Genomic DNA, 57,671 nt, shown 5'->3' with positions numbered 1-57,671 from the left:
GCCGAAGCCGGTCTGCCTATCGACGCCATCACCTGTGCGCTCGACCGCGCCGATTCAGTTCTGATGCTGCTGGAAGATCATTTAGACGGCGACAAACCCGTACTCTCCAACCGCGTGCTGTCATCCGTTATTTGGGACGTGCGCGGCACCTTGGGTCTGATCAAAACACTCGCCTTGTACGGTGACGCCTCCTCTGTGCCAATGGGCCAGAAAGGCGGTGCATTGTGAACACTGCCACTACTCTTGGGCGTGCCGAGTTCTCGTGTGCCAACGACACCCACCAGAAATTATTTCGGGTGAATCCAGGCGTGCCTCTTGAGGATGCGCTTGAAGCAATTTCACTGTTTCAGCACTACGCCAATCAACTGACCCTCGATGCCGCCATGAGTGACAAAGGCGAGCGGTTTAGTTGGCCGGCGTTCTACCTGGGCGAGATGGCTAAAGCGCTGATTGATGACGTGAACGATGCGCTGTGTGCAGCGAGTACCACGCCATGACCCAGCGTACCGGCAACACCTCAAAACGTCCCAGCTTTGCCGACGTAAAAAGCGCCGCTTTGAAGAACATCGACCGCGTCCTTACTCACTGGCTGCCGAACGGCAAACGCGTCGACGGCGGCAAGGAATACACCGCACCCAATCCGACGCGCACGGACAAACGTGCGGGCTCACTCAAGGTCAATTTGAGCAAAGGCACCTGGGCAGATTTTGCCACTGGCGATAAGGGCGGCGACCTGATCGATCTGGTGTGCTACATCGACGGCGGCACGGACGTTGAGGCCTGCAAAAGGCTGGCGGATCTGCTCAGTGTTTCCGCTGGATCCGCGAACGCCAAAAGCGCACCGACCAAGCCCGCAGCGCCGGATTGGATTGCGATTCAACCGATCCCGGCCGAGGCCATGAACAAGTGCCCTGCCAAACACCGGCAACACGGTGTTCCGTCCAAGGTGTGGATCTATCGTGATGCCCAGGGCCAGCCGGTCATGGCGCTGTATCGCTTCGACCTGGCCCCGGATGAAGACGGCAAACCGAAGAAGGTCTTTGCACCGCTGACCTGGTGCAAGCGCTCCGATGGGCAAACCACACAATGGCGCTGGCAGGGGTTGCCCGAGCCTCGGCCACTGCTGCGCCTGGATGAGCTGGCACAGCGCACCAATGCGCCTGTGGTGTTGTGTGAAGGCGAGAAGGCTGCTGATTCCGCCGCCGAACTGATGCCCGACCACGTAGCCACCTGCTGGCCGAACGGATCCAACTCCTGGCACAAGGCCGACCTGACGCACCTCAAAGGGCGCTCTGTGGTGCTGTGGCCGGATAACGACGCCAGCGGCAAGACCTGCATGGAAGCCATCGAGCTTAAGCTGATTGAGCTGGGCGCCGCTTCAGTGCAACGAATCTCGCTCGACGTGTTCAAGCTCAAGCCCAGCAGCAAAGGTGGCAAGCCTACATTGACCAAGGGTGGCAAATGGGAGGATGGCGATGATGCAGCGGACGCGATAGCCAAAGGTTGGACCGCTGACCACGTGACCGAGCTGGTGCGTAACGGCGTATTTTTCGGCACTCTCGCTGAGCCCACTGAGCCCCAAGAACCGAAGGCTAAGGCACCTGCAAAACGCCCCTCGAAATCGAAAAATGACCTGTTGCCGGGCGGCTTTCGCTTGACGCCTGAAGGGGTGTTTTATTCCGGCGATGATGGTGAGGCGCGTCCCGTGTGTTCGCCTCTCGAAATCATCGCTCGCACTCGCGACGACAAGGGCCACAACTGGGGTTTATTGGTCGAGTTCAACGACCCGGACGGCGCCAAAAAGCGCTGGAATATCCCGGCCAGGACCATGACCGGCGACTTCGGCAAGGACGTCCTCGGACCGCTGGTAGACATGGGCCTACGCCTTGCCGGAAGCCGCTCGGGACGTAACGCACGTAATGACTTGCAGAGCTACCTCGGCGGCTTCGACAGCGCCCAGCGTGCCCGCTTGGTGACGCGTCTCGGCTGGCACGGCAACGCCTTCCTTCTGCCCGAACAGCAGATCGGCTCCCACGCCGAACACCTGCATTTTTATGAAGCTGGGGCGCAGTTACCACCGATCAACGAAGCGGGCTCCCTGGAGCAATGGCAGCAACAAATCGGCGCGCTGTGTGTTGGCAACCACCGCCTAGCGTTTGTCGTCTCTGTGGCCTTTGCAGGCCCGCTGTTGAACCTGCTAGGGCATGAGTCGGGCGGCTTCCACCTGTATGGCGACAGTTCCGGAGGCAAGACCACTCACTTGCAAGTTGCTGCCTCGGTTTATGGCGGGCCGCGTGTGGTGCGCTCATGGCGATCAACAGACAACGCTCTGGAGTCCATCGCCGCCGCACATTCAGACGGCCTCCTGGTGCTGGATGAAATCGGCATGTGTGACCCACGCATTATCGGCGAGACGGTCTACATGCTCGGCAATGGCACCGGCAAGGCCCGAGCAAATGATCGAGGACAAGCGGGCCGACAGGTGCAGGAATGGCGCTTGCTGTTTCTCTCGACCGGGGAGAAGACGTTGGCGCAGCACATGGCGGATGCCAACAAGGAGCTGAAAGCCGGTATGGAAGTGCGCATGCTCGCCGTGCCTGCGGATGCGAGCAAAGGGCTAGGTATGTTCGACGTACTGAACGGCTTTGAGGACGCTGCCGCCCTCTCCGATGCGCTCAAGGCCCGCGTAGCTAAGTACTACGGCACACCTATCACCTCCTTCCTGCACGCACTGTGCGCGCCTGGAGAAATGCTCAGGTGGTCCGTGATCGTTCGCCGCACGGTAGAACAGTTCATCACCCAAAACCTGCCTGCCTCCGCCAGTGGTCAGGCCCAGCGTGCTGCCCTTCGCTTCGGCCTCGCGGCAGCGGCCGGAGAGTTGGCCACCGCCTTCGGCGTCACTGGCTGGCCCGATGGCACAGCTACAACCGCTGCACGCGTGTGCCTGCATGCGTGGCTGGCCGAACGTGGCGGCGCCGGAAACTTCGAGGGCGATGCGATTTTGGCGCGGCTGAGACAGGTCATCGAGCGGTTTGGAGAAAGCCGCTTTACCCGCTGGGAATCTGCCGCCGCCAAGATCGATGAACACGGCCCACGCACGATTGATCGGTTGGGTTTTCGCAAAACGCTAGAACACGGCATGGGTGATGCGCTGCACACCACCAACACCTACTACGTGCTGCCTGAAGCCTGGAGGGCCGAAATCTTCAGGGGCATGAATATTAGCGCGGTGAACAAGGAGTTGCTGCAACGGGGCGTGCTCGAGCCGGGAAGCGACGGAAAGGCTTACAGCTTGATTCGCCTGCCAGGGTTAGGACCTCAACGCTGCTACGTGGTGAAGACGGTTCCAGGAACGGATGAAAGCGAGGCCAAGGCCGCCTGATGGCATGCCTGCTGATCGAGGTAGCGCCGGCTTATTCCCGGCCTCGCCAGCCGTTCAACCATCCTTATCAATCGTAATGCACAGAGACAATACAGATGAACACTATCCAAGAACTGAAAGACCGCCGCGACGAACTGACCCTAGAAATGGAGAGCATTCGGCTCGACCTGGCGCCGTTCGAAGAAGCGCTGGAAAACCCGGAGGTTATCCAGCAGGGCCGTCAACGGGCAGTGCAAGATGAAATCAACGATCACAAAAGACGCATCGACTCACGAGATCATGAGATCTATCGCCTGAATCAAAAAATCAATCGCCTCGAGGCTCTGGCGAACCGTGAGAGCTTGGCTGCGGGTTACCTGAGCGGCATTGCGAACTGGAAAGCCGACGAGATGGAGCTTAACGAAAAGCGAAGCAGCATCGAGACCAGGTTGCAGCAAGTCCGCCAGAGCGATCAGGAAGACATGGCAAAGGCTCGACAAGCTGAAACGGACGCAGCCACCGCTTATGCGCAGGCTGTCGCCTGGGGCGATGTGGAAGGCGAGAAAGCCGCTAACGCCGAAGCTCAAAAGGCAGCAAAAAACCTTACGGTGGCGGTTGAGCATCACCGCCGCCAACAGTTGCTCATCACGGCGCTGGAGCAGGAGCTCGTGACGATTGATCAGCACATCACAGAGGCACAAAAAGAACGCGCCAAGATCGAAAACCAAGCGGCTCATCTGGCAAACACTGTGCTGGAAGAGCAATGGAACGAGGCCGCAAAAGCACTACTGGAGACCGGTGGCAAGTTGTGGGCTGCCCGCAAACTGATTAATCGTGATCCGGTTGCGCTGCTGAATCTGGACATCCCTGAGCAAGGTGAAAGCTTCGGAAGCTGGACCTTCCGAGAACTTGCAGAGCGATCACACCAACACAGCCTACTTGACCTGTTGGCCGCCTAACCCACACCTTCCCCGAAACAGCCTGCGAAATACAGGTTGTTTCGGGCATACCAAGGGTGACCCCCATGAAAAAACCACCACAGAACAGCGCACAGATGCCTGATTACCTAAAGGCCCGAAAGCTCCATTTGAACGGGATAATTGTCGTCCTGGCCGGTATGAAAAAGCTGAATGCAAGAGCAAAAAAAGACACTAAAGTCGAGACGCTCACGATTGACGCCATCAAGGCGGAGCCTGATTTCATTGACCTCCAGCTCAAAAGAAAGACCGGTTGATAAAGAAGCGGAAGCTTAAGCAGCTTCCGCTTCGCTAGAACTCTCCATTACAAACAAGGCTTTAGATTTTTCGGTTTCTGATCTGTGGCGGCTGTGGGCTTATGACCGCTTTCGGCCAAGAGCGGACGCTTGACCTCAGATAGCTTTCGATCAGAACAGGCCAGTAAACCCCTGTCGCTGTTAGCGGAAAACGGGCGGTCGGGCGCGTCTAGAAAATGAGGCGTGATTCATCTTTAGAAAATGATCTAAAATTCATGCTGGTGGGTTATAAAATTTTCCCGTTGAAAAAAAGCAAAAAAGCTAGTCTGATTGCGACTGGTTTAATTTTGTCAGGGACGAATGCATGTCAGAAGCTGACCAAGCAAATGATTTTATAGATAAGCCGTCTAGAGAAATATTCTCAAAGACTTTCGAAAGCATAGATAATATGCAGTTTGATAACGACCATATAGAGTTACTTGGCAGGAAGCGCAAAGGCGCTCAAGTGAGTACCTGCACTTTTAGGTCGACTGTTTTTGTAGGGTGTTACTTTAATGGTGTAACTTTCACAAGTTGCGACTTTACCAGCGCTAAATTTATTGATTGCAACTTAAAAGATGCCAAATTTGTACACTGCAAATTTAACTACGTATCTTTTCGCAGAACAATAGTTGATTCCGCTGAAATACTCGCCAATCTCCCTCGCGAACCAAATGTCCGTAGGGATTTGTTGCGTAACTTACGTGTTGATGCCCGAGAACTGGGCAATGTTGAGGATGAGAGTCTCTATATCAGAAAGGAAATCGAAGCTAGCGATGATTTCTATATATCAGCCTTTAAGGGTCGTGAAAACTGGTATAGAAATAAGTATAGTGGCATTGATCGGATTTCGTTTCTTTTTAGTTGGATTAGGTCAAGATTCTCAGGCCTTATTTGGGGGAATGGTGAAAAGCCGATTAGGGTTTTGTATGCTTGCCTGTTCACCATTTTTATAATGTCAGCCGTACTTTCTGCATATGGTTATAGTAAGGGTCAATTTCTCGAAGGCGAAGGATTTTACGAAAACTTTGCTATGGCTATAAAGCTTTCTGTAAGTGAGTTTTTAGGGCTCCTATATGCGACAGACTCTTTTAGTCTAAAAGTACCTTTTTTAATTTCAGCCTTTGCTGCTTTTGCCAGATATATTTTCATAGGCTTGCTTGTATCGGTAATGTTTCGCAGTTTTTCAAGGCGTTAATTTATGGTGAATATTTTATATTTAGGCTATTTTGGTTCAATTGTAAGAGCGGATGCTGATGCTAGCAGTGATGCGGATGTATTGTGCGTATTAAACTCGAATGCAAAGGTTACCGACGTAGAGGTACGGCAACTCGCGGACCCGAAAATAATAGGCCGCAGGCATGTTGACTTGTCTATTTATGGTTATCAGCGCTTTAAAGATATGTGGGCTGAAGGCCATTTGTTTGCTTGGCATATTTTCCTAGAATCCAGGCCCTTCAGCGGGTACGATGAGTTTAGATGCAGGATGGGTACCCCAGGAGAGTATGTCAATGCGGTTGTTGATATAACTAGACTGAGAGAGCTGTTGATTGATGTAAAGTCTTCCCTTGGTAAAAATATTGTTTCCAAGGTGTATGAGGCCGGATTGATCTATGTTGCAGCACGAAACATAGGTATAAGTGCATCATGGTATTCCGACTCAGGTTTGAATTTTTCTAGACTATCCCCTTATTCAGTAACATTGTGCGAGAGGCCCATTCCCTTTCCTGTACACGCTGAAGCGTATGCTAAGCTCTGTGCGGCAAGACACGCCGCAATGAGAGGTGAGAAATCACCTGATCTTGATATATTGGAATTAAGAGCTATCTGTGATAATGTTTTGAGCTGGTCTGATCGAGTTTTGAGCGGAATAAAGGTCTTATCATGAGTACTAGTTTTCTAGAACGTAGTAGGCTTGAGAGAAAAATCATTGATGTTGTCAATGAAAAATTTCAGAGCATTGCTGAGCTGGATGGTTTGTCGGTTCCTACTCTGGATAAATGGGTCAAGAAAGTCTCTTGCTCTGCAGAACACTTAGAAAAGGCTTCATTTGCGAAAATAGCACTCTTGCTACGTGAGATTTCGCAGCGTATAAGTTCAGACTCAGACTCAAGTAAGCACATATTTTCAGACGGCTACTTTAGTAAAAATAGTACAGTGGATGTATGTCTTATAGAGCTCAGAAAAAGCTTAAATCTAATTTAAGCTTATCATTCCAATGCATCCAAAACGCCAACAGCATTTTTTAAGATTTAAGTTCATCCTCAGGCTGATAAGAGCCCAGCAAAACTAGTCGATATCATTCCGCAAGCGGCCTCTACTTCGGGTCATAAAAATAGGGGGATTACCAATCGCCCCCACTTCCGTGGGCACTCAATGACCGCTTCGATTGCAGCACTTCATGAGAGGCGGTAATCGGCCACTAATCGCCACTCGGCATCACGTCGAAAGCCAGATAGATTTCAAGTGCAACGGGAATAACAAGGACCGAAGCAATGGATTACCTCAATATCGATACGCTCGTTAATTTGACTGTAGGACTTATCGGCGCAGGCATTGGCGGATTTTGTACACTCAAGGGAACCAATCATGCGCATCGGTTGGCGCTACAGAAGGAAGCGGCAGCCGACCATGAAAAAATGGTCACTACATTGATGCTGTTACGCACTGAGATAGAGACGGCGTGGCAGATCTTTGAGGGGGAGATCGGAAGTGAGATGCTCGCTCAGGCCGCAGATGAACCCTACCTAGCGATATTCCCTATTGGGGACTCACCGTTTCCCCTTTTCAACTCTGCCCCACAAGCGCTCAATCTACTGCCGTACGACCAGGCCAAAGACGTTGTTCGCTTTTACATGCGCGCCAAAGGCATGATAGCGATGATTGAGATGAACAACCGTGACTACGAACAGGCACTTCAACATGCTCGTCATCTGCTAGATTCACATCTAGCGCAAGACCGAGATATGCCTCAGAAGTTGCAGCAGGAACTCTTCCAAGGCGGCGTCGAGTACATGGCTGCCATGCTGGGAATGGGTGATAACGCGGAAGGAATCCGCGCGCTTGCCCGTGAGTTAGCTCCAGTGGTTAAACGCATAACGACTTCCGTCGACGAGCTACTGGTTCCGCACACCAATCGTATGGGCTAAGTGCCGTACCCGCTCCTTTAGCTCCGTAAAGGCGATAACGTAGGCCTTGGCATATGCCTTCGACCAGGAAGTCGACGCAAAGGGGAAAGTGAATAGCACCTGCTTTTGTAGATACTCGACGTCCGCTTTTGGCCGGTAGCGGTCACTTGCCAACGCCCGCTTCTGGTCGATAAACACTGCTCACGAACGACCACTCTCGGCCAGAAGCCGCCGTTCAAGGATGGGCCCATCCGACTCTATGTCTCTCAATAAATCGTCCAGTTTTGAACGCTCGACACGAACGAGCCCATCGCAGATCACCAAACGGCCCTACTAGGATGCCGAGGAACGTATGCCACGGATCGCCTACTGACGACGCATCACATGCGTCGCGCCAATTTTGTATCAGCAGCTATCATCTATTGCTGGGATTTTCCAGAATGTCACCTTGACACCAGCATTGCCAAACGATGAAAGTACCCAGCACGCGCGTGCGCTATCTCTGAATTGTCGCAGAAAGCAGACCATTCCTACGTAGTCCCCAGGTAATAACATGACCGACCATCTAGAGCAGCTCGAGAAAGAAAGGCGAAAAGTTGACTTTGATACGTTTGATATCTCTGTAAAAGAGCTCGCCTCAATGGCTGAGCAAGACATTATAAACATTGCTCCGGCCTATCAGCGCCAATTTCGTTGGCCTGCAGCGAATCAATCTAAACTGATTGAGTCTGTATTTCTCGGAATTCCAGTCCCAAGTCTATTCATGGCAGCCAACAAAGATGGTACTTGGGAGCTAATTGATGGTGTGCAACGACTTAGCACCCTTATACATTTCTCAGGCACCGACGAACAACTTGAAAAGTTTGGATTCCCCAGCGGCCTGCGCTTACAGGGACTCGAAGTGCTCTCAAAGTTCAATGGCCTTCGATTCAACGACCTCCCTCAAACTCTGCGATTAAAGTTTTCGCTTCGCCCTCTAAAAGTTACCACGCTCAGTGATAAAAGCGACCTAAAAGTAAGATTTGATCTTTTTGAACGCCTGAATACAGGAGGAATAAAATTAACTGATCAAGAGATCAGAACATGCGTCTTCAGAGGCCAGTTTAATGACTTTCTTAGCGAGCTTTCCGAAAACGAAGATTTCCGAACCGTTGTCAACGTTCCTACCTCAAAAGAAAATGACGGAACTTATGGAGAGCTGGCACTGCGATTCTTTGCATATTTTCATAATAAGGAAAATTTTGACCATAGCGTGGTCGGCTTCCTAAATGACTACATGTCAGAATCATCAAAAAACTTTAATTACAAAAAGAATCGCAAGCTGTTCGAGAAGACCTTCAGTGAGCTTTCAAAGCTTTTACCCGAAGGCATTAGGCGCGGAAACAGAAAGCTCACCCCTGTGAATCTTTACGAAGCTGTGGCAGTCGGAGCAGCGCAGGCAATCGACGAAGGCAAGGACATCTCACAAAGCGACCCAAGCACCTTCATGAATGATGATGAACTTACAGCTTTAACTTCCGAGGCCAGCAACTCTAGAGTTAGGGTACTTAAACGAGTTCAATACTGCTACGAGAGATTCAGCGACGATGTTTGAGGCTACGCGCAATGGTGCGACGGACCGACTTAGCCAAGCCTTTGCGCTAATCAATACTATCAAAATGATCGAAGACAAGAGCGAAGTGGCGGAAGCGGTAAAAACGCAAAAAGGATTAGTCTTCATATTGCTATATGCTGCATTAGAATATACCGCAACCTCAATTGTTTCTGAATTTCTTACTCACCTCAAAACAGAAGTCGTTAAAAACCATGAACTAAAGATATTTTATTTAGCAGTAACATTGGACGCAAATTTTAAATCTTTAATTGCATGTAGCGACAAAACCTTTTGGAGCAAAAAAACGTCCATCATTGAAGCCTTTCATTCACAAGATGCTGCCAAAATTGATGATTCGATTTTTCCTGCCACAGGAACCAATATAGCTTTCGATCAATTAGAGCATATTTGGAAAATTTTCCACCTAGCCGGTTCCCCGCTCCCTGCCGGAGTAGCAGTTTTTCACCTCAGCGAGTTACGAGAACATCGCAACGCCATAGCTCATGGGCGGGAAACCGCTGCAAGTGTTGGAAGGCGATTTTCCTCCGAGACTCTTACGGCGCGCTACAACTTAATAGCACTACTTTGCGAGCACATAATCTCAACATTTGAAGATATCACACACACGAAAGCATATTTAAAATAGTGCAACATACCTTGCAGCCCTCAAAACGTCCCAGTCACGCTTGCTGCGTTCTATGAGGGCCAGTTATGGGGACAAAGCGAACCAGGAGGGATGTCCGCTTTTGGCCGGTTGTTGCCTGTTGCTACGGGCTGCAACCGACCCGAAGCTGACAGCAGGTGATGGGATGTTCGGGGATTTCAAATCCACCTATGCCGGTTCGATTCCAACGTCGGCTTCCACTCTTAAAACCCCGTAGTTCAATGATCTAAGGGATTTTTATGTCCGCAAAAAAGTAAAGTGTCCCGCATCTTTTTGGATGTGTTCCGCAATTGGGTTGTAAATTGGTGCTGACTACGACTATCTCCATTGCCGTGGCTGGCGGCTCAATCTCCTTTTTTACTCGACCTCATCTCTTCGTACATCTTTGTAAGATTAATCGCATCAGTAACTATTTCATCATCGGGTGTGCCAATCTTGCCATCACTTCCAGGAAACGTTATGCGATATTTTTCTACAGCGTCAGTAGAACTTTCGATTAGAATTTCTGATCGGCCTATCAGATCAAAATATTTCGTTATGTATGGGGACTTGCTCTCAAGTTCTTCAATGCTCTTCGGTAGGTGCTTTTCTTTTATAAGGAAATGTTCGACGGCGACTTGAATAGCGGCTTCACCTTTGTAGATTTGCATCCTGCTGTTGGAACCTAGAGCGTAGCCTAAGCCACCAGCTACTAAGATAGAGATAAACACTAAATGAATTACTGGCTGTACCGAGATGGCTCCTATAATTGTTTTGCTTGAAAGTCTTTTACCGCTTTGTTGTTGGGAGGCGATCCAGTCCAAGAATATGACTTTCTCTAAGATGGTGTCATATGCAAGTAAGACAAGGACAGCTAGAACCGCGATCCAAAGTTGTGCTGTCATTTCGATGATGTCGCTGCTGCTGAGCTTGAAAGCAGTAACTATTGCTCCAACGGCCGCGATATATGTCAAGTCGAGTTTTTGAAAGGCTCTCACGCTTTCTCTTATGGTAAGCAAAGCGTCGCTGTCGAAATGATCTTGTTGGGGTGCCACCTGTTTAGTCATGATAAATCGCTGTGTTTGGCTGATTTTGTTATTTCATTATCTCTACCATTCATAGGTTATTGAAATCATTTTTTTGGCTTTACGATCTCGGAGACTGAAGCGCCCCTGATTTTGTAGAGCATTGAATGACTGCTTCTGGCCGGTAGCGGCCCTTCTAAGCGAAAGCCCCTAGCTTAACAACACCCGCCTTAATCATCACAAACCGCTCCTCCCAGAGCATTCATTGATGTAACACCTATTTGCCATGTAACACGGATATCGGCAAACCAGTCACAGCTGTGTAACGCCAATAAAATCATTTAAAATCATATACTTATCTACTTATGTAACACGCGTAACACCCGTAACACGGTTTTATTAGGGTATCCCCTAGCCCCATTAGTATTGCTCCTTCAGCGAAGCGAAGTGAGTGATGCTCTTGGCTTTGATTCGATAGTGGGGACCCTGAAGCATTCTTGAGGGTACGGGGTAGGAAACCCGCGGGATCGTATTAGCGGAAAGGCACCCAGCTTAGTGAACAGGTGAACCTGGTGAACTCCTGTTCACTTGTGCATATGCCCTACCCTTTCGGCCATCTGCGAGCACCGTTACCAATACGGTAACGATGCCCTTTTTTCTTCAAGAACCTTTCAATTTCAACATTGAAATTTCAGTAAGCTGGTGTGGTTGCCGCTACCACGATCCTGCGGGTTTCTGACCCCGTATCATCTTCAAAGCCACAGGGTCCCCGGCGATGTTCCCAAGGCCAGAGGCTCATTTTCTTCCTCTTTCATTCGAATCAAGTACCAAAACGATCGGCCGATACGCTCCTGCTAATCATGCTTTACAGGTATCAGGTGGATAAGCATTAGCTACCATCCAAAAAGGGAGAGATCGATGGGCAGCATCAAAGAAATGACTGAAACCCTAACCGAAGGTGTCAGCCTTGCAAGATCAATTGCCCAAAAAGCGGCTACTCGCGCTTGGACCAGGGTTCTGCTGATGGCACTGGTTGGATCGCTTCTTATGGGGTCTTACTGTGCCTACCTCACCTTTTCAGTAGTTGACTACAGGAAAAAAGCAGACGATTTCTTTAGTGAATACCAACTGCTACATAAGGAAAACCTCGACAAGCGTGTCCTGGACTACATCGAGATATGCATTGATGCTCAAAAAAGCGGTGACCCCAACAGGGATTACTACTGCAATGATGCAGTCACTTTCTATAAGGACGCTTTGCAGGACGCTCCCTTCGGCAGAGTTGAAGAGAACATTAGACGTTCTGCCTACGGAGCAATGAAGGTCGAAATGGCAGAGAGGCTTCGTATGACCGCCATAGAACGAACGAAAAGGAACACGCCAAAATTGGAAGGCACGTCTGAATTCTTATTGAGTATCAAGGGTGTTTTTCTTGCTTGCTCACTGATTTCTATCGCCATGTTTAGTACCGCTTTCGTCACGTATAAGCTTGCGCGCTCAAAGCAGTAGGGTATCTTGATGGCAAGGGCAGGACGCATCAGCCTGTATCCCTCCTTGTATCCCTGAATGTATAATCACCCCACAAGCCTTGATTTATATGGATCCCTACAGTCTCCCTCGGGCACCATCTTAAAAAAAGACCTTGAAATTCAAGGTCTTTTTTTTCGCCTGTAGAAAAGTGATCATCTCCCCCCGCACCAGACAGTAGAGGCCCCAGGACCATGGAATTGACACTCGAAGCCGTTGCTCTGTTCGCCCTCAAGCTGGTGCATGAGACGGAAGATGGCAGCCCGATCCTGCGCGACGATCTGGTGATGGATGGGTATGAGCGGGAGGTGTTTGGGTTGTTGGTGCGCAGTGGCGACCTGGCAACTATCCAACGCAAGTTGGATGAATGCATGAAGTTGGCCCTGGAGACGTTGGGGGGTGCCAACACGGTAATGGGCCGTGAGCTGCAAAAGCTGGCGGCCCAAGTCCGGCAAGCCTCGACGCTGGAGGAACTAAAGCCCCCACTCGCCGCACTTAAGGACTACCTCAAGGCCATCTTGTAACGCACCCTCCCTGCCCCACCACAAGGACCGCCCAATGATCGACTTCAACAACAAAGGCTTCTTCAAGCTCAAGCAAAACAATGAATACGCCGAACGCGTTGCATCCCTGCTGCTCGATGACGAACACGTGGTCGATGCCTACAAAGCCATGCGCGACGGTGTGGTGTTTACCACCAAGCGCATCATCGCTGTGAACGTGCAAGGCATCACCGGCAGCAAGAAGGACTTCACTTCCCTGCCGTACAAAAACATTGTCGCGTACTCGGTAGAAACCTCCGGCACGTTCGACCTGGATTCGGAGTTGGAGATCTACTTCTCGTCATTGGGCAAAGTGAAGTTCGAGTTCACGGGCAAGACCTCGATGGTGGAAATCTCCAGGCTGATTTCCAAGCACCTACTGGGTTGATCGGCCGGTAAAACCAAGGTCTTTTTACCGCAAGCCGTGTGATTCAGCGGCTGTACGCCATCAAATGTGGGAGCTGGCTTGCCGGCACCCTAGAACTACCCGCCTACACCAACTCTCTCACCCAGCGCTCAAGTCCTTCCTCCGTCAACCCTACCGGACACTTGCCCTTGACCGCCAACACCTCGTTCCGTTGCTTCATTCAGGACGGTAAACAGTGCGTGCATGAGGCGTTCTATCACATCAATCCTGATGGCACGCCTTGTTATCCGGATGCAGCACTGCAGAACCCGCCGGCCGCGCAGTCACACAAATATCATCCCCCAACGGTCTTACACTCGTGAATTCAAGCCTCACAGCTTCACCCAGTTTGTCGATCGGCCACTCCAACGCAGGCTTGGCAGTTGAACCCAGGAACTTGGCAGCAATATGGAATATGTACTCATCCACCAGGTTCAAACGCGCGAACGCCGCCACCAGCCGCGAGCCGGCCTCGATCAGTACCTCGTTGGCTCCACGGTTTGCCAAGGTCTTGAGCAATGCTTCAAGCGGCACCTGCCCGTCGACCGCGTCAAACATCAGTAACTCCTGGCCCTCGCCCGGATCGGTCAGCGAGGTCGAAGTGGTCGCCACCAACGTCGGGCCGGCGGTGAAAAAGGCAGCGTTCGGGGGCACTCGTCTTTGGCTGTCAATCAGCACACGCAGGGGCGGTCGCTCCATGGCCAGGCAGGCCTGGGACTCCTCCAACTGCAACTCGGCCTTACGTATCGTCAACCGCGCCTGATCCCGCAGCACCGTGTCCGCACCGGTGATGACGGCACTCGACTGCGCCCGCAGGCGCTGGGTTTCTGCCCGCGCCAGCGGCCCGGTAATCCATTGGCTTTCACCGCTGTGCATGGCGGTTCGGCCATCCAGGCTGATGCCCATTTTCACCCGCACCAGTGGCAGGCCAGTGACCATTCGTTTGATAAACCCTCGATTGAGCTGCCGTGCCTGTTGCTCCAGCAGGCCAAACGCGACACTGATACCCGCAGCACGCAGGCGCCTGACGCCCTGGCCGGCAACCTGCGGATTGGGATCGACCATGGCGATAACCACCTGTTTCACCCCGGCGCTGATCAGTGCATCGGCGCAAGGCGCAGTGGCGCCAAAATGACAACAGGGCTCCAGCGTCACATAAGCCGTTGCGCCGGCAGCGGCGGCGCCTGCCTGGCGCAGGGCGTGCACTTCAGCATGGGCGTGCCCTGCCCGGACATGCCAGCCCTCGCCGACAATGCGCCCGTAATTGACGATGACGCACCCGACGCGTGGGTTGGGGCTGGTGGAATACAGTCCCAACTGCGCCAGCTCGATTGCCCTTTGCATGCACTCAATCGGGTTCATAGGGTCATCACTCGCTGAGCGCTGCATCTTGACTGAGGGCTGGGCGGGTCAGTTTGACGCCAGTTCGAACGCACAGTGTGTAGTCGTCCAGAAGCAATACGTGTTTTAACGCGTCAATAAGCCTGTCGTTCTGCTCACGATTCCTGGAGGAAATGCGCAAGTATCGATCGGCGTCATCCATGACTTTTCCGCTGCATTCCTTAATGAAGATGCTGAAGTCATCAACCAGCAACGCAGCCAGTTCCGGGGCCGACGGGTAGCCGGGTTTCAAGCGGCACAACACAAAGTTGCTGGCCGTAGCGAATACCTCAAGGGCCTCGATTTCACGTAGCTGCGCAACCAGATCATCCGTCTCGCTGCGCACCTGGGCGCAACTGGCCGCATATTCTTTACGGTATTGCGGAAGGTTGAGCATGAACTCCTCGGCAAATCCGTTGATGTTCCAGATCGGCAGTTCCTTACGCAAAGCGTCCAACCAGTCCTGGTCCGCACTGGCCGCGTACCCCAGCCTCAGGCCGCCAATACCGAAGGTTTTGCTCATGCTTCTTAGTACGATGATTCTTGGCAAAACCAAGAGGTCGTGGAGCAACGATTGATCCCGTGCATCGCCGGAAAAATCAAGAAATGACTCGTCCACTATCAGATAGGGCGCCTGATCCCGGGTACGCCTGTAGAGTTCCAGGATCGTATCCTTGGGAATAAGCCCGCCCGTGGGATTGTTCGGCGTCACCAACACAATCGCACTCGGCTTTTGTTGCTCAATGACGCGCAGCGTGTGCTCGATATCCAGCGCAAACTGATTTTGCGCAGTCAACCTGATCGTCGTAACACGCTCCACGGGGAAGGCATTGGCAAATTCATTGAACGAAGGTTCGAACACCAGCAAATTGCCGGCAAAGAGCCTGGGCATCAGACGAATGATTTCCGAGACACCGTTGGCAATCACCAGGTTTTCGGTAGGCACCCCCAGGAAGTCCGACAATAGCGGCAGGCTCGCACCCGCCGAGGCAGGATAGTTGAGGGCGATGTCAGCGAAGCGGTCAACCATCAGCTTCTTCAGCCCCGCAGGCGGGAAGTGCAGGTTGTAGATGAGGGCGTGGTCGGTCACAGGGAAGCGCCAATACCCCCCATGCTGGCTGGAAAGCAACGCATGCTTATGCTCGGAAAACTGATAAGACGCGATACGCAGGTCATATAAGTTATCTATTTCAATCCAGGTGCCCGGATCGACTTCAATTGCCTTGAACCCCATACCTTGCGTACACGCAGTTTTGAAAGTCACTTCGTAATAGTCATTCAACCGGTTGTTCCTGACGTTCCGTTCAAGTTCTCCGATCAAATAATTTTTGCAGAATTGGGCGGACAAGTAATAGATATTGGCCGTTTTGAGTGGCCTATCGGCGGTCAGATGATCATCAGCTTTGCTGCTACCAAACTGTCGGATAAGTCCATGGGCATCCACCTCGGCAAAGGTGCCTTCCATCAGTGGGGTAAGTGGTGAGACAACTGCCAGGCATTCGCGACCGCTTTGTGCGTCCAAAGCCGTAATTACCGAGGCGCGAAAGAAAATATCGCCCTCCAGCAACGTGACCCCCTCCTCGCCTTCCAGTTCATGGGAGGCCAGATACAACGAATACAAATTATTGGTAGTGGCCCACTCTGCGTTTTCGATAAATCGCACGGTCACCGGCAACTCCAGCGCCGCGACAAAGGCCCGTATCTTCAGCCCCTTGTAGCCGATCACCACTACAACCTCCTGGTAACCCGCCTCGACGAGAATATTCAGTGCATTAGCCAGGATACTAAGGCCATTGACCTCAGTCAGTGGCTTGGGAGTAGAGTCAGAGGCTCGTCCAAGACGAGACCCCATGCCTGCGGCAAGGACAATAGCTTTTTTCATCACAGTTCACCTGTTGCAGAGCAAAAGCGAAGTAGCGAAACCTGTTGATTACCTAAAGGCGCCTTGTAACGCTGGACTATCAACAGGGACGGCCTGGGTTCAGGCTCGGGTTTTTACCGCACACCGAAAGTCACTCAGGGTCACTTTCTCGGTATCCAGATCAACTTCATACCGATGGTCAAACCCCTTGGCTGCATGGCTACTCCATTCGTTACCGTACGCACGCTCCAGATAGCGCCTGGAGGCCAATGCGTCAGGAGCCGGTAAATCGAGATGCCCAAAACGCATAGCGCCTCGGGAATGCCAATCCTCCACTGTCAGATACTCGCGGGGCCAATTAGCCAATGCCAGGTGACTGGTATAGCGAAGATACCCGTCCTGTTCGGACAACGGAAAGATGTCCACAGAGGGATATAAGTAATCGCGATTGTTCTCTTCCGGCATGGAAATGCCCGCTGTCGAGAACACCTTATAACCGCCCCATAGTTCCCAAGGCTGTTGACTGAGGCGATAACCCCGTTCGGCAAATTGCTGTTCCAAAGAAAAAAACTTTTCGATATCGGCCTCGAGAATATAGAGATCAGCATCGTCGTCCCAAGGAATCAAACCGGTATGACGTACGCCCCCCAGCAAAGTACCCGCTGCCAGGCAATACTCGAGCCCATTGGCGGCAAAAATGTCATTAATCACTTCAAGTCCATCGTAGAGCTGATCGACAAACACCTGGGGGGTCTTTCCAAGTTTTTCTTGACTCATATCCCTTTCCTTTTGGCAGACAACGCGCGAGTGAAGACCGTAGTGGCTTGCTCTGAAACTATCTCGAAGCCCAACTCATCCAGAAGTTTCGCAAGTTGATCCCGGCCATAGACTCTCGCCCCACAATTAACCAGCATATCCAACGACATCAATGCGCCTACTTTCGTATCGGTATCGAACTCATTGATTACCAGCACACCGTTGTGTACCAGGCCATGACAGATATTCGCCAGAATCTGCTTCGCCTCGGTTTCGTCAAAGCCCATCAACAGTCGCGAAATAACAATACAATCGGCCTCTATCGGCAACTTCCCGAGCACGATGTCATGGGGTAGGAAGTTCACATCAAACTGTTTATAAGCACTCAGGTTCCCCTTGGCTATGTCCAGGGTTCTCGCAAAATCCACCAGCGTGTACTTAAGATCAGTCGCCGTTCCCAACACCTGTTCAATCAACAATCCCGGTCCGCTCCCCACATCCACGATATGCCGAGGGGCATGGGCTAGCAGCACTTGGGCCAAACGCACATTCATCTCGCCGACGCCCTGTTGCATGGCCACCGCAAAATTGCTCTGCCGGTCATAGGCAAACGACGTGGCCTGCCCCGGACGGAAGAAGTCCTCCGCCACCGACCAGTTCGACCAATGGTTGGCGTCCAGCAATAGCAAGTTGGCGATCGACCCCGCGGTATCCCGGCGCAACGTGGCCCGAAGATCCTGCGCAACGCGGTAGTGCATGCCTTGTTTGTTCAGGATGTTGAGTTGCACAAGGGTTTCCAGGAGGATCGTTGTAGACACACGATGCAATTCAAGCCGGGCAACGAGTTCATCAATCGTCAGGTCTTCCTGGCAAAGCTCTTCAAAAAGGCCTGCCTGTACCGCGAACATGACAGCACGAGCCGCCCTGAAGTTGAACACCAACTGGTGAAGTTCTTGTGGTTTCATAGTCGATCCAGCCCATAAGGATTACATGCCGTAGCTGATCGCCGCACCAACCCCCAACAGGGCAGCACGAACAACCGAAAGTTGGCGCGCGTACAACTCCAGCATTTGCACGCAGGCGCTGATACGCCGCCCCAGACCAGGATGAAGACTGCTGCTCATATCCGCCCCAAAGTTATGCACTTCACGAATAATCAGGTGATCCGGCATGTAGCAGATTTTTGTATTTTTATAAGTAGTGGCACGTAGATCCAGGACGGGGTAACTCCCCCCCATGCCGCTGGAAATCGAAACAATCAATGCCGGTTTGTGCGCCAGCACCGGGTACTCGCTGGAAACAAAAAACTCCTTGAGTACCGGCGGAGCCATGCCTGAGTGCTCCGGCGCGATAACAATGAAGGCCTCGGCCCTGCTTGCAAGTTCATCACTCTCAGGGCCGATGGGCTGTGTTGCCAAATTCAGGACTGTCGGTGTAAATACTGAATAGTCACGTAAATAATCTTCCAGGATTCTACTAACCCTCGAACTTTGCGAATCCATTCTTGGGCTACCAGCGATAATCAGCACTTCCATAGTCGCTCCCGTCGGTAAATATCAAATAGTTTCCATCGGCCGGTGCTGCGTTTTCGGCATGGGCAGGGAGCGCCGGGCGCCTCTAGCCACCCAGACAGCCAGCACGCCTCCCAGCAGATTCAACGCCAACAACATCAGCAGGGCCAGATTGAAATCGTTAAACAGATAACCCACCCAATAACAGCCTGTGTGAAGCAACAGGACATACACCGCATCAATCGCCATGGCGGTCCTGGCTCTTTCAATCGCTGGCAACCCATGAACGGCCAGGTACAGCATGCCTCTGCCGAATACCGTGATCGGGATGATCATCAAGTACGTCACTACAAAGGGCAGTGCATCTTCATATCCACCCAACATGAAACGCGCCACCGGCAGGGCAAATACAATGAACGGCAATGCCACGACGGTTTGCCACACCAGGACCAGTCCATAGCCGGACTTGAAAATCATCCCTACCTGGCCCTGCTGCTGTTGAACGAATGCCTTGCTCAGCAGCACGGTGGTGACCGCTGACAGACCCCACACGGGAATCATGATCAAGGGTTGCAGTTTTGAAATAACCCCCATGGTTGCAACTTCCGCGTCTCCCAGTTTAGAGATCAGATAAGTGGCCACGATTCCAGAAATGGGCCAGAAGGTTGCGGTGGAACTGGTCACCCAGGCCAATCGGGAGATGTTCGCGGCGGCCTTGATTATCTTGCCCACCCCCAGATTGCGGGGACCGGTGGCACGGGTTTTCCTGACGCCAAAGTAAATGCATACAAGTGCCCCGAAGGCCTGTGCCAGCCAGGCGGCATACACCGAACCGACCAGGCCAAATCCGTCGAAACCACCCACGCCAAACATCAGCAGTGGATCGAGCACAATGTTCATCAGGCAAACCACCGCAACCACGATGGCCTGGGTTTTGAACAATGACAGACCACGCAGGTATGCCGTGGAAATGGCAAACGTGAGGGTAATAATGAAGCCGTACAGCCAAGTCTTTAAATAGCCTTCGCTTTGCTCATAAATGGATTGCGCTGCCCCCATCGCTCCAAGCACTGCCTCAAGGTTCAGGCCTGCGCCCAATAGCACGACCCCATAGACCACGGCACCCATCAGCAGGCCAGGCAGCAACACATCGATAACGGTATTGCCCTCGGCCCTTTCCTGCCCTTTGGACACATGGACACTGATCGCCAGGGCAATGCCCATGGCAATCGTGTTCATCAACCACATGAAAGGGCTGGCCAGGCTTGCTGCCGTCAGAGACTCATGACCAAGGTGAGCGATGAACACCATGTCGATGGCATTCGCGATCATCAGGGCGCTGAACGACAACATGGTGTGCATGGCCTGGCTGTTGATATCTTTGCTCAACCGCCACAAGTCCTGGGCTCCGAACGCGCGCAGTCTCACTCGGCAACCACTCGAAAACCCACGGCATACAACGAGGCATAGGGGGTAATGCTCAACCCGTGCCGCCGGGAAACCCGGCATAGATCGGCAAAACGGCCAAAACAACCGCCCCGGGTGATTCGATAGGTCGGCCGGCTCTCGGAAATCAAGTCGTCCATGACAAAAGGACCATTGGGATACGCGTCGTAATCATTCGATGTGTATTCCTCGACGTTCCCGCCCATGTCCATTAGGCCGAACGGCGATGCGCCCTGTGGGAAAACACCGACCGGCGTCGTGGATAACAGACCAAGCTCGGCGGTATTGGCGTTTTCGGTCCTGGCCTCGTTGCCCCATGGGTACTCAAACCTGCCGGCACCGGCGGCGTATTCCCATTGCGCCTCGTCAGGCAAGCGCACGGTCCTGCCGGTCCTGGCCGAAAGCCAGGCGCAGAACGCATCCGCCGCGCCCGCACTCACCGAGTACACCGGATGGTTGGCGTAGTGCAGAGGAAACGCCCGCAAAGGCCAGGACGTCGGCACCTCAGCGTTGGGGCAATCCCGTAAAAACGCCAGGTACTCCAGGTTGGTCACCGGATACTTCGAAATATTGAAGCCTGCCAGGGACACCGTATGCCGAGGTACTTCCTTGAGAATCCAGTCGCGAATAACCCCCACATCGGCATATTCACGCACGACTGCATCGATTTTCGACTCATCGATACCAATATGTGCCTCGCCCGCAGGAATGGACACCAGATTATTCAGCGCGCCCGCGATGATCCGGGGATCGCCCTTGATCGCCAACTCCGTGCCCAATTGCAAACGCCGGGACAAGTCGGTCGACTCCTCGAAACTGCGCAGTAATGCTGCGGCTTCTGGCGTTTCCCGGAAACGGTTCATCCGCTCCAACGTTTCAAGCAACCCGGTTTGAGGTTGATAGACAACAGGTTGTTCACAGGGATCGAGCGGTGATGTGACCGTACATTTCTCTGCCACAACTACTTTTTCTCGTGCATTCATTGTTATAAGTCCACGCTGAAAATTAAAGGTCAGCCAAGCTCGACGGCGTAAATACGCCCGTCATAGGACGACGCCAGGAAACGCTGTTTTTCGTCGTCCCAGGTGAGAGAGGAAATACCTGCCGCACTGACTTTTCGCACATTGCCCAACCACTCCCGGGCCGTGCAGTCGTAAACATCGACGGTGCCTCCATAACTGCCAGTGGCGATAAAGTTGCCGTCGTCGTTCGACGCGATGCACTTGATGGAGTGAGTGTGACGGCTGGGAATCGCCGCCCTCGGCTCACCCCATAACTTCAGGGTCAGATCCCGGGACACCGTGGCAACACCGCTTGCATAGGAACAGAGGTCATTCAATATGCCCTCATGGGCATGCGTGATCTTGTTGATCACTTCATAAGAGCGGATATCGGTTACGCCGATTTCACCATCGGCGCACCCGGTATAAAGGCAGTTGCCATGCAACGAGATGCCCTTGATCGCGTTTTCATGAATCTTGTGGCAGGACACAAACTCCAAGTGCCGATCGTTAACCTTGAAGATGATGATATCGCCGGAATAACTCCCCACCGCCAGGCGCTGCTCGCCATCCAACTCAAAGTTCACCCCGCAGTTGAGAGGGGCGTGATGGGCATAAACCATACGGTTTTTCAGGACATCAAACACTTGTCCGGTCTGTCCGCCACATACCAGGACCGGTCCGGTCTTCACCACAAAATTGCACAGCGATTGTGGCCCGCCCATATCTTTGCCGTCGGCCTTCAACAGACCCGCATCGCCAATACTGTAGATAACGCCTTCTGCCGCATGCACCGAGTTCAAGCTGGCCGAAGGGACAAAACCCTCAAGGTCCCAATGGTTGCGGGCGATATCCCAAATGGCGAACGTAGAACCAAACGTCGCGAAATAGATTTTGTCGCGTCTTTGAAACTCCGCCGAGCGCGCCCAGATCTCCTTCGGATACTCAGAACGTTTCCACTCCACCAGAGTCTGCCCCTCGATCGACCACAGCACCGCGATCCCGTCATACCCCAGGCTCAGCAGACTATTGTCGAACTTTGACTTCACCAGCTTCTTGACGCTGGAGCGATGCCCCTTATAGGTATTTACAACCGTATTGCCATTGATGACCTGAAGTTCACCGTCATTATTGCCAACGATAAAGACCCCCGCCGAGAGCGTCACCAAGGCGTCCATATCGTGGCCTTCCGTCTCCTTGATCGCCAGGCACTCCCCGGTGGCCGCGTCCCAGGCACGAATGGTCCCATCGGTGCCGCAGGACAAAAGTTGCAGGCTGTCGGCTGTCCAATCGAAGCTCTCTACCAGGCCACTATGCCCTTGCATCTTGCAGATGAAACTTCCATCTTTGTGATGCACCGACAAACTACTGTCGTAAGAGCAACTGGCGATTTTCTCACCATCGGGAGAAAATTTGGCCTGCATGACGTCATCACTGTGGCTGGTCATGACACATTGCAATTTAAACTCAGGCACGCTCCAAAGCCGGGTCGAACCATCACTGCTCGCCGTCACCAACAGGCTGCCGTCAGGGGAAAAATCACAGTAGTTGGCCAAATGGTCATGCCAGCCGCGTTGCAGGGGTTGGCGTGTTTGTGCATTCCACAAAATTATCTGGTTATCGTAGCCTGCCGTTGCAATGTACTGTTGCTCAAACAGTGAGAGACCGCTGATAGGTGCCTGATGCTGAATCATTGAGTACCCCCTGCCTGGGCAGTGAACTGGTGATTGGTTACTTCTATTTTTGCTTTTATATAGCCTTCGTTATGCTTGCCAATATGCATGGCAGTGGACCTGACCTCGATAATTTCGATACCCAGGTTTCTTAGCTGCAACTCTTTCTCCGGGTTATTCGTAAGCAAAATTATTTTCGGGCAACCCAATGCTTGCAGCATCTGTGCAGCATCAAAGTAATCGCGCAAGTCATCGGCAAATCCGAGCATATTGTTGGCTTCATATGTATCCACACCTGAATGCTGCTGCAGTGCATAGGCCTCCAGCTTCTTATACAAACCGATGCCCCGGCCCTCCTGGCGCAGGTAAATCAAATACCCACCTACTTCGTTAATCAGGCGTAGTGACTCTGAAAGTTGGTCGCCACAATCACACTTCATGGAGTGAAAAATATCACCGGTCAAACACTCGGAATGCAATCTGACCAACGGCAACTTCTGACCGTCGGCCATGAACCCGCCCAGGCGAATAGCAATATGCTCAACAGGATCTTTCAAGTCATCGAATGAAATGAAAGTGGCAACCACTTCGCTGTCCAACATGAGTGGTATATCGACTTCCTTAATAATCGTAGCCATTTTATTGTTTCCCTGGACGACAGTTATTCGGCAAGGCAGTTCGCCCTGCAGCTTTTTATAGGAAGAGTACATTTACGAAGACAAACCAATCCGGGCACACCACTTCGAACGACTTGAAGTTTCGTACTCTGGTTAGCGATGCCGACAGATTGCTCTGGCCGCCACCCTGCGGATCGTTAGCTACTGCAACGTAGCGCCACAACAACTTCTGGATACGCCAAACAGCGCACGTTGAGTCACCGCACCCAGATCTATTTCCAGGGCAATGGCCTTTTCCTGGCCAATGACACGTACCGGCCCAAGCCGGGTGATCACCAGGCCAGCCCTGATCAACATTCGCTCTACCGCTACCGTTGTAACCGTCACATAACCCTGGATATGTTGCTCGACACCATAGGCAACGATGGCCTTTACGGCCTCCAGGGTAAAGTCGGAAAACCCCTTGTTACCGGGATATCGAGGGGTTACGGCAAATCGACTGAGTTCCCATACCTGGGAAGAAACAGGCGCTGGTCGCCCTTCAAGCAACTCGGAGAAAGTATCCCTGAGCATGTAGGGGCCTGTAGTAGGTAATAAACGCCAGCACCCTTTGATCTCACTGTCTCCGCCATCCTTGATCAGCATGTAGAGAGGCTCCAGTGCGTCATAACCATCAATTTCCATATCGGCAATGATTGCAACATCCCAGCCCTTACGCTTTTTAAAAACATCTGCGCGCAGCCTATGCATGGCGCACAGTTGCTCACTATCTATTTCATCCCGCCGACCGATTGTGAAATGCACTGGATTCCCTTCCCTACGAACACTTAAACCTCAATCTATCCGCCTTAACAGAATGGTCATACTAGTAGGGTAACCAGTTGCATTGATTTTGGATCCAATGCATGATGGCCGGTTGCCCCTCCTTCAAAAAACCACAGATAACCCGCTGACCGTGAAGCCAGAGCGGGTGCCTGGATATAGAAAGGAGATTGTGGCAGCGCTAGAGGCTGATCAGCCCGAGCGAAACAGCTTTCACTGCGGCAGCCCGACGGGACGCAACGCCAAACTTGGTGTTGATGCTCGCAAAGTGATAATTGATATTGGCTTCCGAACAGCCACAGATCCTGGAAATATCCCAGGAGCTTTTCCCGACAGCGCACCACTTGAGAATCTCTTTCTCACGAGTCGTCAGGGAAATCACCCTTGCTCCAGTCAACTTGCCCGCACCGTCCAAAGCGCTTTGCAGAATGACATCTTTGAGAATGGATAATTTTGGAATCATGGCATTGATATGACGTGTCGTTCCAGCAATGTCTTGAGCGTCTACCGCCAGACTGAAAGTACCGAACTGTCCCTGAGGTCCATGCAGGGGAAAAGTGATCCCCCTGGAAAGTCCATAAGCGTTGGCCTCTTCGCGAAACTCTCGTTGGCGGGGCGTGCAATACAATGACTCATCCCAGACAACGGGCCTGACATTTTTAAACGAATAAACAACCACAGGATCAATAGTTGCATAACGCAATTGGTCATAACGACTTCGCCAGGCCATCGGATAGTTACTGACAATCATCGCAGCACTCAAATCGGCATCATACTTGGGAAGTAACCCGATCAGGACTTTGGTAAACCCATACTTGTCGTTGATTTTTTCGATAGCTGAAAACCACTGATCCTGGGTTTCCAACTCATTCAACCGCACAAGTTCATCAATAAAATCCATTTAATAATCACCTTAGGTATTGTAGTAATCACCCGACCAGTCACTGGTGGATTCCTAATAATGACGGCTATAAATACGACTTTGAATTATGGCCAACTGCACTGATGAAACAGCACTGCTTCGTGCACTGAAGGATGAAGGCCAGTACCTTGTGGTACCTGTATTTCTACGAAGCACTGCGCATCCATGCACTCTCATAGCTCCTGATGTAACCTGATCATTGCGAACCGACGCTGAGCAAGCTAGCTGAGGTATACGACCTTCGCAAGCACACAGGTCGTCAGCGGTCATCGCTGGACTTTTCAGCGTTTCCTGAGGAATCAACGATGAATATGAACCAAGTGACCTTGCCCGTGACGGATATGCCGGCCGCCGTCGCGTTCTATTTAACGCTGGGTTTCACCCAGATAGTCTCCACCGATCACTACTGTCGATTTTCGTGCCCCGGCAATGGAGCGACATTTTCCTTATCCCTGGTTGAAACCGCAGGGGGTAACAACGCGGTAATCTACTTCGAGCATGAACCGCTGGATCGCTGGGTGAGTGACCTGATCAGTAAGGGGATAACCTTCGATCAACTACCCACCGATATGCCCTACCTGTGGCGCGAAGCAATCCTTCATGACCCGTCAGGCAACTGCATCAAACTCTATTGGGCAGGTGAAAACCGCTTGAACCCGCCCTGGAAGGTCAACCGCTAAAAAGACCTGGGCACTGCCCCAGTGCAGCTGTGTGTCCCACTATCGGCCCAACCAATCCATCCCCCCAATCTATCGATTTGAGCTCTCCCCCACCCTCCCCGACTATTGGCGCCACTTCCTACAACAAAAACCAGGAACCCGCCATGACCGCCCGATTCCATAACCCGGTAGACACCCGCTTCGGCTGGGGCTGCCTGCAAGACCTGGCCAGTATCACCGCCCAGCAGACTGTCGCCCTTGTCACCTTCCCGGAGGCCCGTGGGCTGGGGTTGGTGGAGCGGATCCAGGCATTGCTGGGCGAGCGTCTGGTGTATGTCGTCGAGGATGTGCAGCCCAATCCCGATGTCGCGCAGTTGCGTGAAACCTACGAGCGCTTCTGGCTGCAAGCCGGGGATTGCGATGTGGTGCTGGCCGTCGGTGGCGGCAGTGCGATTGATACGGCCAAGGCGCTGATTGTCGGCACCGAGTCCGGGCAGTTCGATGAGTTGCTGGCATTGCTGGCGACCGGCCAGCCGTTTGTGCCGGCACACTGCAAGACCCTGATCGCAGCGCCGACCACTGCAGGCACCGGCAGTGAGGTGACGCCTTGGGCGACGATCTGGGATTCGGCCAGCCACAAGAAGTATTCCCTGCACCTGGATTGCACCTGGCCGAAAGTGGCGATTGTCGACCCACAGCTAATGCTGACCGTACCGGCCGGGGTCACGGTGTCGACGGGACTGGACGCCTTGTCCCACGCCCTGGAGGCGATCTGGAACATCAACGCCAATCCGATTTCTGACACCTTCGCGGTATCGGCCATCGAAGACATCCTGGAGTGCCTGCCGCAACTGCGGCGTGACCTCGGCAATCAGGAATTACGCTCACGCATGGCCCTGGCCGCGCTCAAGGCCGGCCTGGCGTTTTCCAACACCAAGACTGCGCTGGCCCACTCCATTTCCTACGAGATGACCCTGCACCACGGCCTGCCCCATGGCATCGCCTGCTCCTTCACCCTGCCGCTGGTCCTGGGTTTGGCGTGGGGGCATGACGCGTCCCGGGATCGCACCCTGCAACGGGTGTTCGGCGATGACCTGGATAAAGCCCAGACCCGGTTGCGCAACTTCCTGCACAGCCTGGAGGTAAAAACCGAGTTTGCCGACTACGGCGTCACGCCCACCGAGGCCGCCGCGATGATCCGCTTCGCCCTGCAAGGCGCGCGCGGCAAGAACTTTATCGGTACCCAAGCCGCCTAGGCGGCAACGCAATTCAGTCTTTCCTCTTGCACCTGTAAAGGGTGCCTCCCCGTCGCTGCGGCCTCGGGGGCGAATAACAATAAGGAAAACATCATGAATCGTGCACACACCCTGCCTGTCCCTGCCGTTCGCTCGGCGTCGTTCCGTGTTGCCCAGTGGCGCATGCTGCTGGCGGCGATGTTTTGTTACCTGTTTTTCTACACCGGGCGCCAGACGTTTGGTTTCGCCATCCCTGGGATACAAGCCGAGTTCGGCCTGACCAAGGAAGTGCTGGGCTGGATCTCGGCCGCCATGCTCTGGTCCTATGCCATCGGCCAGGCGATCAACGGCAACCTGGCCGACAAGTTCGGTGGCCGGCGCATCATGACCCTGGGCGCCGTGCTGTCATGTGGCGCGAACTGGGTCACCAGTTTTGCCAGTGGTTTTGCCGGGTTGATTTTGCCGTGGGGCATCAACGGTTACTTCCAGGCCCTGGGCTGGGCGCCGGGCAGCCGCCTGATCTCCAACTGGTGGAGTGCCAGCGAGCGCGGCCGGGTCTATGGCTTCTATGTATTCGCCGCGGGCTGTGCGTCGGTGCTGTCTTATGTGACCTCCATCGTGGTGCTGGAGGTGCTGCAACTGGAATGGCGCTGGATCTTCCGCCTGCCGGTCCTGCTGATGTTGGCCGGCGGCATCCTGTTTTACCTGGTGGCCCGTGAGCGCCCGCAGGACCTGGGCTTCGAACCCCTGGCCGATACCGGCGTGGCCAACGCCGCGGACAAGGGCCATGAAGTGGCCCACGGCGAAGAGGAAACCTCGGCCCAGCGCTACAAGGCGGTGCTGAAAAACGCACGCCTGATCATTGCCGCCGTGTCCCTGGGTTTCCAGAACGCTGCGCGCTACGGCCTGATCGTGTGGGTGCCGGTGCACTTCCTCGGCGCCAACTGGAAAAGCGGCGACAGCATGGTCGATCCGAAGTGGATCACCGTCGCCCTGCCGGTGGGCATGGCCGTCGGCGCCCTGAGCAATGGCTGGGTGTCGGACAAGCTGTTCGGCTCCAAACGCTACCTGGCGATCATGCTCTATATGTTCCTCGGCGCCGCCACCAGCCTGTGGATGTGGAGCCTGCCGCCCCATAGCGCGATCGGCCTGGTGGCGCTGTTTCTCTGCGGGTTCTTTGTCTACGGCCCGGCGTCCAGCTTCTGGGCGCTGTGCCCGGACCTGGTGGGCGCCAAGCGCGCAGGCACGGCCACGGGTGTGATGAACTTCTCGTCTTATCTGTTTGCTGGCCTGGCGGAACCCCTGATCGGCAGTATGCTCGACAGTACCGGCAATACGTCGCTGATCTTCATCGTCGTCACCTCGGCCTGCCTGTGCAGCGCGGTGGTGGCCCTGTTTATCCGCCGTTGATGCCCCTGGAACAGGATGCGTTATGTACCAGTACCACAAGTGGCTACGTTCCTTTCATGCGGTGGCGAAAACCGGCAGTTTCACCCTCGCCGCCGAGTATCTGAGCGTCGGCCAGCCAACGGTCAGCGAACAGGTGAATGCCCTGGAAAAGCAGTTCTCGGTGGAGTTGTTCCACCGCCGTGGGCGCTTTATCGAGATGAGCTCGGCCGGCCATGCGCTCTACGGGATCACCCAGGGCCTGTTCGGCCAGGAGGATGAAGCCATGCAATTGCTGCACAGCTTCAAGCAGCGCAAGACCGGGATGTTGCGCCTGGGCGCGGTCTCGCCGCCGATCGCCATGAACCTGACGTACGAGTTGATGCAGCGCCATCCGGATATCGAGCTGGAGACCTCGTTTTCCCCAGAGAAGGAGACCCTCGACCGCCTGTTCAATTTTGATATCGACGTGGCAATCCTGGCCCTCTCGGAGTTTGACCAACGCTTCGATACGCAGTTGTACCGGCGCTACCCGATCATTGCGGTGGTGCGCGACGACCATCCCTGGGCAGCGCAGAAAGAAGTGCACGTCGCGCAAATCAGCCAGGAGCGCTGGGTCATGCGCGAACGCAGCTCGCGCACCCGGCAACTGGTGGAAGAAAGCTGCAAGCGCCTGGGGGTGGACCTCAACTGCGTGATGCAGCTCAACAGCCGCGAGGCGATCGTGCACGCCATCGCCAAGGGCATCGGCATTGGCTTTGTGTCGGCGGTGGAATATGCCCAAACACCGGGCACCACACCGATCACCTTTGTCGACCACCCGTTTTCCATCGACTACCACCTGTGTTGCCTGGGCATCCGGCGCAACCGCCCGATGATCGCCGAACTGTTCGAGGCCAGCCCCATACCGGCTACCTGATTGGCTTCACCCTCTTTGCACTCAACCGGCTTACCTCATTTATCGAGGGACGGCCTGCTCATACCCGAAAATGGAGATCCACCATGAACTACCAACCACCCTCCAAGCTGCAAGCCGTGGTCCTGGACTGGGCCGGCACCGTTGTCGACTTCGGCTCGTTTGCGCCCACGCAGATTTTTGTCGAAGCCTTTGCCGAGTTCGGCGTCGCCGTATCCCTGGAGGAAGCGCGCGGGCCGATGGGCATGGGCAAGTGGGATCACATCCGCACCCTGTGCAACCAGCCGCAGATTGCCGAGCGCTATCGTGCGGTGTTCAACCGCCAGCCGACCGACGACGACGTCACCGCCCTGTATGAACGCTTCATGCCGCTGCAGATCGAGAAGATCGCCCTGCACTCGGCGGTGATTCCCGGCGCGCTGGAGGCGATTGAAACCCTGCGAGGCAAGGGCTTGAAGATTGGCTCGTGCTCCGGTTACCCGGCGGTGGTGATGGCCAAGGTGGTCGAGCTGGCGCGGCAAAATGGCTACGTGGCCGACCATGTCGTGGCCACTGACGAAGTGCCCAATGGCCGCCCGCATCCGGCCCAGGCCCTGGCCAACGTGATTGCCCTGGGCATCAGCGATGTGGCGGCGTGCGTCAAGGTCGATGACACCTGGCCGGGGATCCTGGAAGGGCGCAGTGCCGGCATGTGGACGGTGGCGCTGACCTGCTCCGGTAACGCCCTGGGCCTGAACTACGCGCAATACCAGGCGCTGCCAGCCGCCGAGCTGGCGCAGGAGCGCGAGCGTATTAGCCAGATGTTTGAAGGGTCGCGGCCGCATTACCTGATCGATACCATCGTCGACCTGCCGGCGGTGATCGACGACATCAATGCGCGGCTGGCGCGCGGGGAAACCCCACAAGGCAGTTGAAATCGACACCTGACCTGTAGGAGCCGGCTTGCTGGCTCCTACAATGGATTTGGCTGTACCCGGCTACTGCCCCTGGAAGGTCTCAAGATACGCCAGCAGATTCTCAATCTTCTCCTGATCGCTGATCCCCCAGAAAATCATGCGCGTGCCACTCACCACTTTCTTTGGGTTCTCGATATAGGCCGCGAGCTTTTCCCTAGTCCATACCACGCCCGAATTTTTCATCGCGTCGGAATACTGATAGTCCGCCGTGGTGCCCGCCAGCCGCCCGATCACCCCATTGAGCTGTGGCCCGAAGCCGCCACGGGCATTCAGACCGACACTGTGGCAACCGCCACAGGTCTTGGTGAACAGCCTGGCGCCGGCCTCGGCGTCGCCTGCCGCCACCGCCCAAGTGTTGAAAAGCATGGCAGTGAACAACAGGGTCAGTAAGGCAGCGGGTTTCATCAGGGGCTCCAGGTCGGGGGCTTCAGGCAGTAGAGGCGGCAATTATGCCTGCGGTTTACTTGTTCTCGTGCAGGTTGTTGAAGGGCCTCTCGGTAAACATTTGGATACAGCCATTCAATTGCCATCACTCTCGCCCTCTGTTTGCATGCGCACTTTCCATCAGCACGTCAGTTCAGGAGAGATCGATGAGAACCATGGTGGTCGGTGCTAGCAAGGGTTTGGGCAGGGCTTTTATGGAGGGTCTGGGCGGCGTGGGGGATACCTTGATCGGTGTCTCGCGCAGCCGTCCAACCGACCTGCTATCCAGCACCGGCGCCGAAGTGTCGTGGGTAGAAGCCGATCTTGGCCAACCGGCGCAGGCCGCGCAGTTCATCGAGCAGGCAGTGGCACAGGACGGCCTGGACACGCTGATCTATAACCTGGGTATCTGGGAAGAACAGGCATTCGATGCGGCCTACAGCTTCCTCAAGGATGAAGACACGCAGTTGGAAGCCATCGTCAGTTGCAACATCACCGCGCCCCTGCTGTTGATCAAGCGCCTGCTACCCGTGCTGTTAAAAAGCGCCAACCCACGCATCATCTTTACCGGCTCGACCTCAGGCCTGCCCCAGAGTGGGCGCCCGGAGGTAACGTTCGGTGCGTCGAAGTTCGCCTTGCGCGGCATGGCCGATGCCTTGCGCGAAGGTTATCGGCACCAGCGCCTGGGCGTGACCTGCCTGAACCTGGGTTACCTGAATACCGAGGATCCATTGAGCACCTCCCGGCTTGAGGCCGCGCAGCGCGGCGACGGGCAATTGATCCCGGTACACGACGTGGTGCAGGTGGTGCGCATGGCGTTGAGCCTGTCATCGGCCAGCTTCGTCAAGGAACTGACCTTGCCGGCCCTGATGGATGAGCGCTTCTGACTGAATGAGCCGAATCTTCAGACGGCCAAATAAATAGCCATCAGACACAACGGCACCAACACCAGCCCCAACAGCATCATGAACACCACACTCATGGCGTTGGTCCGGGGCGTGCCGACGTGACTGACAAAGCCCATGCACAACCGTCGCAGCAGGTCGGCGCCCCTGGCGAACTGGTAGGCCACGGTGATGGTCAGCAGGGAGAGTGTTCCGGTGACTGCACAGTAAAACAGGATCGGCTCGGGCATGAAGTAACTGGAGATAAAGCCTTCGGACGTGGCATAGATAAACGTCACGGGCTGAAACAGCGCTATCGCATACAGCACATTGCGCAACGGGTCGAAGGCTATGGTCGGCCGCACTTCGTCAGCGGGCAGCAAGGCGTACAGCTCGTTCGCGTCCGACCAGCGAAACCAGTAGACCGCCACGCTGAACAGCACGTAGGCCAAGGCAATCGTCGCCGAAAAACACCACAGGAACCGCCACGAGCCAAACCCGCGGCGCATACCCACGTTGATGCTCCACTTGGTCAACTGGATGGTCACGCAGTCGATCACAATCGCCACCAGCAGGCCCTTGCCATAGAAGTCTTTGATGGCTTGCAGCACGTTCGGCGGCGGCGGCACATTGAACACGTGCTCGGGATTTTTAAACAGGTAGAGATCCAGCAGCCACACCACAAAAAACACCAGCGACACCAGCAAGGTGTACAGCGGGATGCTGATCAGTTGGCGCCGGGCCAGGAACGTACTCCCGAACACCCGCTGGAAGAGGTTGGCCCACAACTGGGCGATCCCGATAAACCGGTCGCGACCAAGGCTCATGCCACTCAAGGTCTTGAGTATTTGCAGGCGACTTTTCTTGGTGCCGAACGCAACGGCGACCAACACCCCGGTACACCCGAACAAAACGGTGGAAACGACGATCAACGCCCCGATCATTTCTTTCACACTGGCATCCCTTGCTGTGAATTTTCGCGCTGCACATCCTGGCTTATCCCACGCGTAATCCGCAAGCAACGGCGGTTTACCGCGCCCTCTAATACGATCAAATGACCACCCATCGAATAAAAAACATCCAATCGAACCTATCCGCTGACAGCCCACTCCACCTTACTCAACCCGGATGGTGGAGTAGTGATCATGGCTCAGCCATCGATATTGGTATTGGAAGACGACGAGATCATTCGCTCGTTGATGGTGGATGTGCTGGAGGAGTTCGGCGCGGTGGTGACGTCTTTTTCTTCAGCCGATGAAGGGATGATTTTCCTCGAGCGCACCAGTGACCCGGTGGACCTGATTGTCAGCGATATCCAGATGCCCGGCCTGCTCAATGGCTATGACCTGAGCAAGGTGGTGGCCCATCGCTGGCCGTCCTTGCCCGTCGTGCTGACGTCGGGCAATACGGTGATGGCGGCGCAGTTGGGCAATACGGTGAAGTTCCTGCCCAAGCCATGGAGCACCGAAAGGCTGCTGCACTGCGTGCAAACCGCCTTGGAACAGGGCCCTTCCCTGCACTAATGGCATCGCGACACCTACACAATCGAACTTCGCGCTAAGCCGTGAGGTCTTTCTTTGGGTAAGTTTTGATATTTCTGACGCCAATGTCAGATTTATCAATACATCCCATCAGATAAAGACTATAGGTTGTATAGAATTGCGCCCCACCCTTATCCACGCGCCAGCCATGGCCTGCCCTGGCCCACCAGCTCGAGCTTATTGAATGCATCCACAGGCCCATGACGTTGGTGTGCCCTCCCTGCTTGAAGCCCTGCGTTCAGGCACAGGTCTGCTACACGTGGCCCTGGAAAAGCGCTTGCCGTTCTTTTCTGCACAACTGGATGCCGGCTGGTATCAGCGATTGCTTGAGGCTTACTACGGTTTTTACCGCCCAATGGAATTGGGACTGTACGACAGTGGCTTGATTCCCGTGGGATTCGACCAGGCCCTGCGGGTAAAGACGCCGACCTTGCACACCGACCTGAACGCCTTGGGCTTGGCCAACCAGGCAATTGCCGGGTTGCCCGTCTGCCCTGCGCTACCCCGCCTCGACACACCGGCCGCCTGCCTGGGGGCGCTGTATGTGCTGGAAGGCGCAACCCTCGGCGGCCAGGTGCTGCGCCGGGAGATGGCCCAACGCCTGGCGCTGGACGCCAGCAACGGCGGGGCCTTTCTCAATGTATACGGTGCCGAGACCGGTCGGCGCTGGAAAGATTTTCTCGACTATTTGGGCCACGTCCCGCTGGACGACCTCGGCCGTCAGCAGGCGGTGGACGCGGCCTGCTCGACATTCCGCTGCTTTGAGCAATGGCTCGACGGCCAGGAGGTATTGCTGTGAAACCCCAGGATTTTGAAGAATTACTTGCCAACTGCGCCGACGAGCCCATTCGTTTTCCCGGCGCGATCCAGCCCCATGGCGTGCTGCTGACCCTGCGCGAACCGGACCTGCAGATCGTGCAGGTCAGTGCCAACGTCGCCAGCCTGTTCAATCACCAGCCCGATGCCTTGCTCGGCCAGACACTGGACACGCTGCTGGGAGCGGAAAATGCCAACCTCGTGCAGCAGATGGCCAGCCAATCCAGTTTCATCGACGCCCCGGCGCTGCACGTCACACTCAACGGTGCCGAGTTCGAGGGCCTGCTGCATCGCCACCAGGGCGTGCTGGTGCTGGAGTTCGAGCCGTTGCACAAGCATTTCCAGCCCAAGCCCCAGAATGGCCGCACCAGCAACCTGGGCAAGATGTTGCAACGTTTGCAGTCGGCGAAAACCCTGCAAGCCTTGTACGAAATCAGCGTCAGTGAAATCCAGGCCATGACGGGCTACGACCGGGTGCTGATTTATCGCTTCGAAGAGGAAGGCCACGGCCAGGTCATCGCTGAAGCATCCGCGCCGTCCATGGAATTGTTCAACGGCCTGTTCTTCCCGGCGTCCGACATCCCGGAACAGGCCCGCGAGCTGTACCGCACCAACTGGCTGCGGATCATCCCCAATGCCGACTACGAGCCGGTGCCACTGCTGCCCAAGCTACGCCCGGACACCGGGCAACCCTTGGACTTGAGTTTCTCGACCCTGCGCAGCGTGTCGCCGATCCACTGCCAATACATGAAGAACATGGGCGTGCTGTCGTCCATGAGCATTTCCCTGATGAAGGGCGACAAGCTGTGGGGCCTGATCAGTTGCGGCAACCGCACGCCACTGCACGTGCCCAACGACTTGCGCACCACCTGCCAGACCATCGGCCAGGTGCTGTCGTTGCAGATCAGCGCCATGGAAGCCCTGGACACCAGCCGCCAGCGAGAGGAAAAGGTCGCGGCACTGGGCGTGCTCAACCAGGCGATGAACGCTGCCACCGACAATGTGTTCGATGGCCTGGCCCAATACCCGCAAGTGTTGATGGACCTGGTGCAGGCCGGTGGCGTGGCGATCATTGACGGCCAGCAATTGCACCGCTACGGCCACTGCCCGGAGCCGGCGCAGATCCGCTCGCTGCACAAATGGCTACAGGAAACCGGGCAACCGGTGTTTGCCAGCCACCACCTGTCAGCGCTCTACCCGCCGGCGGCGGACTACCAGCCAGTGGCCAGCGGCGTCCTCGCCATGAGCCTGCCCAAGCCGGTGGACAATGGCGTGCTGTGGTTCCGTCCGGAAGTCAAAGAGAACATCCAGTGGAGTGGCGACCCGAAGAAACCGTTGGCCCTGGAAAAATCCGACACGGGCCTGCGCCTGCGCCCACGCACCTCGTTTGAAATCTGGAAAGTGGAAATGGCCGGCATCTCCACCAAGTGGAGCCACGGCGACCGTTTTGCCGCCAACGACCTGCGCCGTTCAGCCCTGGAAAACGACCTGTCACGCCAGGTCCTGCGCGAGCAGCAGGCAGTGCGTGCCCGTGATGAATTGGTGGCAGTGGTGTCCCACGACCTGCGCAACCCGATGACCATCATTTCGATGCTCTGCGGCATGATGCAAAAGGCCTTCAGCTCCGATGGCACCCATTCTTCGCGGCGTATTTCCTCGGCCATCGACACCATGCAGCAAGCCGCCGGACGCATGAATGTGTTGCTCGAAGATTTGCTCGACACTTCCAAGATCGAGGCCGGTCGCTACACCGTCAGGCCCGTGCGACTGGAGGTCAGCCAGATCTTTGAAGAGGCCTATGCGCTGCTCGCGCCCCTGGCTCTGGCAAAGGGCGTCGACCTGTCGTTCAACGCCGAACCCGGCCTGCAAATCAATGCCGACCCGGAGCGCCTGTTCCAGGTGCTGTCGAACCTGATCGGCAACGCCATCAAGTTCACCCCACGCCTGGGCAATATCGGGATTTCGGCGATGAGCAATGGCGAGGAGATTGTATTTGCGGTGCGCGACTCCGGTGAAGGCATAGCCCCTGACCAACTGCCCCACGTGTTTGACCGCTATTGGACCAAGGGCGAAAACAACCCGACGGGCACTGGCCTGGGCTTGTACATCAGCCAGGGCATCGTCCAGGCCCACGGCGGGCGGATCGAGGCCGAAAGCGAACTGGGGCGAGGCAGCGAGTTTCGCTTTACCGTACCCAAGGTGGCGGGCTTGTGCTGACCGTTTTGCAGGCGCCGGCTTGCCGGCTCCTACAGGTGTTGGTTGCTTTGACAAAACACCGACATCCACTGCGTTAACCTAGCCAGTCCAATCCCGCACAGAGCCATGTTTTCATGCTGCAACCCGAGACTTTGCCCGCCGTCCTCGCCGGCCCCCTGTTGCGCCGCCTGGAGCCGGGGCGCCTGGTGTTGTGGCTGGTGGGCAGTCGCGCGCTGGCATTGACCCTGCGGCTGCAGTTCAGCCAGGACCAGCACCCATGCGTTCTGGATATTGAACTCGACGCCACCCGCTGCCAGGTGATCCCCGTGGGCCGCGCAGCCTTTATCCACCTGATCGATGTACCGCTGGCCACGCCGCTGCCCCAGGACGTCCCCATCAGCTACGACCTGCTGATCAATGATGGAGCCGGTATCATCCAATGGGCCCCGCACCTGCTGTACCCAGGTGCCAAGACCCCGGATTTCATCCTGCACAGCCGTATCCACCAGTTGCTGCACGGCTCTTGCCGCAAACCGCACCATTACGCCGATGAAGGCCTGCTTTGTGCCGATCGCCTGCTGGCCGCAAACCGCAGCCTGGCCCAGCGTCCGGCCCTGTTGATGATGAGTGGCGACCAGGTGTACGCCGACGATGTGGCCGGGCCGATGCTGCGCGCCATCCACGGGCTGATTGCACGCCTGGGCCTGTTCGACGAGCACCTCGATGGCGCCGTGGTGGACGACAGCACCACGCTCTACGACCACCCCGCCAGCTACTACCATCGCGCGGACCTGCTGCCGGCCCTGGAAAGCAACGAGACCCTGCGCGAACGCTTTTTTGGCGGGGTGAAAAAGCCCATCTTCACCAGCAGCACCGCCGACAACCACCTGGTGACTTTTGCCGAACTCGTGGCGATGTACCTGCTGGCCTGGTCGCCGACACCCTGGACCCTGATCGCCGCACAACCTCCCAGCGGGCTCACGCCCAAGGAACAGGAGCGCTACGCCCGCGAGCAGGTGCCTGTGGATAAGTTTCGCGACGGCCTGGGTGGAGTGGCCCGGGTGTTCGCCCATGTGCCATGCCTGATGATCTTCGATGATCACGACATCACCGATGACTGGAACCTCAGCGCCCAATGGGAACAGACCGCCTATGGCCACCCGTTCTCCAAGCGCATCATCGGCAACGCGCTGCTCGCCTATATGCTCTGCCAGGGCTGGGGCAATAACCCCGATGCCTTCGCCCAACTCGTGGAAAAAACCCTGGCCCTGGCGGCAACTGCCCAGGACCACGCCAACCATTTGTCCGCGCCCGCCCAGGACCAGTTGCTCGAAGACCTCCTGAAGTTCCAGCAGTGGCACTACGTGCTGCCCACCACCCCGGCGCTGGTGGTCATCGACACCCGCACACGGCGCTGGCGCAGCGAATCCACGCTCAAGCAACCCTCCGGCCTGCTGGACTGGGAAGCCTTGAGCGAGCTGCAACAGGAACTGCTCGACCACCCTTCGGCGATCATCGTATCGCCCGCGCCGATCTTCGGCGTCAAGCTGATCGAGACGGTGCAGAAAGTCTTCAGTTGGTGCGGCTACCCACTGTTGGTCGATGCAGAAAACTGGATGGCCCACCGGGGCGCCGCGCAGGTGATCCTGAACATCTTCCGCCACTCCCGAACCCCGGGTAACTACGTGATTCTGTCGGGGGATGTGCATTACTCGTTCGTCTACAAAGTACTGATCCGCCAGCGCAATGCCGGGCCGCATATCTGGCAGATCACCAGCAGTGGCATCAAGAACCAATTCCCGCCGCGCCTGCTGGAATGGTTCGATCGCCTCAATCGCTGGCTGTACTCACCCCGTTCGCCCCTGAACTGGCTCACCCGCCGTCGCCGCATGCAAGTGGTGCCATACATCCCGGCACATGCCGAGGCCGGCGAGCGCCTGTGGAACAGTGCGGGCATCGGCCAGGTGTTTTTCAACGAGCAGGGCCAGCCCGAGGCGATTTACCAGCACAACGCCAACGGCACGCCACCCACGCGCATGCTGGAACCGCAATAGCCCGGACGGCGCCAATAATGGCGTTTAGCCACATTTTCATCGCCCCTTCTAAGCCGGCAAACCTCGTTGTACAGTACGCGCAGCCACGGAGTATCGGCGTTAACACCTGACTGGCCACAGTGAGCCAGCATCCTCGCAGGGAGCGCGCAGATGGGCGATACATCCGATTTTGATCCGTTGAAAAGTGAGCTTTTCGACGTCAACGCCGACCTGGCCCATGCCATCATGGAACTGGTCAGCGATGGTATTTGGGACTGGGATGCCAACACCGGGTTTGTCTATCGCAACCCCGGCTGGTACGAAATGCTGGGCTACGATCACCACTCCCTGGAAAACACGGTTTTCACCTGGGAAAGCGTGATCCACCCCGACGATTACCCCCATGTGATGAAACTCTTCGACGACTACATCAACAGTCGCACCCCCCTTTATCAGGCCGAATATCGCTGTCGCAAAAAAGACGGCACCTGGTTGTGGATCGAAGACCGAGGCTACATCATCGCCCACAACCCCGATGGCTCGGTGTGGCGCATGGTCGGCGCCCACCGCAGCATTCATCAACGCAAACGTTCCCTGGAACAGCTAGAGCGGCGCAACCAATCCCTTGAAGCGCTGGTAGCCGAACGCACCCGCGAACTGTCGCGGGTCAACCAGCAACTGCAGTTGCAACTGGACGAAAACCGCTCCCTGGCCGAGCGCGATACCCTGACCCGGATTGCCAACCGCTATCGCCTGGAAAAAGTCCTGTTGGAGGAGTGCGAGCGCGCCCAGCGGTTTCGCCTGCCGTTGGCGGTGATTGCCATGGATGTCGATGACTTCAAGCCCATCAACGACCAGCACGGTCACGCCGTAGGTGATGCCACGCTGTTGCGGGTGGTCGAACGCCTGGAACACTGCGTGCGCCAGGGCGACCTGCTCGCGCGCTGGGGAGGCGATGAGTTCATGGTGGTCCTGCCCAAAAGCACCATGGAAACCGCCAGGAAGCTGGCCGAGCGCATCCGCCAGGCCATTCACGACATCCCCCCCGTGGGCGATTTCAAGGTGACCTTGAGCCTGGGGGTGGCGCAACGCCTCCCTGACGAGCCCCCCACCAACCTGATGGCCCGGGCAGACCAGGCGCTGTACCGGTCCAAGGCAGCGGGCAAGGACCGGGTTTCACAGTAACCGCGCACAGGCTCCGACAGTCCGCACTACACCAGACTGTAGGAGCCCAGATCAGTAACGCGCGTCCACCGGCTTACCGCCGTTCGGCCAGTCCTTCACCTTGTCCGGGAAGTCAGGGCGTGGTTTTTGCGAGAAGTAGGCAGCGACGTCTACCGCTTCCTGGTCCGACAAGCCGCCCTGGCCCAGTGGGAATTTCTCGTGGAAGCCGATCGGCATGTTGCGTTTGACGAACGCTGCCGCCGTGTAGGTGCGGGCCATGCCTGCGCCGATGTTGAAGGACTGATCGCCCCACAACGGTGGGTACACCAGGCTGCCGTCGGCGCGGGCCAGGCCCTCGCCGTCGTTGCCGTGGCACACCGCGCATTGCTTGGCGTAGACCTGCTCGCCATTGGCCAGGTCGGGCTTGATGGCCGGGTCGATCTTGCCTACGCCACGGCCGGGGACTTTGTCCTCGGGCTTGGTGTTGTTTTTCATCCAGTCGAAGTACGCCACCATCGCCTGCATGTCCGCCGATTGTGGTGGCACGGGCTTGCCATTCATCGAGCGGCGGAAGCAACCGTTGATGCGCTCTTCCAGGCTCACCACCTTGCCAGCACGCGGGGCGTAGCTGGGGAAGAATGCCGACACACCCACGAACGGCGAACCATCAGCCACAGTGCCAGCGTTGAGATGGCAACTGGTGCAGTTCAGCGAGTTGCCGACATTCTCGGGCAGCAGTTCCTTGGTTTGCAGATGCAGGCGCATGCCGCGTACCACCTGGTCGGCATTCGGCGCCGCCAGCAGGTTGGCCAGGCGCGGCGTCTCGAACGCCGAGGAGTCGGTGCTGACCGGGTTGAGCTGGTCACGCATTTTCTTCACCTGGGCGGTGCTGATTGGCGTGCCTTCGTTACCCCAGCGCGTGCGCACAAAGGTGAGGATTTCCGCTACTTCGTTATTCCCCAGGCGTGCGAAGCCCGGCATGGTGTAGACCCGGGGATGGGCTGCGGTCTCGGCGGTTTCCCAACCGGTGAGGGTGATGTGCAGCAGCGAGGTCGGGTTGCTGGCCACCACGCCGGCGTTGCCGGCCAATGCCGGGAACAGGCCCTTCACGCCCGCGCCGTCGCTGCGGTGGCAATCGCTGCAAAACTGCATATAGCCCAGGCCGCCCCGGCTGGTGAACAAGTCCTTGGGCAGTTCGACAGGGCCTTTGGCGACAGCCGGCATCGGCAAGTCGTCCTTGCCCGGTGGCAGGGATTTGAGATACGTCGCAATGGCCGTCAGGTCGGCATCCGTGAAGTGCTGGGTGCTGTGACGGATCACGTCCACCATGTTGCCCGACACTGTTGCAAAGCGGTTCTGCCCGGTCTTGAGCAACTGCACGGTGTCTGGCACCGTCCACAGGTTACGCAGGCTCAAGGCACGCCAGTGTTCGACGGTTTCCCCGCCCAGGTAGTGCTCGCCGCTGCTGCCGGCGTCGCTCATGGCTTTTTCCTGGAAGGCGATACCGCGTGGGGTATGGCACGAGCCACAGTGGCCGAGGCCCTGGACCAGATAGGCGCCACGGTTGAGCACGGCATCCCGGGCCGGGTCGGGCTGGAACGGTTGTTTGTCGAGGAACATGAAATTCCACAACGCCAGGCCCCAGCGCTGGTTGAACGGGAAGCCCATGTCTGCCTCAAGGTTGGCCTTTTTCACCGGCTCGACGGCTTGCATCAGGTAGGCGAACAGGGCCCGCATGTCCTCTTCGCTCATCTTCGCGTAGGACGGATACGGCATCGCCGGGTACAGGTTCATACCGGCCGGTGTCACGCCTTCGCGCATCACGCGGTCGAACTGTTCGAAGCTGTATTGACCAATCCCGGTCTCACGGTCCGGGGTGATGTTGCTGGAGTAGATGGTGCCCATGGGCGTGTTCAGCTCCAGGCCACCCGCCATCTCGGCGCCTTGCTTGGCGGTGTGGCAGGCGATGCAGTCACCCAGTTGGGCAACGTATTTGCCCTGGGCGATCAGTTCGGTATCGGGTTTGGCGGGTTCGTTGGCGTGCAGGGGAAGCGCAAGACACAGCGTCGCCCCCATCAAGGCCAAACGTGACAGAGAAAGGGCCATCGCATTATTCCTTTAATAACCTGGCCTGGGGGTTGGCCCCTGGGTACAGGTTTTGTCTTCGTTTTTATGAGGTCATCAGGCGGATAACCGGGGCTGGGTAAGCCCCGGTTGTGTTGTAGCGGATTTTCGATGGTGGCCCGTTGATATGGATCAGGGCCGAAGCGGTTCAGGCGTTTTGCAGGTAGTGCGCAGCGTCGAGTTCGATCATCACCGGTTGAGGGGTGGCGGCCAGGCTTTGCAACAACGCGTGCAAGGCCTGTGGCGTGTCGGCCGTGTGGTGGGCGACGTGGCAACTGCGGGCCATCGCGGCAAAGTCCGGGGTCAGGATATCCACCCCCAGCGGCGTGATTTCCCGGGCCTGCATATAGTCCCGGATCTCGCCGTAGCACTGGTTGTTCCACACCACCAGGATCACGCCGATGCCGGCCTCGCGGGCCGCGATCAGTTCGTTGCTGGCAAACTGCAGGCCGCCATCGCCCACCAGCGCCACCACCGGCCGCTCGGGCTTGGCCAGCTTGGCGCCGATTGCCGCTGGCAATCCGTAGCCGAGGGTGCCGTAGCCGGTTCCGGCATTAAACCAACTGTTGGCAGCCGGGGCCTGGTAGCCCACCGCGCCCTGGTACACCGGCTGGGTCGAATCGCCGACGATCAGCGGGTCGACCAGGCTGTCGCGCAGCAGGTCCAGCAGGCCTTGCAGCCCCTGCTGCTTGGCATTCCACGTCTCGCGCTCCAGGCGGTTGACGCGCTGTACGCTGTCCTGTGCCCAACGCCCGCTCGGGGCGGGTGGGCGGACCTCATCCAGCAGCGCCTGCAACCCTTCGCGGGCATCGCCCACCAGCCCGACATGGGCGCGTTGCACGCCCATGACTTGCATCGGGTCGATATCCAGGCGGATCAGCGGCGCCTTGAATTTCAGTGGGCCAAGGCCGAAGAAATCGTAGTCGGTTTCTCCCAGTTCAGTGCCCACGGCGAGGATCACATCGGCCTCGTCAAACAACGAGCGGCCGTGCCTGGAAGACTGCACGCCGTCCAGCAACAACGGGTGGCCCATGGGCAGCAAGCCACGGGCATTGGTGGTCAGGGCCACCGGCGCTTGCAGGCGTTCGGCCAGTTGCTGCAAGACTTCGGCGCAATCACGGGCGCCGCCGCCGGCGAGGATCAGCGGCCGCCGCGCCTCATTGAGCAGGCTCAACGCCGCCCGCAGCGAGGCCGGCGCCGGGGCCGGGGCGCCTGGCAGGCTGCGGGGCATCAGGTTGAGGTCCACGGCGGGCATGTCCAGCACATCCAGGGGGATTTCCAGATGCACCGGGCGTGGGCGCGCGCACTTGAACACGGCGAAGGCGCGGGCCAGCAATTCCGGCAATTGCTCCGGCGATTGCAGGGTATGGCTGAACGCACACACACCAGCGACCATCGCGCGCTGATCCGGCAGCTCGTGCAGGTGCCCGTGGCCCAGGCGCAGGTGTTCGCGGCGGTTGGTGGTGGAAATCACCAGCATCGGCACCGAGTCGGCATAGGCCTGGCCCATGGCGGTCAGAATATTGGTCATGCCGGGGCCGGTGATGATGAAACACACCCCCGGCTTGCCGCTGGCGCGGGCGTAGCCGTCGGCCATAAAGCCGGCGCCCTGCTCATGGCGCGGGCTGACATGGCGCAGGCGGCTGCCGTGCAGGCCGCGATAGAGCTCGACGGTGTGCACGCCGGGGATGCCGAACACGGTATCTACCCCATAACCTTCCAGCAGGCGAACCAGGGACTGGGCGCAGGTGGTCATTGCTCATTTCCTTCTTATTGTTCTGTGTCGATTGGCCAGACCTTAGGGCGCGCTCGGAGGGCGGACAAGCAAAAAATTTACCGGCCATTGGCAAAAAAAATTCACGGATTGCCGCGCGTCAAAGCCCGCCACCCAGCTGCGATTTCACCCACTCGCCAAATGCCTGTACCACCGGGCGCTCGACTTTCTGGTGATCGGCCACCAGGTAATAGCCACGGTTGGACTCAATCTCGGTCTCGAACGGCCGCACCAGCAAGCCCCTGGCCAGGGCCTCGCCGCTGATCAGGTTGTCGCCCATGGCGATACCCTGGCTGGCGATGCACGCCGACTGCACAAAGTGCGCATCGGCAAACACGATGCCGCGCTGCACGTCCACATTCGGCGCCCCGGCGGCGGCCAGCCAAACGCGCCAGTCGGAGTAGTCGATCATATGCAGCAACGGCGCACCGGCCAGGTGTTCCGGGTTCTTCAGGCCGCCCATGGTGTTGACCAGGCGCGGGCTGCACACCGGGAAGTAGCGCAGCGAGACGATCTTCTGCACATGCTGGTTGGGCCAGTCGCCCATGCCGTAGGCGATAAACAGGTCGGCGCCGTGGTCGCTGGTGTCGTCCGGGGTGCGCGGAGAAATCAGGTGCAGTTCGACCTGTGGATAAAGTGCCTGGAAGTCGGCGATATGGGTGCACAACCAATAGGTGGCAAACCCCGCCGGGCTGCTGATACACAGGCGCCCGCTGACCTGCTGGCCATCGAAACGCTGCCCGGCCTCGAGGATATTGGCCAGCAGCCCGTGGATATCCCGGGCATAGCGCTCGCCCTGCCAGGTGATGCGGATATTGCGCCCGGTGCGCTCAGTCAGGGCAAAACCCAGGGTCTGTTCCAGGCTCTTGATCTGGTGGCTGATGGCGCTGGGGGTGAGGTTCAGCTCGGTCGCGGCCTCGGACACGCTGCCCAGCCGGGCCACCGCGTCCAGCGCCCGCAAGGCGGTCATGGAGGGGTAACGCATGGATGTTCACCTGCTCAAAGATACCCGCACCATAGCCGCAATCGCGCCTGAGACATAGCCGCCGGCGCGCGGGACAGTTGAATTAAATTTCAATATCGAGCGAAAAATGCTCGATTGACCTCAAGTGGCCAGTGGCTATTCTCGACCTGCATCACGGCATTCCCAGACTGGCCGGCGATGGTCGTCAGCGATGACGTGGGCATTCTGGATAAATGCGGTGTTCTGGCGTTTTTCGCTGGCAAGCCAGCTCCTACAGGGGGCGGTGTCCAGGTTGATCAATTTACAAAAATAAAGAGGGAAAACCCTTGAACCCAGTCACCCCGGTGGTCGCCATCGATGCTTTGCACAAGAGCTATGCCGCGCACCATGTTCTCAAAGGCATTTCCCTGCGCGCCAATGAAGGCGATGTGGTGTCGCTGATCGGCTCCAGCGGTTCGGGCAAAAGCACCCTGCTGCGTTGCATCAACCTCCTGGAAATACCCTGCAGCGGCAGCCTGCGCATCAACGGCGAAGAAGTGCGCCTGAAAAAGGACCGCGCCGGCAACCCGCTGATCGCCGATCCTGACCAGGTGGCACGCCTGCGCACGCAACTGGGCATGGTGTTCCAGAGCTTCAACCTGTGGCCCCACCGCACCGTGCTGGAAAATGTCATCGAAGCACCGGTGTATGTGTTGGGTGAAGACCGCAAGGACGCCATCGCCCACGCCGAGCACCTGCTGGAAAAAGTCGGCCTGGCCAGCAAGCGCGATACCTTCCCCGCCTTCCTGTCCGGCGGCCAGCAACAGCGCGTGGCCATCGCCCGCGCCCTGGCCATGCGCCCGCGCGTGTTGCTGATGGATGAACCCACCTCGGCCCTCGACCCGGAACTGGTCGGCGAAGTGCTGAAGGTGATCCAGGGCATCGCCGAAGAAGGCCGCACCATGATCCTCGTCACCCACGAAATGGCGTTTGCCCGCGATGTATCGAGCAAGGTCATGTTTTTGCACCAAGGGTTGGTTGAAGAAGAAGGCACGCCCCAGCAAGTCTTCCACAACCCCACCAGCGAGCGTTGCCGCCAGTTCGTCATGGCCCAGGACAATCGCGTTTGAACTGCCGCTTCCATCCTTCAAAACAATAACTTCGAAAGGGTCAAGCCATGCATAACTCTCTGAAATCCCTCGCCGCCGGCTGCGTGCTCGCCGTGCTGTCCCACAGTGCAATTGCCGCCGAGAAAATCGTCTTCGGCATCGCCCTGGAACCCTACCCGCCGTTCTCCGAAAAAGCCGGCAATGGCGCCTGGAGCGGCTTCGAGCCGGACCTGATCAAGGCCCTGTGCGAACGCCTGCAAGCCCAGTGTCCGCTCAAGGAAGTGTCCTGGGACGGTTTGATCCCGGCGCTGCAATCGAGCCAGATCGACGTGATCCTCAACTCCCTGAGCATCACCGAGGAGCGCGAAAAGGTCATCGCCTTTACCGCCCCGTACTACCAGACTCCGGCCATGTGGGTCGCCGACAAAAGCCTGGAGCTGGTCACCACCCCCGAAGGCCTCAAGGGCAAGTTGATCGGCGTGCAGGGCTCGACCTCCAACGCCACTTACCTCAAGGCCTACTACGCCAAGGGCTCGACCCTGCGCTACTACAACACCCAGGACGACATGACCGCCGACCTGCAAAGCGGGCGGATCGACGTGATGCTCGCCGACGCGCTGACCATCGAGCCGATGCTCAAGTCTGATGCCGGCAGCGGCCTGGCCGACAAGGGCCTGGCGCCCAAAGACCCGCTGTTTGGGTCCGGCATCGGTGCCGCGGTGCGCAAGGGTGATGACAGCCTGCGCGAGCAGCTCAACACCGCACTGGCGGCGCTCAAGGCTGACGGCACCTACGACAAAATTCGCAGCCGCTATTTCAGCGTCGATATTTCCGCGCAATAACGTCCAACGGAACGCGCCATGATTTCTTTGTCCGAACTCACCCAGCTGTTCGTCGCCGATGGCTGGCTCAACGCCCTGCTCCAGGGGGCGGTGGTGACCTTGCAGATTTCCGCCGGGGCCTTTGTGCTGGGCCTGGGCATCGGCCTGCTGGTGGCCATGATCAAGCTCAAGGGCCCACGCTGGATGGTGCGCCTGGCCAACCTCTACACCACGCTGTACCGCGCGGTGCCGGAGCTGCTGCTGATTTTGCTGCTGTATTACGCCGGCACCGACCTGCTGAACATGGCGATGGCCGCCATGGGCCGCGACAGCGTGACGGTCAACGGTTTTATCGCCGCCGTGCTGGTGCTGGGCATCGTCCAGGGCGCGTATTCGGCAGAGATCATTCGCGGCGCGATCCAGGCCATTCCCGTGGGCCAACTGGAAGCGGCGCGGGCCTTTGGCATCGAGCGCTGGCTGCTGGTGCGCCGGGTGTTGCTGCCGAGCATGTTGCCGTTTGCCATGGCCGGCCTGTCAAACCTGTGGCTGGTGCTGGTCAAGGACAGCGCGCTGATCAGCATCGTCGGCTACAGCGAGTTGCTCTCGGTGGGCAAACAGGCGGCCGGCTCCACCAAGCATTACCTGGTGTTCTACCTGGCGGTGGCGGCGGTGTATTTCATCATCACCCTGATTTCCAACGGCGCCTTCCGGGTGTTCGAGCGACGGATCAACCGCTGGATGCCGCAGCACTAAGGAGCGCAGCCGATGGACTTTTCATGGATCAACAGTTTTGGCAATGAACTGCTGCACGGCCTGGGCATCACCCTGAAGTTGCTGGCCTTGTCCGGGGTGTTTGGCTTCTTGCTGGCGGTGCTGGTGGCGTTGGGGCGCTTGTCGTCCAACCCACTGATCAGCGGGCCGTTGCGCGCCTATACCGCAGTATTCCGGGGCACGCCGCTGCTGGTGCAGATCTACATCCTGTATTACGGCGTGGGCAGCGTGTTTGCCAGCTACCCGCTGATTCGCGGCAGCTTCCTCTGGCCGTACTTGCGTGAAGGTTTCTGGTACGTGGCCCTGGCGCTGATTTTGTGTGTCGGCGCCTATGTCGGCGAAGTGCTGCGCGGTGCCCTGCGCGCCGTGCCACGGGGCGAACTGGAAGCGGCGCGGGCGTTTGGCATGAAGCGCCTGATGGTGCTGCGCCGGGTCTGGTTACCACGGGCCCTGGAGTTGGTCAAGCCGACGCTGGTGGGCGAAACCGTGCTGCTGCTCAAGGCGACTGCGCTGGCCTCCACCGTGGCCGTCACCGACCTGCTCGGCGCCGCCAACCTGGTGCGGGCACAGACGCTGCGGGTGTATGAGCCCCTGTTGGCGGTGGCGGTGATCTACATTGTCCTGGCGTTCGTGATCGAACACGTCTTCTCGCGCTGGGGCAAAGTCCCGCAGCGCCAGGCTTGAATCAATTTTAGGAGAACAAGGATGCGTTATTCACCGTTTGTCGAGCGCATTAGTGGCGAGTCCGTCAGCGCCTGGGATATTCACTACGCGGCCGTCGAAGCCCGTGGCCGTGGCGAAGATGTGATTGTGTTGAGCGTCGGCGATCCCGACTTCGCCACCGCCAGTGCCATCTGCGAAACCGCCGTCGACGCCCTGCGCGCCGGCGACACCCATTACACCCACGTCCTCGGCCGACCGGCCCTGCGCGAGGCGATTGCCGCCAAGCAAAGCCGTCTGCAAGGCATCGCCGTACACGCCGATAACGTGGCCCTGGTGGCCGGTGCGCAAAACGGCCTGTTCGCCACCTCGTTGTGCCTGTTCAGCCATGGCGACGAAGTGCTGGTGCCGGAGCCGATGTACCTGACCTACGAGGCATGCATCCACGCCTCCGGTGCGCGCATCGCGACCATCGAGCAACCGGCGGCCAACGGCTTTCGCCTGACCCGCGCGGCCCTGGAAAAAGCCATTAGCGCCAAGACCCGGGGCATTGCCCTGGCCACGCCGTGCAACCCCACCGGGAACGTCTACAGCCGTGAAGAGCTGGAGTTGGTGGCGGAAGTCGCCCGCGAGCATGACTTGTGGGTGATTTCCGATGAGGTCTACGGCCAGATCACTTACGACCAGCCGCACCTGAGCATCGCCTCGCTGCCGGGCATGGCCGAGCGCACCGTGGTGCTCAACAGCCTGTCGAAAACCCACGCCATGACCGGCTGGCGCGTGGGCTGGGTGGTGGCGCCGACCGCATTGGTGGGCCACCTGGATAACCTGCTGCTGTGCATGCTCTATGGCTTGCCGGGGTTTATCCAGGAAGCGGCGATCAAGGCCCTGGAGCTGGATGACGAGGTGGTGAGCGATGCGCGCACCGTGTATCGCCGCCGGCGTGACCTGGTGGTGGCCGGTCTGGGTGACATCGCCGACCTTGATTGCCGGGTACCGCAGGCCGGGATGTTCATGCTGGTGGACGTGCGCCGCACGGGGCTGTCGAGCATGGACTTTGCCTGGCAGCTGTTCCGCGCCACCGGCGTGTCGGTGCTCGATGCCCAGGCGTTTGGCGCCAGTGCCGAAGGCTTTGTGCGCATCTCCTTTACCGTCGCCGACGACACCCTCAAAGACGCTTGCCAGCGGATTGCCGGGTTTGTCGAGGGCCTGCGCGCCAACCGCTGAGTTTTATGTGGGAGCGAGCTTGCTCGCGATGCGGGCAACTCGGTCCCACAGGCACACCACGGTGATGCCATCGCAGGCAAGCCAGCTCCCACCCTTTGATCGTCGCCGCTTCTGAATATTGAGGTTTCCCCCGTGACCGCTTCCGACCAATTCACTTCCACCCACTCCGTTGTCGGCGAGCACGCTGACCTGGTGTTGCACCACGGCCGTTTCTACACCCTCGACCCGGCCCAGCCATGGGCCGACGCGGTGGCGATTCGCGGGGGACGTTTTATCGCAGTCGGCACACTCGCCGACCTGCAACACCTGATCGGCCCGCAGACCCGCCAGCATGACCTGCTGGGCGCATTCTGCATGCCCGGCCTGCACGACATGCACACCCATCCGGACCTCGCCCTGGCGCCACGCTACAGCGATGACCTGGACGTGGGCATCGAAGATCCCACCCCCGAACAACTGGCGGCAGCGATCCACGCCTACGCCGATGCCCACCCAGGCGATGGCTGGATCTACGGCCAGTACTGGGTGCGCTATACCTTCCGCGAAGCCGGCCTGACCCCAGGGCGCGAGTGGCTCGACAGCATCATGCCGGACCGCCCGGTGGCGCTGCTGGACCGTATGTGGGGGACCATGATGGTCAACTCCTGCGCCTTGAAACTGGCCGGCATCGACCGCCACACCGCCGACCCGCGCAACGGCTATATGGAGCGCGACGAACTCAGCGGCGAGCCCAACGGTCTGATGATCGACGGCGCCTACGCGCTGATCCACGCGGCCATGCCGCCGACCCCGGTGGCGGTGCTGCGCCGGGCCTATCGCGACGGCGTGCATTTCCAGAGCTCGCGTGGCGTTACCGCGACCAAGTATGTTCACGTCTGCGAGCGACGCCTGGACGCCCTCAAGGAGCTGGACGACGCGGGCGAATTGAGCCTGCGCGTGGAAGCCGCGATCAGTTGGCAGGACGACATCTTCCCGGTGCGCCGGCGTTGGGAATTGCTCGGCGGCGAGCGTCACTACTATCGCAGCGCGCGGCTGAACGCCAACGCGGTGAAGTTCCACTTCGACGGCACCGTGGAGCCCAAGTCTTCGTACCTGATGACCCCTTGGGCAGCCGACTCCACCTGGCGCGGCAAGCTCAACCTGACCCCGGAACATATCACCGACATGGTGGTGGACATGGACCGGCGCGGCCTGCGGGTGATCGCCCATTGCACCGGCGACGGCGCTTCCGATGTATTTCTCGATGCGGTAGCCGAGGCGCGGCGGGTCAACGGTGACAGCGGCATTCGTCACCAATGTGCCCACAGCACCCTGCTACATCCGGGCAACCTCAAGCGCTTCAAGGCGCTGAATGTGATCGCCGAGTTCTCCCCGGCGGCCTGGTACCCGACGCCGTTTGCCAGCGGCGCCCGCTCCGGTTACGGCGCCGAGCGCCTCAAGCGCATCTACGACTTCAAAGGCGTGCTGGCCGAAGGCGGCCTGGCGGTGATGGGCACCGACTGGCCGGTGGCCTCGATTGACCCGTGGTTGGCCCTGGAAACCATGGTCACCCGGCAAAACCCCTGGAACCAGGAACCGGACTGCTTCGGCGAGCCGATCACCCTGGAGCAGGCACTGCAAGTGGCGACCCTCAACGGCGCCCACGCCATGGGCCTGGAGCACTCCACCGGCAGCCTGGAGGTGGGCAAGTGCGCCGACCTGATCGTGATCGACCGCGACCTGTTCGCCCAGCCCGCGCGCAACTACATCCACCAGACCCAGGTGCTGCTGACCCTGGTCGATGGGCGGCCGGTGTACGACCGCCTCAACACTTTTGAAGGCACGGCGCTGCAAGCCGTGTGGCAAGGCCTGCCGCCGGTGATCGAATGAATAGCGAGCGTATTGCGGTCACGGTAGTCTCGGGCTTTCTCGGCGCAGGCAAGACCACCCTGCTCAACCGTATCGCCCAGCAGCCGCAACATGGGCGCATGGCGGTGATCGTCAATGACTTCGGCGAGCTGAATATCGATGCGGCGATCATCGCCGAAGTCACCGACGCCGTGTTCAGCCTGCAGAACGGCTGCATCTGCTGCACCGTGCAAGAGGACCTGCTGGCGCAACTGGTGAGCCTGAGCCAGATGCGCCCACGCCTGGATCGGATCGTGATCGAGTGCAGCGGCGTGTCCGACCCGCAACGCATTGTACAAACCCTGGGTTATCCACAGCTCAAGGCGCACCTGTACCTGGATACGGTGATCACCCTGGTGGACGCCAGCGGCTACAGCACCCTGGAAGGTGAATTCGCGCGCTTGTCCCGCGCTCAGGTGGCGTGTGCCGACCTGGTGCTATTGAACAAGGCCGACCTGGTCAGCGCCGCCGAACTGCAGCGCCTGCGCACCGAGATCGGAGCGCGTACGCGGGTGATCAGTACCGTTCAGGCGCAGATCCCCGACGCCCTGCTGCTGGGCGAACGCAACCCACGCAACGGCCTGACGCCGGTGCCGGCGCCGCACCACGAACTGTTCGAAAGCTGGACCTGGCAGGGCACCCAGGCCCTGCCGGCCAAAGCCCTGCGCGATTGGCTGGGGCAACTGCCCAAGGATTTGTTCCGCCTCAAAGGCCTGGTGCATTTACAGGGCAACGACCAACCCTTCTGGTTGCAACATGTGGGCAACCGCAGCCAGTTCACCCTGGCCGGCGGCGAGCATGCGCAGGATTCATCGCAACTGGTGTTCATCGCCCGACGTGGCAGCGAGCTGCGGGAGCGGCTGGAGACACAACTGCAGCAGATACAGGGCCTGTAGACGCGGATGACGATGAAGGCAGAGTGCCGCCTTGACCTTGCTACCCTGGCCCTTGAAAATGCCCGACGCTTTTTCGTCTCCCCGCTTACAGAAGTAGTGAAATTTCAATGTCCGATTCCCGTACTGAAGAATCCGTAGTCACCTTGCAATCCAAAGCTGAATACGAAAACGCCATCAATCTTTCACAGCATGTGCCAGCGGCCAAGAACATCAGTGAAATGGTGCTGGACGCGTTCCATACCTCCAAGGAAAGCGACCAGATCCGCGAATTGCGCATCGCCATCCGCCAGGCCCACGACGCCTTCGACGATGACCAGGCCTACGACCTGATGGGCCAGCTCAAACAGCTCAAGGACGCCGAAGCGGCCGACAACGCCGCCCTGGAAGACCTGAGCAGCAAGTTCTCGATCAGCCGCATCCTGTCCAGCTTCAAGGACGACCCCGAGTTCCAGGAACTGGTGTATGGCCTGGCGCTCAAGGTGCTGAACCAGACCCACCAGGCCATCAGCAACCCGAGCGCCGGCAAGGGCAAGGCCGCCCGGGCGAAGAAGGAAGTGGAAGTGTTTGTGATCAGCAAGGACGGGATCAGCGTGACCCTGCCGCTGCGCACGCCGCGCTCCAAGCTCAATGTCGACCGCGAGGCGCTGGAGTTCCTGGGGTTCAGCTTTGTGGGCGAAGGGGATGAAGCGGAGCTTGAGAGTGAGAGCTTTGTGGATAACTCCGGTGTCGAGCAGCCTTTGACGCGCAAGAGCATCGTCACCGCGCTGCAACAGCAGACTGCGTTTGACGGTTACAGCATCGCCCAGCAATAAGCCCTACCCCCCTCTAAATGTGGGAGCGGGCTTGCTCGCGAATGCGCAGTGTCAGTCACTTATTTGTTGATTGATACACCGCTTTCGCGAGCAAGCCCGCTCCCACAGGTAAGCAGCTCCGCGCTCTGGTTTTGCTGTTGCTTTTGATCTCAGGCGCCCCGTTAAACCACGATGGCCGCAGGCAGGTATTGCGCAGTGGGCACCCCGGCATGGATGCCGGGGTAGCCGCGACACGGCCATGGATGGCCGATCGCGGCGGGCCCACGGAGCAATGCCTGACTGCGGGCATGCCGAGCCTAGGCGAGGCACCGAGTGGTGGGGCAAGAGCCCTTTGCTTACTTTGGGGCTTTTCCAAAGTGAGCCGCCGTCAGGGCGGAACCCTAGGCCGCCGTTACCGCAGAAATGGATATGTACTCATACCAAACCACCCCCACAAAAAAGCCCCGCGCTTCTCTCGAAGGCGGGGCTTTTCATTGCATCCCAACTCAGTGGGCGTAAGTCAGCAGCAACTCTTTCGGCACCTGGAAATCCAGGGACATCATCACGCTCAAGGCCGTGATGGTGAAGATCGAGAAGACGAACAACTTGCGCGCCCAGACAGTGTCATCCACCGCCTTGTAGCCGGTCCAGGCCATGTACAACCAGTACATGCCCATGGCCGCGGCGACGGCGAGGTAGCTCATGCCGGCGTAGCCACTGAAGGTCAACATCAAGGTCGCCACGAGGAAGGCCAGGATGTAGAGCAGGATGTGTTTCTTCGCCACCTGGATGCCGCGCTTGACCGGCAATACCGGAATCGAAGCCGCCAGGTAATCGTTGAAACGGAAGATCGCAATGGCGTAGGAGTGCGGCATCTGCCACAGGCTGAACATCACCAGCAGCACCAGCGCAGCCATGTCGAAGCTATTGGTCACAGCGACATAACCAATCACCGGCGGCATCGCCCCCGACAGGCTGCCCACCAGCGTGCCGTGAACCGACTTGCGCTTGAGGTACAGGCTGTAGAGGCCGACGTAGATGACAAAGCCGATCACGGCAAACAACGCCGCCAGCGGATTGGCCACCGTGTACAGCAATGCCACGCCGGCAACACCGAGGACGGTCGCGAAGATCAGTGCCAGTTTCAGGGAGATTAGGCCCTGGACCAGCACACGATTCTTGGTGCGCTCCATCTTGATATCGATGTCACGGTCGATGCAGTTGTTGAACACGCAACCGGATGCCACAACAAGGGAAGTGCCGATCATTGCCGCCAGGAAGATGGCCAGATCGACATGCCCCTTGGAGGCCAGGAAGAAACCGCCTGCCACAGAAAGCACGTTACCGAAAATGATCCCCGGTTTGGTGATTTGGATAAAGTGCTTGAGCGACATCGGGTCTTACCTCACTTCGCCATCATGTAGGTGTGGATGCTGAACATGATCCACAACGACAGGCCGACCAGCAGCAGGATCACAATGGCCGTGAACACAAACGCAATCACGTTGTTGCGCTGGGCCTGGGAGCGATCCAGGTGCAGGAAGTAATACAGGTGGACAACCACCTGGATCACCGCGAACAACAGCACGATGGCCAGTGTCGTGGCCTTCGGCAAGGTTGGGTACATCACCAGGCCGAACGGGATGATCGTCAGGATCACCGACAGGATGAAGCCGATAGCGTAAGACTTTACGCTGCCGTGGCTCGCATCATGGCTGTCATGGGAGTGTGCATTAGCCATTACAGAGTCCCCATCAAGTAGACAACGGTGAAGACGCAGATCCAGACCACGTCCAGGAAGTGCCAGAACAGGCTCAGGCAGCTCAGGCGGGTCTTGTTGGTCGACGTCAGGCCATGCTTGTTGACCTGGTACATCATGATCGCCATCCAGATCAGACCGGCGGTGACGTGCAGACCGTGGGTACCGACCAGGGTGAAGAACGCCGACAGGAAGCCGGAACGGCTAGGGCCGTAGCCTTCGGAGATCAGCAGGTGGAACTCGTTGATCTCCATGGCGATAAAGCCAAGGCCGAGCAGGAAGGTCAGGCCCAGCCACTTCAGCACGCCCGCCTTGTTGCCACGGAAGAACGCCAGCATGGCGAAGCCGTAGGTGATCGAACTGAACAGCAGCAAGGCGGTTTCGCCCAGTACGTAATTCAGTTCGAAGATGTCGTGGCCCGATGGGCCACCCGCTACGTTGTTTACCAGTACCGCGTATACCGCGAAGATCGATGCAAACAGGATGCAGTCGGTCATCAGGTAGAGCCAGAAACCGTATACGGTCATCTCGCCCGAGTCGTGGTGATGGTCATCGTGCCCATGGTCATCGACATGGGCGTGTCCAGCATTGGTCACTAAGTTCGACATGGTTTAAGCCTGTTCCAACGAGGTTTCAACACGGTTGGCCGGAATCTTCTTCTCGGCTACCAGGCGAGCGTGCTGCTCGGCTTCGATGCGCTCGATCACGTCGACCGGCACCATGTAGCCTTGATCATCACGAGCCGCGTGGATCACGAAATAGATCACGGTGCCAGCCAGGCTTGCGATGGCCAGCCACCAGATGTGCCAGATCATCGCGAAACCGAAGACCGTCAACAGCGCGCCCATCACCACGCCAGTGGCGGTGTTGTTCGGCATGTGGATCGGCTCGTAGCGCACAGGACGCTGGTACGCAGTACCGTTTTCCTTGGCTTCGGTGAACGGATCGATGGTCTCGGCCTTAGGCAGCACGGCGAAGTTGTAGAACGGCGGTGGCGACGAAGTCGACCATTCCAGGGTGTGTGCATTCCATGGGTCGCCGGAGTCGCAGGCGTTTTGCTTGCGGTCACGGATACTCACGTACAGCTGGATCAACTGGCAGGCAATACCGACAGCGATCATCACCGCACCGAACATGGCGACGTACAGGTACGGCACCCACTCAGGGTTGGTAGTGGCGTTCAGACGACGGGTCATGCCCATGAAGCCCAGTGCGTAGAGCGGCATGAACGCGACGAAGAAGCCGGTGATCCAGAACCAGAATGCAGCCTTGCCCCAGCCTTCGTGCAGCTTGAAGCCGAACGCTTTCGGGAAGTAGAAGCTGAAGCCAGCGATGTAGCCGAATACCGCACCACCGATGATCACGTTGTGGAAGTGCGCGATCACGAACAGGCTGTTGTGCAGCACGAAGTCAGCACCCGGGATGGCCAGCAGTACGCCGGTCATGCCGCCGATGGCGAAGGTCACCATGAAGCCCAGGGTCCACAGAACCTGGCTGGTGAAGCGCAGGCGGCCGTGATAGATGGTGAACAGCCAGTTGAATAGCTTCACCCCCGTCGGGATCGAAATCAGCATCGTCGCCAGGCCGAAGAAGGCGTTGACGCTGGCCCCCGAACCCATGGTGAAGAAGTGGTGCAGCCAGACCATGAAGCCCAGTACGGAGATCGCGCCAGAGGCGTAGACCATCGAGTGGTGACCGAACAGGCGCTTGCCGGTAAAGGTCGAGATCACTTCGGAGAAGATACCGAACGCTGGCAGGATCAGGATGTACACCTCAGGGTGACCCCATGCCCAGAACAGGTTCACGTACATCATTGGATTGCCACCAAGTTCATTGGTGAAAATGTGGAAATCCATGTAACGGTCAAGCGTCAGCAGGGCCAGGGTAGCGGTCAGGATCGGGAACGAAGCCACGATCAGGACGTTGGCCCAGGTGCAGGTCCAGGTGAAGATCGGCATGTCCATCAGCTTCATGCCTGGGGTACGCATTTTCAGCACGGTGGCCAGGAAGTTGACCCCCGTCAGCGTCGTACCCAGCCCGGATAGCTGTAGCGCCCAGATGTAGTAATCCATCCCCACGCCCGGACTGTATTGCAGCCCCGACAACGGCGGATAGGCAACCCAACCGGTCTTGGCGAATTCGCCGACGCCCAGGGACAGGTTGATCAGCACGACGCCGGAAACCAGCAGCCAGAAGCTCAGGGAGTTGAGGAACGGGAACGCAACGTCACGCGCACCGATCTGCAGCGGCACTGCCAGGTTCATCAGGCCGGTGAAGAAAGGCATCGCCATGAAGATGATCATGATCACACCGTGGGCGGTGAAGATCTGGTCATAGTGTTCAGGCGGCAGGTAGCCAGGCGAACCCTCGGTGGCCATGGCCAACTGGGTACGCATCATGATGGCGTCGGCAAAACCACGCAGCAGCATGACCATGGCGACGATGATGTACATCACGCCGATTTTCTTGTGGTCGACCGACGTCAGCCACTCGGTCCACAGGTAGGTCCACTTCTTGAAGTAGGTGATTGCCGCAAACAGCGCCAGACCACCCAGCGCGATCATGGCGATGGTCACCATCACGATCGGCTCGTGGAATGGGACCGCTTCCCAACTTAATTTACCAAACATCGTTTACTCCTCTGCCCCGGCAGCTGAATGCGAATTTGCGTCCGTCCCTTCCACAGCAGCCACTTCTTTCTTCTCGTGCTTGACCGGCTTGCCTGGCTTCATCCCTTCATACTTATCGATGATTTTCTGAAACAGGTCCGGCGTGTACGAGGAGTACAGCTCTACAGGGTTGTTCTGGCTTGGCTTGGCAAGGGCTTCGTATTCAGCTTTTTCAAGCTGTTTTGGTGAGCTCTTGGCTTCTTGTACCCAGGCGTTGAAGTCTTCCTGGGTGGTGGCGATTGCTTTGAATTTCATGCCGGTAAAGCCCGCGCCACTGTAGTTGGCGGAGATACCGTCGAGCTCGGCGTTCTGGTTGGCAATCAGGTGCAGCTTGGTCTGCATGCCCGCCATCGCGTAGATCTGGCCACCCAGGCCCGGGATGAAGAACGAGTTCATCACCGCATCCGAGGTCACTTTGAAGTTGATCGGGGTGTTGGCCGGGAACACGATCTTGTTGACGGTGGCGATCCCTTGCTCGGGATAGATGAACAGCCACTTCCAGTCCAGCGCGACCACTTCGATAGTGATTGGCGGCACGTCGGATTCCAGCGGACGGTAAGGGTC

55 protein-coding genes (2 of these 55 only partly in view) are annotated in these 57,671 nt (G+C 57.4%); 33 read left to right on the top strand and 22 right to left on the bottom strand.

All coding sequences use genetic code 11. The features are described 5' to 3' along the window. From ACO77H_RS04985 to ACO77H_RS04935, 11 genes are all read left to right on the top strand, one after another. Positions 1-228 carry the 3' portion of a hypothetical protein gene (locus ACO77H_RS04985; RefSeq protein WP_432755101.1) on the top strand. Its footprint begins 57 nt before the window's first position, so 228 of the gene's 285 nt are visible here — the last part of the coding sequence; its start codon lies off the left edge, out of view; the stop codon is at positions 226-228. After that, the gene (locus ACO77H_RS04980; RefSeq protein WP_432755100.1) at positions 225-497 is read left to right on the top strand and encodes a DUF3077 domain-containing protein; all 273 of its coding nucleotides are present in this window, start codon (positions 225-227) and stop codon (positions 495-497) included. Before ACO77H_RS04985 ends, ACO77H_RS04980 begins: the two co-directional genes overlap by 4 nt. Continuing rightward, on the top strand, positions 494-3,382 hold the full coding sequence (locus tag ACO77H_RS04975) for a DUF927 domain-containing protein (RefSeq protein ID WP_432755099.1): 2,889 nt from the start codon (positions 494-496) through the stop codon (positions 3,380-3,382). The genes ACO77H_RS04980 and ACO77H_RS04975 overlap by 4 nt, the downstream gene beginning before the upstream one ends. Before the next feature lie 95 nt (positions 3,383-3,477). Beyond that, entirely contained in the window at positions 3,478-4,320 is an 843-nt protein-coding gene (locus ACO77H_RS04970; protein WP_432755098.1) for a chromosome segregation protein SMC, read from the top strand. A 65-nt stretch (positions 4,321-4,385) separates the two neighbouring features. Then, complete coding sequence (locus ACO77H_RS04965; protein WP_432755097.1) at positions 4,386-4,595, top strand: hypothetical protein; 210 nt, start codon at positions 4,386-4,388, stop codon at positions 4,593-4,595. Positions 4,596-4,938: 343 nt separating this feature from the next. Then, the gene (locus ACO77H_RS04960) at positions 4,939-5,811 is read left to right on the top strand and encodes a pentapeptide repeat-containing protein (RefSeq protein WP_432755096.1); all 873 of its coding nucleotides are present in this window, start codon (positions 4,939-4,941) and stop codon (positions 5,809-5,811) included. A 3-nt stretch (positions 5,812-5,814) separates the two neighbouring features. Further along, on the top strand, positions 5,815-6,501 hold the full coding sequence (locus tag ACO77H_RS04955) for a hypothetical protein (RefSeq protein WP_432755095.1): 687 nt from the start codon (positions 5,815-5,817) through the stop codon (positions 6,499-6,501). Then, complete coding sequence (locus ACO77H_RS04950; protein WP_432755094.1) at positions 6,498-6,818, top strand: hypothetical protein; 321 nt, start codon at positions 6,498-6,500, stop codon at positions 6,816-6,818. The genes ACO77H_RS04955 and ACO77H_RS04950 overlap by 4 nt, the downstream gene beginning before the upstream one ends. Positions 6,819-7,108: 290 nt before the next feature. After that, positions 7,109-7,762, top strand: coding sequence for a hypothetical protein (locus tag ACO77H_RS04945; RefSeq protein WP_432755093.1), 654 nt, complete (start codon positions 7,109-7,111; stop codon positions 7,760-7,762). A gap of 532 nt (positions 7,763-8,294) precedes the next feature. Next, on the top strand, positions 8,295-9,335 hold the full coding sequence (locus tag ACO77H_RS04940) for a DUF262 domain-containing protein (protein WP_186626014.1): 1,041 nt from the start codon (positions 8,295-8,297) through the stop codon (positions 9,333-9,335). After that, positions 9,328-9,981, top strand: coding sequence for an MAE_28990/MAE_18760 family HEPN-like nuclease (locus ACO77H_RS04935; protein WP_186626015.1), 654 nt, complete (start codon positions 9,328-9,330; stop codon positions 9,979-9,981). The genes ACO77H_RS04940 and ACO77H_RS04935 overlap by 8 nt, the downstream gene beginning before the upstream one ends. Before the next feature lie 362 nt (positions 9,982-10,343). Here the strand turns inward: ACO77H_RS04935 and ACO77H_RS04930 are convergent, their stop codons facing one another. Beyond that, on the bottom strand, positions 10,344-11,045 hold the full coding sequence (locus tag ACO77H_RS04930) for a hypothetical protein (protein WP_432755092.1): 702 nt from the start codon (positions 11,043-11,045) through the stop codon (positions 10,344-10,346). A gap of 876 nt (positions 11,046-11,921) precedes the next feature. Between ACO77H_RS04930 and ACO77H_RS04925 the strand changes: the two genes are divergently transcribed. From ACO77H_RS04925 to ACO77H_RS04915, 3 genes are all read left to right on the top strand, one after another. Further along, complete coding sequence (locus ACO77H_RS04925) at positions 11,922-12,512, top strand: hypothetical protein (RefSeq protein WP_432755091.1); 591 nt, start codon at positions 11,922-11,924, stop codon at positions 12,510-12,512. Positions 12,513-12,724: 212 nt separating this feature from the next. Then, positions 12,725-13,054 carry a hypothetical protein gene (locus tag ACO77H_RS04920; protein ID WP_169956296.1) on the top strand — a complete coding sequence of 110 codons (330 nt, stop codon included), beginning with the start codon at positions 12,725-12,727 and terminating at the stop codon, positions 13,052-13,054. 34 nt (positions 13,055-13,088) lie between these two features. Continuing rightward, positions 13,089-13,460: a PH domain-containing protein gene (locus ACO77H_RS04915; protein WP_172314404.1), complete on the top strand. Its 372-nt coding sequence runs from the start codon at positions 13,089-13,091 to the stop codon at positions 13,458-13,460. 240 nt (positions 13,461-13,700) lie between these two features. Here ACO77H_RS04915 and ribD read toward each other — a convergent pair whose 3' ends face one another. The 11 genes from ribD to ACO77H_RS04860 form a co-directional block, all read right to left on the bottom strand. Beyond that, positions 13,701-14,867 (bottom strand): bifunctional diaminohydroxyphosphoribosylaminopyrimidine deaminase/5-amino-6-(5-phosphoribosylamino)uracil reductase RibD, encoded by a 1,167-nt coding sequence (gene ribD / locus ACO77H_RS04910; RefSeq protein WP_432755090.1) that lies wholly within the window; start codon positions 14,865-14,867, stop codon positions 13,701-13,703. Then, positions 14,848-16,740: an aminotransferase class I/II-fold pyridoxal phosphate-dependent enzyme gene (locus ACO77H_RS04905; protein WP_432755089.1), complete on the bottom strand. Its 1,893-nt coding sequence runs from the start codon at positions 16,738-16,740 to the stop codon at positions 14,848-14,850. Before ACO77H_RS04905 ends, ribD begins: the two co-directional genes overlap by 20 nt. Positions 16,741-16,839: 99 nt before the next feature. Beyond that, positions 16,840-17,496 (bottom strand): LicD family protein, encoded by a 657-nt coding sequence (locus tag ACO77H_RS04900; protein ID WP_432755088.1) that lies wholly within the window; start codon positions 17,494-17,496, stop codon positions 16,840-16,842. Beyond that, a complete protein-coding gene (locus ACO77H_RS04895; protein ID WP_432755087.1) occupies positions 17,493-18,440 on the bottom strand; it encodes a methyltransferase in 948 nt (315 codons plus the stop codon). Before ACO77H_RS04895 ends, ACO77H_RS04900 begins: the two co-directional genes overlap by 4 nt. Before the next feature lie 21 nt (positions 18,441-18,461). Beyond that, a complete protein-coding gene (locus ACO77H_RS04890) occupies positions 18,462-19,010 on the bottom strand; it encodes an NAD(P)H-dependent oxidoreductase (RefSeq protein ID WP_169956284.1) in 549 nt (182 codons plus the stop codon). 21 nt (positions 19,011-19,031) lie between these two features. Then, entirely contained in the window at positions 19,032-20,375 is a 1,344-nt protein-coding gene (locus ACO77H_RS04885) for an MATE family efflux transporter (RefSeq protein WP_169956282.1), read from the bottom strand. Between the two features lie 35 nt (positions 20,376-20,410). Beyond that, positions 20,411-21,415, bottom strand: coding sequence for a formylglycine-generating enzyme family protein (locus ACO77H_RS04880; RefSeq protein ID WP_432755086.1), 1,005 nt, complete (start codon positions 21,413-21,415; stop codon positions 20,411-20,413). Positions 21,416-21,444: 29 nt separating this feature from the next. Next, complete coding sequence (locus tag ACO77H_RS04875) at positions 21,445-23,127, bottom strand: WD40 repeat domain-containing protein (RefSeq protein WP_432755085.1); 1,683 nt, start codon at positions 23,125-23,127, stop codon at positions 21,445-21,447. Next, positions 23,124-23,744, bottom strand: a complete 621-nt coding sequence (ribA, locus tag ACO77H_RS04870) for a GTP cyclohydrolase II RibA (protein WP_172314390.1) — start codon at positions 23,742-23,744, stop codon at positions 23,124-23,126. Before ribA ends, ACO77H_RS04875 begins: the two co-directional genes overlap by 4 nt. Positions 23,745-23,924: 180 nt before the next feature. Then, a complete protein-coding gene (locus ACO77H_RS04865) occupies positions 23,925-24,527 on the bottom strand; it encodes an acyl-homoserine-lactone synthase (protein ID WP_169956275.1) in 603 nt (200 codons plus the stop codon). Between the two features lie 199 nt (positions 24,528-24,726). Next, positions 24,727-25,446, bottom strand: a complete 720-nt coding sequence (locus tag ACO77H_RS04860) for a helix-turn-helix transcriptional regulator (RefSeq protein ID WP_169956273.1) — start codon at positions 25,444-25,446, stop codon at positions 24,727-24,729. A 326-nt stretch (positions 25,447-25,772) separates the two neighbouring features. Between ACO77H_RS04860 and ACO77H_RS04855 the strand changes: the two genes are divergently transcribed. The 5 genes from ACO77H_RS04855 (at position 25,773) to phnX (ending at position 30,577) form a co-directional block, all read left to right on the top strand. Beyond that, positions 25,773-26,147 carry a VOC family protein gene (locus tag ACO77H_RS04855; protein WP_169956271.1) on the top strand — a complete coding sequence of 125 codons (375 nt, stop codon included), beginning with the start codon at positions 25,773-25,775 and terminating at the stop codon, positions 26,145-26,147. A 143-nt stretch (positions 26,148-26,290) separates the two neighbouring features. Next, positions 26,291-27,382, top strand: a complete 1,092-nt coding sequence (gene psrA, locus ACO77H_RS04850; protein WP_170058282.1) for an iron-containing alcohol dehydrogenase PsrA — start codon at positions 26,291-26,293, stop codon at positions 27,380-27,382. Between the two features lie 93 nt (positions 27,383-27,475). After that, positions 27,476-28,771 (top strand): MFS transporter, encoded by a 1,296-nt coding sequence (locus tag ACO77H_RS04845; protein ID WP_432755084.1) that lies wholly within the window; start codon positions 27,476-27,478, stop codon positions 28,769-28,771. A gap of 22 nt (positions 28,772-28,793) precedes the next feature. Further along, positions 28,794-29,666: a LysR substrate-binding domain-containing protein gene (locus tag ACO77H_RS04840; RefSeq protein ID WP_169956265.1), complete on the top strand. Its 873-nt coding sequence runs from the start codon at positions 28,794-28,796 to the stop codon at positions 29,664-29,666. 83 nt (positions 29,667-29,749) lie between these two features. Beyond that, positions 29,750-30,577: a phosphonoacetaldehyde hydrolase gene (phnX, locus tag ACO77H_RS04835; RefSeq protein WP_432755083.1), complete on the top strand. Its 828-nt coding sequence runs from the start codon at positions 29,750-29,752 to the stop codon at positions 30,575-30,577. A 63-nt stretch (positions 30,578-30,640) separates the two neighbouring features. On the opposite strand, the gene ACO77H_RS04830 is transcribed toward phnX, so the two are convergent. Next, positions 30,641-31,024, bottom strand: coding sequence for a c-type cytochrome (locus ACO77H_RS04830; protein ID WP_169956261.1), 384 nt, complete (start codon positions 31,022-31,024; stop codon positions 30,641-30,643). A gap of 185 nt (positions 31,025-31,209) precedes the next feature. Here ACO77H_RS04830 and ACO77H_RS04825 point away from each other — a divergent pair, with 185 nt between their 5' ends. Then, on the top strand, positions 31,210-31,929 hold the full coding sequence (locus tag ACO77H_RS04825) for an SDR family NAD(P)-dependent oxidoreductase (protein WP_432755082.1): 720 nt from the start codon (positions 31,210-31,212) through the stop codon (positions 31,927-31,929). A gap of 17 nt (positions 31,930-31,946) precedes the next feature. Here ACO77H_RS04825 and ACO77H_RS04820 read toward each other — a convergent pair whose 3' ends face one another. Beyond that, positions 31,947-32,879, bottom strand: coding sequence for a hypothetical protein (locus ACO77H_RS04820; protein WP_170042985.1), 933 nt, complete (start codon positions 32,877-32,879; stop codon positions 31,947-31,949). A 192-nt stretch (positions 32,880-33,071) separates the two neighbouring features. Here ACO77H_RS04820 and ACO77H_RS04815 point away from each other — a divergent pair, with 192 nt between their 5' ends. From ACO77H_RS04815 to ACO77H_RS04795, 5 genes are all read left to right on the top strand, one after another. Then, positions 33,072-33,449, top strand: coding sequence for a response regulator (locus ACO77H_RS04815; RefSeq protein WP_170042986.1), 378 nt, complete (start codon positions 33,072-33,074; stop codon positions 33,447-33,449). 202 nt (positions 33,450-33,651) lie between these two features. Next, a complete protein-coding gene (locus ACO77H_RS04810) occupies positions 33,652-34,266 on the top strand; it encodes a biliverdin-producing heme oxygenase (protein WP_432755081.1) in 615 nt (204 codons plus the stop codon). Further along, positions 34,263-36,500 (top strand): ATP-binding protein, encoded by a 2,238-nt coding sequence (locus tag ACO77H_RS04805; RefSeq protein WP_432755080.1) that lies wholly within the window; start codon positions 34,263-34,265, stop codon positions 36,498-36,500. The genes ACO77H_RS04810 and ACO77H_RS04805 overlap by 4 nt, the downstream gene beginning before the upstream one ends. A 113-nt stretch (positions 36,501-36,613) precedes the next feature. Continuing rightward, complete coding sequence (locus ACO77H_RS04800) at positions 36,614-38,533, top strand: alkaline phosphatase D family protein (protein ID WP_432755079.1); 1,920 nt, start codon at positions 36,614-36,616, stop codon at positions 38,531-38,533. 150 nt (positions 38,534-38,683) lie between these two features. Next, a complete protein-coding gene (locus ACO77H_RS04795; protein WP_432755078.1) occupies positions 38,684-39,697 on the top strand; it encodes a sensor domain-containing diguanylate cyclase in 1,014 nt (337 codons plus the stop codon). Between the two features lie 51 nt (positions 39,698-39,748). Here the strand turns inward: ACO77H_RS04795 and ACO77H_RS04790 are convergent, their stop codons facing one another. The 3 genes from ACO77H_RS04790 to ACO77H_RS04780 all read right to left on the bottom strand — a co-directional run bounded on the left by ACO77H_RS04790 (position 39,749) and on the right by ACO77H_RS04780 (position 44,559). Beyond that, positions 39,749-41,782 (bottom strand): c-type cytochrome, encoded by a 2,034-nt coding sequence (locus tag ACO77H_RS04790; RefSeq protein ID WP_432755077.1) that lies wholly within the window; start codon positions 41,780-41,782, stop codon positions 39,749-39,751. 166 nt (positions 41,783-41,948) lie between these two features. Continuing rightward, positions 41,949-43,556, bottom strand: coding sequence for a 5-guanidino-2-oxopentanoate decarboxylase (locus ACO77H_RS04785; protein ID WP_170042992.1), 1,608 nt, complete (start codon positions 43,554-43,556; stop codon positions 41,949-41,951). A gap of 118 nt (positions 43,557-43,674) precedes the next feature. Continuing rightward, positions 43,675-44,559, bottom strand: coding sequence for a LysR substrate-binding domain-containing protein (locus ACO77H_RS04780; RefSeq protein WP_029300234.1), 885 nt, complete (start codon positions 44,557-44,559; stop codon positions 43,675-43,677). A 305-nt stretch (positions 44,560-44,864) separates the two neighbouring features. On the opposite strand from ACO77H_RS04780, the gene ACO77H_RS04775 reads away from it, so the two are divergent. From ACO77H_RS04775 to ACO77H_RS04740, 8 genes are all read left to right on the top strand, one after another. Next, positions 44,865-45,647: an ABC transporter ATP-binding protein gene (locus ACO77H_RS04775; protein ID WP_076962773.1), complete on the top strand. Its 783-nt coding sequence runs from the start codon at positions 44,865-44,867 to the stop codon at positions 45,645-45,647. Positions 45,648-45,694: 47 nt separating this feature from the next. Beyond that, a complete protein-coding gene (locus ACO77H_RS04770) occupies positions 45,695-46,468 on the top strand; it encodes a transporter substrate-binding domain-containing protein (RefSeq protein WP_169956230.1) in 774 nt (257 codons plus the stop codon). An 18-nt stretch (positions 46,469-46,486) separates the two neighbouring features. Next, complete coding sequence (locus ACO77H_RS04765; RefSeq protein ID WP_057437878.1) at positions 46,487-47,200, top strand: ABC transporter permease; 714 nt, start codon at positions 46,487-46,489, stop codon at positions 47,198-47,200. Positions 47,201-47,212: 12 nt separating this feature from the next. Continuing rightward, a complete protein-coding gene (locus tag ACO77H_RS04760; RefSeq protein WP_057437876.1) occupies positions 47,213-47,902 on the top strand; it encodes an ABC transporter permease in 690 nt (229 codons plus the stop codon). Between the two features lie 21 nt (positions 47,903-47,923). After that, on the top strand, positions 47,924-49,105 hold the full coding sequence (locus tag ACO77H_RS04755) for a pyridoxal phosphate-dependent aminotransferase (protein ID WP_169956226.1): 1,182 nt from the start codon (positions 47,924-47,926) through the stop codon (positions 49,103-49,105). A gap of 132 nt (positions 49,106-49,237) precedes the next feature. Beyond that, complete coding sequence (locus ACO77H_RS04750; RefSeq protein WP_169956224.1) at positions 49,238-50,974, top strand: amidohydrolase family protein; 1,737 nt, start codon at positions 49,238-49,240, stop codon at positions 50,972-50,974. After that, on the top strand, positions 50,971-51,888 hold the full coding sequence (locus ACO77H_RS04745) for a CobW family GTP-binding protein (protein WP_432755076.1): 918 nt from the start codon (positions 50,971-50,973) through the stop codon (positions 51,886-51,888). Before ACO77H_RS04750 ends, ACO77H_RS04745 begins: the two co-directional genes overlap by 4 nt. A 107-nt stretch (positions 51,889-51,995) precedes the next feature. Continuing rightward, positions 51,996-52,700: a hypothetical protein gene (locus ACO77H_RS04740; protein ID WP_170042996.1), complete on the top strand. Its 705-nt coding sequence runs from the start codon at positions 51,996-51,998 to the stop codon at positions 52,698-52,700. A 485-nt stretch (positions 52,701-53,185) separates the two neighbouring features. Here ACO77H_RS04740 and cyoE read toward each other — a convergent pair whose 3' ends face one another. The 5 genes in view from cyoE to cyoA are tightly spaced (at most 11 nt apart) and all read right to left on the bottom strand, a layout consistent with a single transcriptional unit that may run on beyond the window. Beyond that, on the bottom strand, positions 53,186-54,073 hold the full coding sequence (gene cyoE / locus ACO77H_RS04735; protein WP_029300217.1) for a heme o synthase: 888 nt from the start codon (positions 54,071-54,073) through the stop codon (positions 53,186-53,188). An 11-nt stretch (positions 54,074-54,084) separates the two neighbouring features. Further along, positions 54,085-54,420, bottom strand: coding sequence for a cytochrome o ubiquinol oxidase subunit IV (gene cyoD, locus ACO77H_RS04730; protein WP_029300215.1), 336 nt, complete (start codon positions 54,418-54,420; stop codon positions 54,085-54,087). Continuing rightward, positions 54,420-55,046 (bottom strand): cytochrome o ubiquinol oxidase subunit III, encoded by a 627-nt coding sequence (gene cyoC / locus ACO77H_RS04725; RefSeq protein ID WP_038446230.1) that lies wholly within the window; start codon positions 55,044-55,046, stop codon positions 54,420-54,422. The genes cyoD and cyoC overlap by 1 nt, the downstream gene beginning before the upstream one ends. A gap of 3 nt (positions 55,047-55,049) precedes the next feature. Continuing rightward, a complete protein-coding gene (gene cyoB / locus ACO77H_RS04720) occupies positions 55,050-57,068 on the bottom strand; it encodes a cytochrome o ubiquinol oxidase subunit I (RefSeq protein WP_057444528.1) in 2,019 nt (672 codons plus the stop codon). Between the two features lie 3 nt (positions 57,069-57,071). Beyond that, a protein-coding gene (gene cyoA / locus ACO77H_RS04715) for a ubiquinol oxidase subunit II (protein ID WP_029300208.1) crosses the window boundary here: on the bottom strand, positions 57,072-57,671 show its 3' portion. Its footprint extends 339 nt past the window's final position; 600 of the gene's 939 nt are visible here — the last part of the coding sequence; its start codon lies off the right edge, out of view; its stop codon occupies positions 57,072-57,074.

The organism is Pseudomonas sp. WMBT8 (genome assembly GCF_050916005.1).
Classification (GTDB): Bacteria; Pseudomonadota; Gammaproteobacteria; order Pseudomonadales; family Pseudomonadaceae; genus Aquipseudomonas.
Note: the sequence above shows the minus strand (reverse complement) of the source record. Positions and strands in the feature narration are given on the sequence as shown.

Coding starts and splice junctions, on each gene's coding strand:
- ACO77H_RS04975 (WP_432755099.1), top strand. CDS start 494: ATGACCCAGCGTACCGGCAACACCTCAAAACGTCCCAGCTTTGCCGAC.
- ACO77H_RS04970 (WP_432755098.1), top strand. CDS start 3,478: ATGAACACTATCCAAGAACTGAAAGACCGCCGCGACGAACTGACCCTA.
- ACO77H_RS04965 (WP_432755097.1), top strand. CDS start 4,386: ATGAAAAAACCACCACAGAACAGCGCACAGATGCCTGATTACCTAAAG.
- ACO77H_RS04960 (WP_432755096.1), top strand. CDS start 4,939: ATGTCAGAAGCTGACCAAGCAAATGATTTTATAGATAAGCCGTCTAGA.
- ACO77H_RS04955 (WP_432755095.1), top strand. CDS start 5,815: ATGGTGAATATTTTATATTTAGGCTATTTTGGTTCAATTGTAAGAGCG.
- ACO77H_RS04950 (WP_432755094.1), top strand. CDS start 6,498: ATGAGTACTAGTTTTCTAGAACGTAGTAGGCTTGAGAGAAAAATCATT.
- ACO77H_RS04945 (WP_432755093.1), top strand. CDS start 7,109: ATGGATTACCTCAATATCGATACGCTCGTTAATTTGACTGTAGGACTT.
- ACO77H_RS04940 (WP_186626014.1), top strand. CDS start 8,295: ATGACCGACCATCTAGAGCAGCTCGAGAAAGAAAGGCGAAAAGTTGAC.
- ACO77H_RS04935 (WP_186626015.1), top strand. CDS start 9,328: ATGTTTGAGGCTACGCGCAATGGTGCGACGGACCGACTTAGCCAAGCC.
- ACO77H_RS04930 (WP_432755092.1), bottom strand. CDS start 11,045: ATGACTAAACAGGTGGCACCCCAACAAGATCATTTCGACAGCGACGCT.
- ACO77H_RS04925 (WP_432755091.1), top strand. CDS start 11,922: ATGGGCAGCATCAAAGAAATGACTGAAACCCTAACCGAAGGTGTCAGC.
- ACO77H_RS04920 (WP_169956296.1), top strand. CDS start 12,725: ATGGAATTGACACTCGAAGCCGTTGCTCTGTTCGCCCTCAAGCTGGTG.
- ACO77H_RS04915 (WP_172314404.1), top strand. CDS start 13,089: ATGATCGACTTCAACAACAAAGGCTTCTTCAAGCTCAAGCAAAACAAT.
- ribD (WP_432755090.1), bottom strand. CDS start 14,867: ATGCAGCGCTCAGCGAGTGATGACCCTATGAACCCGATTGAGTGCATG.
- ACO77H_RS04905 (WP_432755089.1), bottom strand. CDS start 16,740: ATGAAAAAAGCTATTGTCCTTGCCGCAGGCATGGGGTCTCGTCTTGGA.
- ACO77H_RS04900 (WP_432755088.1), bottom strand. CDS start 17,496: ATGAGTCAAGAAAAACTTGGAAAGACCCCCCAGGTGTTTGTCGATCAG.
- ACO77H_RS04895 (WP_432755087.1), bottom strand. CDS start 18,440: ATGAAACCACAAGAACTTCACCAGTTGGTGTTCAACTTCAGGGCGGCT.
- ACO77H_RS04890 (WP_169956284.1), bottom strand. CDS start 19,010: ATGGAAGTGCTGATTATCGCTGGTAGCCCAAGAATGGATTCGCAAAGT.
- ACO77H_RS04880 (WP_432755086.1), bottom strand. CDS start 21,415: ATGAATGCACGAGAAAAAGTAGTTGTGGCAGAGAAATGTACGGTCACA.
- ACO77H_RS04875 (WP_432755085.1), bottom strand. CDS start 23,127: ATGATTCAGCATCAGGCACCTATCAGCGGTCTCTCACTGTTTGAGCAA.
- ribA (WP_172314390.1), bottom strand. CDS start 23,744: ATGGCTACGATTATTAAGGAAGTCGATATACCACTCATGTTGGACAGC.
- ACO77H_RS04860 (WP_169956273.1), bottom strand. CDS start 25,446: ATGGATTTTATTGATGAACTTGTGCGGTTGAATGAGTTGGAAACCCAG.
- ACO77H_RS04855 (WP_169956271.1), top strand. CDS start 25,773: ATGAATATGAACCAAGTGACCTTGCCCGTGACGGATATGCCGGCCGCC.
- psrA (WP_170058282.1), top strand. CDS start 26,291: ATGACCGCCCGATTCCATAACCCGGTAGACACCCGCTTCGGCTGGGGC.
- ACO77H_RS04845 (WP_432755084.1), top strand. CDS start 27,476: ATGAATCGTGCACACACCCTGCCTGTCCCTGCCGTTCGCTCGGCGTCG.
- ACO77H_RS04840 (WP_169956265.1), top strand. CDS start 28,794: ATGTACCAGTACCACAAGTGGCTACGTTCCTTTCATGCGGTGGCGAAA.
- phnX (WP_432755083.1), top strand. CDS start 29,750: ATGAACTACCAACCACCCTCCAAGCTGCAAGCCGTGGTCCTGGACTGG.
- ACO77H_RS04830 (WP_169956261.1), bottom strand. CDS start 31,024: ATGAAACCCGCTGCCTTACTGACCCTGTTGTTCACTGCCATGCTTTTC.
- ACO77H_RS04825 (WP_432755082.1), top strand. CDS start 31,210: ATGAGAACCATGGTGGTCGGTGCTAGCAAGGGTTTGGGCAGGGCTTTT.
- ACO77H_RS04815 (WP_170042986.1), top strand. CDS start 33,072: ATGGCTCAGCCATCGATATTGGTATTGGAAGACGACGAGATCATTCGC.
- ACO77H_RS04810 (WP_432755081.1), top strand. CDS start 33,652: ATGCATCCACAGGCCCATGACGTTGGTGTGCCCTCCCTGCTTGAAGCC.
- ACO77H_RS04800 (WP_432755079.1), top strand. CDS start 36,614: ATGCTGCAACCCGAGACTTTGCCCGCCGTCCTCGCCGGCCCCCTGTTG.
- ACO77H_RS04795 (WP_432755078.1), top strand. CDS start 38,684: ATGGGCGATACATCCGATTTTGATCCGTTGAAAAGTGAGCTTTTCGAC.
- ACO77H_RS04790 (WP_432755077.1), bottom strand. CDS start 41,782: ATGGCCCTTTCTCTGTCACGTTTGGCCTTGATGGGGGCGACGCTGTGT.
- ACO77H_RS04785 (WP_170042992.1), bottom strand. CDS start 43,556: ATGACCACCTGCGCCCAGTCCCTGGTTCGCCTGCTGGAAGGTTATGGG.
- ACO77H_RS04780 (WP_029300234.1), bottom strand. CDS start 44,559: ATGCGTTACCCCTCCATGACCGCCTTGCGGGCGCTGGACGCGGTGGCC.
- ACO77H_RS04770 (WP_169956230.1), top strand. CDS start 45,695: ATGCATAACTCTCTGAAATCCCTCGCCGCCGGCTGCGTGCTCGCCGTG.
- ACO77H_RS04765 (WP_057437878.1), top strand. CDS start 46,487: ATGATTTCTTTGTCCGAACTCACCCAGCTGTTCGTCGCCGATGGCTGG.
- ACO77H_RS04760 (WP_057437876.1), top strand. CDS start 47,213: ATGGACTTTTCATGGATCAACAGTTTTGGCAATGAACTGCTGCACGGC.
- ACO77H_RS04755 (WP_169956226.1), top strand. CDS start 47,924: ATGCGTTATTCACCGTTTGTCGAGCGCATTAGTGGCGAGTCCGTCAGC.
- ACO77H_RS04745 (WP_432755076.1), top strand. CDS start 50,971: ATGAATAGCGAGCGTATTGCGGTCACGGTAGTCTCGGGCTTTCTCGGC.
- ACO77H_RS04740 (WP_170042996.1), top strand. CDS start 51,996: ATGTCCGATTCCCGTACTGAAGAATCCGTAGTCACCTTGCAATCCAAA.
- cyoE (WP_029300217.1), bottom strand. CDS start 54,073: ATGTCGCTCAAGCACTTTATCCAAATCACCAAACCGGGGATCATTTTC.
- cyoD (WP_029300215.1), bottom strand. CDS start 54,420: ATGGCTAATGCACACTCCCATGACAGCCATGATGCGAGCCACGGCAGC.
- cyoC (WP_038446230.1), bottom strand. CDS start 55,046: ATGTCGAACTTAGTGACCAATGCTGGACACGCCCATGTCGATGACCAT.
- cyoB (WP_057444528.1), bottom strand. CDS start 57,068: ATGTTTGGTAAATTAAGTTGGGAAGCGGTCCCATTCCACGAGCCGATC.